This window comes from Nocardioides aromaticivorans (genome assembly GCF_013408525.1).
Classification (GTDB): domain Bacteria; phylum Actinomycetota; class Actinomycetes; order Propionibacteriales; family Nocardioidaceae; genus Nocardioides; species Nocardioides aromaticivorans.
Map to the genome: position 1 here is coordinate 4,979,594 of NZ_JACBZM010000001.1, position 57,671 is coordinate 5,037,264.

The following is a 57,671-nucleotide window of genomic DNA, read 5'->3' on the forward strand; positions in this document are numbered from 1 at the left end:
CGGACGGGGCGACGGGAGCGACCTCGCCGAGCGCGGCGAGGCCTGCCTGGCGTCGTACGTCGACGGGCTGGCCGCCGAGGGGCTGGAGCTCGACCTCGCGACCGTCCGCCGCGCCCACGCCCTGCACCTGCTGGTGTTCAGCGGTCTCTCGGCGATCCCGTTCGAGCACCTCGACGCCGAGCCCACGGACGCGCTGCGGGCGATGGCGGCCACCAGGGCCGCCATCGCCCGCCATGCGCTGGACCTCGTCGATCAGACCGGCTGAGGCTCCTTGGCGAGCCGGTCCCCCGGCTCCGGCGCGGCGGCCGGCTGGTGGTCGTCGACCATCGTGGTCTCGTCGAACGGGTCCTCGCCGGACAGGGCGCGCTCCATCTGCGCCCGGTCGATGCTGCCGGTCCAGTGGCCCACCAGCACGGTGCCGACGGCGTTGCCGGCGAAGTTGGTCAGGGCGCGGGCCTCGGACATGAACCGGTCGATGCCGACGATCAGGCCGACGCCGTCGACGAGCTCCGGGCGGTGCGACTGCAGGCCGCCGGCGAGGACCGCCATGCCCGAGCCGGTGACGCCCGCGGCGCCCTTGGCGGCGATCATCATGAACAGCAGCAGCGAGACCTGCTCACCGATGGCCAGCGGGCTCCCGACGGCCTCGGCGATGAAGATCGACGCCATGGTCAGGTAGATCGCGGTGCCGTCGAGGTTGAACGAGTACCCGGTGGGGACGACCACGCCGACGGTGGTCTTGTCGACACCGGCGTGCTCGAGCTTCGCGATCGCCCGCGGCAGGGCCGACTCGGAGGACGAGGTGGCCAGGATCAGGAGGAACTCGCGGCCCAGGTAGCGCAGCAGCGCGAAGATGTTGATGCCGGTCGTGAGTTTGAGCAGGGCGCCCAGGACGACGAATACGAAGAGCACGCAGGTGACGTAGAAGCCGATCATCAGCACGGCGAGGCTCTTCAGCGCGTCCGCGCCGCCGGTGCCGACCACGGCGGCCATCGCACCGAAGGCGCCGACCGGCGCGGCCCACATGATCATGCCGAGCAGGCGGAAGACGAGGCGCTGCAGGTGGCCGACGACCGTGAGCACCGGGGCACCGGACGCCCCCATCCGCTGGAGGGCGAAGCCGACGAGGAGCGCGACGAGCAGGGTCTGCAGCACGCTGCCGCTGGTCAGCGAGCTGAACAGCGAGTCGGGGATGATCCCCAGCAGGAAGGCCGTCGTGTCGGAGTGGCCCTCCGCGGCCTTCTCCTGCGCGATCGCCGCACCGTCGGCGGTGACGTGCAGGCCGTCGCCCGGGTGGAGGAAGTTGCCGACGACCATGCCGATGGTCAGGGCGACCGTCGACATCACCATGAAGTAGACGAGCGCCAGGCCACCGACCCGGCCGACCTTGGCGGCGCTGGCCACCGAGCCGACACCGAGCACGATCGTGCAGAAGATGATCGGCTGGATCATCATCTTGATCAGGTTGACGAAGCCCTCGCCGAGCGGCTTGAGCTCGACCGCGAATGTCGGGAAGAGCAGCCCCGTCGCGATGCCGAGCAGCACCGCGCCGATGACGGCGAGGTAGAGGTAGTGGGTGGCGCGCGAGCCGTGCTTCGGCTGCGTCCCTGTGCTGGTGGTGCTCATGGGGTCCTCCTGGTCCGGTCCGTTCCGGGTGCCCCGGTGGGGCGTCCTCGCCAACTCTCGGCCCGGAGGTGACGGTCGTCACCGTTGTGTTCGTTGTGTTCGTGGCCTGCGTCACATCCGCGGTCCTCCGGTGGGCGAGAATGGCGCCGTGCCCCGCCCCCGCCTGCTCCGCGACCGCCCGGTCGCGCGCCAGGTGCTGCTCCTCCAGGTCGGCACGGTGCTGCTGCTCGTCGTCACGGGGATCCTGATGGCGTCGTACGACGCCCGGCGGGACTCGCGCAGCCGGGCCACCCAGCGCGTGGTGGCCGTCGCCCTCACCGTCGCGGACTCCCCCACCGTCCGCGCCGCGCTGCGCAGCGACGACCCGACCGCGACCCTCCAGCCGTGGGCCGAGGAGGTCCGCCGCGACACCGACACCGACTTCGTGGTGGTGATGGACCTCGACCGCACCCGCTACACGCACCCCGACCCGAGCCTGATCGGCGGCAAGTTCGTCGGCGACCTCGGCGACGCACCCGAGGGCGGGATCTTCACCCAGCAGTACAAGGGCTCGCTCGGCCCGTCGGTCCGCTCGGTCGTCCCGGTCGAGGACGACGGTCGTGTGGTGGCGCTGGTGTCGGTCGGGATCACCGTCAGCGACATCAACCGCGGGCTCAAGCGCGACGTCAGCATCGTGGTCCTGTGCGGCGTCCTCGTGCTGCTCGCCGGGATGGCCGGTGCCTGGCTGCTCAGTCGCCGGCTGCACCGGCTGACCCACGGCATGGGCGAGCAGGAGCTGGCCCGGATGTACGAGTACTACTCCGCCGTCCTGCACTCCGTCCGGGAGGGCCTGCTGCTCCTCGACGGCGAGGGGCGGGTCCAGCTGGTCAACGACGAGGCCCGGCGCCTGCTCGCGCTGCCCGACGACGTGGTCGGCACCCGGATCGAGGACCTCGGCCTCGCGCCGGCGCTGGTCGCCGCCGCCCGCGGGCGCACCGCCGAGTCCGACGACCTCTACCTCGCCGGCGAGCGGATCCTCGTCGTCTCCTCCGCCCCGGCGCAGTGGGAGGGCCGCGACGTCGGCGCCGTCGTGACCCTGCGCGACCACACCGAGCTGCGCTCGGTCACCGGCGAGCTCGAGGTCGTGCGCCGCCTCACGGAGTCGCTCCGCTCGCAGAACCACGAGTCGGCCAACCGCCTGCACACGGTGGTCTCCCTCATCGAGATGGGCCGGACCGAGGAGGCGGTCGCGTTCGCCACCGACGAGCTGCAGGTGGCCCAGCTGCTGACCGACCAGGTGGTCGGCGCCGTCGACGACCCCGTCGTCGCGGCCCTGCTGCTCGGCAAGTCCGCGGAGGCCGCCGAGCGGGGCGTCGAGCTGCGCATCGTCGGGGAGCTGCCGTCCGGCACCGGCATCGCGCCGCGCGACCTGGTGACCGTGCTCGGCAACCTCGTCGACAACGCCCTCGACGCCGTCGCCGAGGCCGATCCCCGGGTGGTCGAGGTCCGGCTCTCCGGCGACGAGCGCTCGGTCACGATCACCGTCGGCGACAGCGGTCCGGGCCTCGACGACGACGCCTCCGCCCGTGTGCTCGACCGGGGCTGGACCACGAAGGCCGAGCCGGGCACCGGTCGCGGCCTCGGGCTGGCCCTCGTCGGACAGGTCGCCCGCCGCCACGACGGCGAGATCGTCGTCGGCCGCTCGCCCCTCGGCGGCGCCGCGTTCACCGTGACCCTGGCCCTCACCCCGGCGGAGGCAGGACGGTGAGCGTCCGGGTGCTCGTCGTCGAGGACGAGGCGCTGGCCGCCGAGGCGCACGCGGCCTATGTCGGCCGGGTCCCCGGCTTCGCCCTCGCCGGCGTCGCCCGGTCGGCGCGGGAGGCGGTCCGCGCGCTCGACGCGGCCCGAGAGGCCGGCACCCCGGTCGACCTCGTCCTGCTCGACATGAACCTGCCCGACGGGCACGGGCTCGGGCTGCTCAACGGGCTGCGTGCCGCCGGGCACCTGTGCGACGTGATCGCGGTGACGGCGGCGCGGGACACGCGGGTGGTGCGGCAGGCCGTCGTACAGGGGGTGGTGCTGTACCTGCTCAAGCCGTTCACGTTCGCCACCTTCCGCGCGAAGCTCGAGCAGTACGCCGAGTACCGCGCCCGGCTCGACGCCGCCCCGGACGAGGTGGTCCAGGACGAGGTCGACCAGCTGCTGGGGTCGCTGCGGCCGACGGGCAGCGCGCCGCTGCCGAAGGGCATGAGCGCGGAGACGCTGCGTGCGGTGACCGCGGCGCTGCGCGAGGCGGAGCACGACCTGTCCGCGAGCGAGGTCGCCGCCGTCGTCGGCGCCTCCCGGGTGACCGCGCGGCGCTACCTCGAGCACCTGGCGGACCAGGGCCTGGCCGCGCGCGGGGTCCGGTACGGACCCAGCGGCGGCCGGCCCGAGGTCAGCTACAGCTGGAGGTAGGTCAGCAACGCGCGGCAGCGCGGCGGGAGCCGTCGCCAGGCAGCTTGCTGCCCGCCCTGCGGCGGAGCCGCGCTCGCGCCATCAAGAAAGGTCGAGGCCCGGGTAGAGCGGGTGCTTGTCGAGCAGCTCGGCCGACGCGGCACGGACCTTGTCGGCCACGCCCTCGCCCAGGACGTACGACGCCTTCGACGGGGCGCCCGCCGACGTCGTACCGGCCTCGGTGTTCTGCAGGACGTGGACGATCAGGTCGGCGACCTGGTCGAACTCGTCGACGCCGAAGCCGCGGCTGGTGAGCGCCGGGGTGCCGATCCGGATGCCGGAGGTGTACCAGGCGCCGTTGGGGTCGGACGGGACCGAGTTGCGGTTGGTCACGACGCCGGCGTCGAGCAGGGCGGACTCCGCCTGGCGGCCGGTGAGGCCGAACGACGAGACGTCGAGCAGCACGATGTGGTTGTCGGTGCCGTCGGTGACCAGCTTGGTGCCGCGCTTCATCAGGCCCTCGGCGAGCGCCTTGGCGTTGTCGGCGACGGCGTTGGCGTAGGTGCGGAACTCCGGCGTGCGCGCCTCGGCGAAGGCCACGGCCTTGGCGGCCATCACGTGCGACAGCGGGCCACCGAGGACCATCGGGCAGCCGCGGTCGACGCTCGGGGCGTACTCCTCGGTCGCGAGGATGAAGCCACCGCGCGGGCCGCGCAGCGACTTGTGCGACGTCGAGGTGACGATGTGGGCGTGCGGGACCGGGTCCTCGTCGCCGGTGAACACCTTGCCGGCGACCAGGCCGGCGAAGTGCGCCATGTCGACCATGAGGGTGGCGCCGACCTCGTCGGCGATCTCGCGCATCTTCGCGAAGTTCACGCGGCGGGGGTAGGCGGAGTAGCCGGCGACCAGGATGAGCGGCTTGAACTCCTTGGCCTTCGCGCGCAGGGCGTCGTAGTCGATGAGCCCGGTCTCGGGGTCGGTGCCGTACTGCTGCTGGTGGAACATCTTGCCGCTGATGTTCGGGCGGAAGCCGTGGGTGAGGTGGCCGCCGGTGTCGAGGCTCATGCCGAGCAGGCGCTGGTTGCCGAGCTCGTGGCGCAGCTTCTCCCAGTCGGCGTCGGAGAGGTCGTTCATGTTCTTCACGCCGGCGTCCTGCAGCCAGGGGCCCTCGACGCGGTGCGCCAGGATCGCCCAGTACGCCGTCAGGTTGGCGTCGATGCCGGAGTGCGGCTGCACGTAGGCGTACTCCGAGCCGAACAGCTCGCGCGCGTGCTCGGCGGCGAGCGCCTCGACGGTGTCGACGTTCTGGCAGCCGGCGTAGAACCGGTGGCCGACGGTGCCCTCGGCGTACTTGTCGCTGAACCAGGTGCCCATCGTGAGGAGCACGGCCGGCGAGGCGTAGTTCTCGCTCGCGATCAGCTTGAGCGATGCCCGCTGGTCGGCGAGCTCCTGGCGCGTGGCGTCGGCGATGCGGGGCTCGACGGACGCGATGACCTCGAGCGCCTGGCGGTAGGCGCTGCTGACGAGTTCGCCGTTGACGGAGTTGTCGCTCATGGGCGACAGCGTAGTGGGGCGCGCCGACCCCGGCGGCGCCCCGGGGTGCACCGCCGGGACTGGTGTGGTGAGAGGCGCCGCCTCGTGTGACGTGCGTCGCAGGTCCCGCGTGGCCACGGTGCGATCCGGGCCGTGCATTCCATATTCCGAGACGGATGTCCACATCATGAGATTCAGATTTGGTGGCGGGCAGTCCGAAGGATGAGACTCGTTGACATGGTCACCGCTGCCACCCATGCGCACCTCGTGGTACGACGCCACGTGGACTTCGGGCGCACGCGCAGCATGATGTGTTGGCCCCGCTGACGCCGCCGCCGCATCCACCCGAGCCGCGCGCCTGACTCCCCGGCGCGCCCATCAGCGAAGGACCTCCTCTCCGCATGCCCGACCTGCGCTTCAAGCCCGAACGAGCCAAGCACACCGAGATCCCGCGCCCCAAGCGCGCCGAGGGTCAGTGGGCGCTCGGCTACACCGAGCCGCTCAACAAGAACGAGCAGTCGAAGAAGGACGACGACCCGCTCAACGTGCGGGACCGGATCCTCTACATCTACTCCAAGCGCGGCTTCGACTCGATCGACCCCGCCGACCTGCGCGGCCGCTTCCGCTGGATGGGCCTCTACACCCAGCGCAAGCCCGGCATCGACGGTGGACGGACCGGCTCGATGGAGGAGGAGGAGCTGGACGACCGCTACTTCATGCTGCGGGTCCGCTCCGACGGCAAGCTGCTCTCCCCCGCCGCCGTGCGTGCCCTCGGCCAGATCGGCGTCGACTTCGCCCGCGACACCGCCGACGTGACCGACCGCGAGAACATCCAGTACCACTGGATCGAGATCGAGAACGTCCCGGAGATCTGGGAGCGCCTCGACGCGGCCGGCCTGCACTCGCTCGAGGCCTGCGGCGACTCGCCCCGCCCGTTCCTGGGCTCGCCGGTCGCCGGCGTCGCCAAGGACGAGATCATCGACGGCACCTCGGCGCTGGAGGAGATCGAGCGGCGCTACCTGAACAACAAGGACTTCTCGAACTTCCCGCGGAAGTTCAAGACCGCGCTCACCGGCCACCCCAGCCACGACGTCTCCCCCGAGACCAACGACGTCTCCTTCGTCGGCACCGTGCACCCGGAGCTCGGCCCCGGCTTCGACGTCTGGGTCGGCGGCGGCCTGTCCACCAACCCGATGCTCGCCCAGAAGCTCGGCGTCTGGATCCCGCTCGACGAGGTCCCCGACGTGTGGGCCGGTGTCGCCGGCATCTTCCGCGACTACGGCTACCGCCGCCTCCGCTCGCGGGCCCGCCTGAAGTTCCTGGTCGCCGACTGGGGTGTCGAGAAGTTCCGCGAGGTCCTCGAGAACGAGTACCTCGGCAAGAAGCTCGAGACCCTCGCCTCGCCCGAGTCGCCGGTCGGCCACCGCGACCACATCGGCGTGCACGAGCAGAAGGACGGCAAGTTCTACGTCGGCGTCGCGCCGACCGCCGGCCGGGTCTCCGGCACGCTGCTGGTGCAGCTGGCCGACCTGCTCGAGGAGTACGGCGTCACGGGCGCCCGCCTCACGCCGTACCAGAAGATCGTGCTGATCGGCGTCGACGGCGGCGTCGTCGACGCACTGCTCGACCGCCTCGACGAGATCGGCCTCAGCGGCCGCCCCTCCGCCTGGCGGCGCAACACGATGGCCTGCACCGGCATCGAGTTCTGCAAGCTGGCGATCGTCGACACGAAGAACCGTGCGCGCGACCTGGTCGACGAGCTCGAGAAGCGCTTCCCGGAGCTCGACACCCCGATCACGATCAACGTCAACGGCTGCCCCAACGCCTGCGCCCGGACCCAGGTCGCCGACTTCGGCCTCAAGGGCCAGCTCGTCGTCGACGAGAACGGCGAGCAGGTCGAGGGCTTCCAGGTGCACCTCGGTGGTGCGATCGGCCTGCGGGCGAACTTCGGTCGCAAGCTGCGCGCCCACAAGGTCACCAGCAAGGGCCTGGACGACTACATCACCTCGGTCGTGACGAACTACCTGGCCGACCGCGCCGAGGGCGAGGCCTTCGACGCGTGGGTGCACCGCGCCGACGAGGACCTGCTGCGCGGCGACAGGACGCTCGAGTCGAGGACGCTGGAGTCGGTCTGATGTCGGAGGAGTCGGTGTCGTCGCGGGCAGTTCCCTACCACTGCCCCTACTGCGGCGAGACCGACCTCTGGCCGCACGAGCCGACCGGCTGGGAATGCCGGGGGTGCCGCCGGGCCTTCCAGGTCCAGCTGCTCGGACTCACGTCCGTCGCCCCCACCCGAACCACTGACGCTGAAGAAGGAGGTGCCTGATGACTGCTCCCACGACCGCTGCCGCCCGGAGCTTCCGCGGCACCCACACCGAGGGCCGCTCCGCCGAGGAGCTGCGCGAACTGGTCTCCCACTGGGGCGCCGAGCTGGAGCTCGCACCCGCCGAGGTGATCATCGAGTGGGCCGCCGCCACGTTCGGCGAGCGCTTCTGCATCACCTCCTCGATGGGTGACGCCGTGCTGGCGCACCTCGCGGAGAAGGTCGTCCCCGGAGTCGACGTCGTCTTCCTCGACACCGGCTACCACTTCGTCGAGACCATCGGCACCCGCGACGCGGTGCAGGCCACGATGAACGTCAACCTGATCTCGATCACCCCGGTGCAGTCGGTCGCCGAGCAGGACGCCGAGTACGGCCCCGAGCTCTACAAGCGCGACCCCGACCTGTGCTGCGCCCTGCGCAAGGTCAAGCCGCTGGCCGACTCGCTCGCCAAGTACGACGCGTGGGCGACCGGGCTGCGCCGGGCGGAGACGCACAACCGGGTGATCGCGCCGGTGATCGGCTGGGACGCCAAGAAGCAGAAGGTCAAGGTCTCCCCCATCGCCCGCTGGAGCGACGAGCAGGTCGAGCGCTATATCGCCGAGAACGGCGTGCTGGTCAACCCGCTCGTCTACGACGGCTACCCGTCCATCGGCTGCGCGCCGTGCACCCGCCGGGTCGCCCCCGGCGAGGACCCGCGCAGCGGCCGCTGGGCCGGCACCAACAAGACCGAGTGCGGCATCCACTCATGACAAGGACGTCATCGGACCGCACCAGGCCCACCCTCCGGGACGAAAGGGGTAACTCCTGATGGCTGCTCCCGCACTCATCGCCCTGGCCCACGGCAGCCGCGACCCGCGTTCGGCCGCCACGATCACGGCGCTCGTCGACGCGACGAAGGCGCTGCGACCGGACCTGCGCATCGAGAAGGCCTTCCTCGACCTCTCCAAGCCGGGCTTCCACACGGTCGTGGACCGGCTGGTCAAGGCCGGCTTCGACGAGATCGTCGTCGTACCGCTCCTGCTGGTCGAGGCGTTCCACGCGAAGGTCGACGTCCCCGAGATGATCGCCGAGGCGACCACGCGCCACCCCGGCCTGCAGATCCGCGCGACCGAGGTGCTCGGCCTCGAGGCCCGCTTCCTCGAGGTGCTCGACGAGCGCCTGCGCGAGGCCCTGCGCGCCGCCCGGATCCGTGAGCTCGACGCCCTCGTCCTGGCCGCGGCCGGCACCAGCGACCCGCTGGCCAACCAGGCGGTCGCCCGCCTCGCCCGGCTCTGGGGAACCCACCACCGCCTGCCCGTGACGGCGGCGTACGCGACCAGCGCCCCGCCGGCCACCGGCGAGGCCGTGCGCGCCTTCCGCGCCGAGGGCCGCCGGCACATCGCCGTCGCCTCGCTGTTCCTGGCTCCCGGCAGCCTCGTCGACCGGGCCTCCGAGCTCGCGCTCGAGGCCGGCGCCGTCGCGGTGTCCGAGCCGCTGGGCGCGCACCCCGAGATCGCCCGCACGATCCTCGCCCGCTACGCGGTGGGTGCGGTCGAGCTCGTCCCGGTCTGAGGGAGTTTCACCGGCCGGCCGGTGAAACTCACGCTTGGACGACGAAGGTTCGTCGTCCAAGCGTGAGTTTCGTCGTCCAACCCCTCACAGGACCAGCATCTCCAGAAGGTGCTCGAGCGTCCGGGCCGGGTCCGCGGTGACGCCACCGTGGACCGGCCCCGGCTGCAGAACCGTGCTGCGCGGCGCCTTGAGGAAGCCGAAGCGCGTGCTCGCGTCGTCGCGGGCCTCACGGCTCCCGTAGGCGGTCGCGCGCACGCCGACGCCGAAGCCGGTGTGCGCCTCGCCGCTGCACACCCGCTCGATCGCGGCCAGGGCCGCCTCGATCGACGCGATGTCGACCTCCGCGTCGAGGGCGCGGATCCGGTCCGCGTCCACCGACGAGCGCACGCCCAGGAAGTCGGCGTCCGGGCAGTGCACGACGACGCCCACGTTGACGAACTCCTCGCGCTCGACGCGCGGGACGCAGCGGAGCGTGACGTACTGGTAGGGCTGGTACGACGTCACGCGCCCGCCTCGGCCCTGACCTCGGGAAGCCACGGGCGTCCGCCGTCGCGACGCGCGGCGAGGAAGGCCACGTAGCGCTCGCGGAGCGCGTCGGGCGTCTCGGCTCCCGGGACCGGCTCCAGCCAGTCGTCGCTCACGTCGGCCAGCACGGCGGCGAGCGCCGTGTCGGTCAGCCGCGCGGCCAGGCCGGCGTCCTGCGCGCGGGCCTCCTCGGCGTACCCACGGAGGATGTGCTCGCTCGTGTCATAGGGCTGGCGGGCGAAGCGCTCCGGGTCGCCGGGGCCGCCCGACCACGAGTGGTGGAAGTAGAGCGACGCGCCGTGGTCGATGGCCTGGAGCGTCCCGCGCCACACCAGCAGGTTGGGGTTGCGCCAGCTCCGGTCGACATTGGCCGTGAACGCGTCGAGCCAGAGCACACGACCCGCGAGCTCGGGGTCGGGCTCGGTGGACGGGTCGTAGCCGAAGGAGCCCGGGAGGAAGTCGATGCCGAGGTTGAGCCCGGCACTGGCGTTGAGCAGGTCCTGGACCTCCTCGTCGGCCTCGTAGCGGGCGATGTCGGGGTCGACGTCGAGCACCACCTGGTCGGGCGTCGGGATGTCGAGCAGGCGGGCCAAGCCCGCGACGATGACCTCGGCGACGAGCACACGTGGACCCTGGCCGGCGCCGCGGAACTTGCAGACGTAGGTGCCGAGGTCGTCGGCCTCGACGATGCCCGGCAGGCTGCCGCCCTCGCGCAGGGGCGTGACGTAGCGGGTGACCCGGACCTGGGGCAGGCCGGTCGTCGACGCTGTGCTCACAGGGGCTTCTCGTCGAGGAGGCGCTGCTTCTCGTGCTCGACGTCGAAGTCCGCCTCGGGCCACGACAGGTCGAAGGCGCGCAGCGCGTCGAGCAGCAGGGTGCCGATGGCGAGGTTGCGGTACCACTTCCGGTCGGCGGGGATCACGTGCCACGGCGCGATGTCGGTGTTGGTCCGCTCGATGGCGAGCTCGTAGGCCTCCTGGTACGCCGGCCACAGCTCGCGCTCGTCGACGTCACCAGGGTTGTACTTCCAGTGCTTCGTCGGGTCGTCGAGGCGCGCCAGCAGGCGCTCCTTCTGCTCGGCCGCCGAGATGTGCAGCATGCACTTGATGATGGTCGTGCCCTGCTCGACCAGGTCGGCCTCCCAGTCGTTGATCGCCTGGTAGCGCCGGCGGATCTCGTCGGGCGGGGCCAGCTCGCGCACCCGCGCGATCAGCACGTCCTCGTAGTGCGAGCGGTCGAAGACGCCGACGAGTCCCTCGGGAGGCAGCGCCTTGGTGATCCGCCAGAGGAAGTCGTGCTTCCGCTCCTCCTCGGTCGGGGCCTTGAACGACGTGATCCGCACACCCTGCGGGTCCATCAGGCCGACCGTTGAGCGGAGCGTCCCGCCCTTGCCGGAGGTGTCCATGCCCTGGAGCACGAGCAGGATCGAGCGGCGGCCGTCGGCCGTGCCGTCGGCGAACAGCCGCTCCTGCAGCTCCTCCAGCACGGGGGCCAGCTCCTGCAGCGCCTTCTCACCGTCGCCCTTGTCGCCGTCGAAGCCCGGCGTGGCGTCGGTCTCGACGGCCGACAGGTCGATCGGTCCGGGCGCGACGCGGAGGGGCGAGGTGAGGTCCGAGAGCGGGAAGGCGGCCATGACGAAACCCTAGTGGGGGGTCAGTGGGCCAGGCCGCCCCGCCGGTCGACCAGCGGCGGCGTCGACGACCACGGGAAGTCGATCCAGGCACCGGTACGACGCCACACGTACTCCGCGTTGATGACCGTCCACGGCTTCTCGTAGATCACCGCGGTGCGCGCCTCGGCGACGTGGTCGGCGAAGAAGTCGCGGACCACCTCGAGCGTCTTGCCCGTGTCCGCGACGTCGTCGGCGATGAGCACCTTCATGCCGGTGAGGTCGATGGCGGCCGGGGTGGGCGGCAGCATCATCGGCACGTCGAGGCGCTCGTTGACGCCGGTGTAGAACTCCACGTTGACCGCGGAGAGGTTCTTCACGTCCAGCGCGTAGCCCAGGCCCATCGCGAGGCCGAGGCCACCGCGGGCGATCGCGAGGACGATGTCGGGCTCGAAACCGTCGTCGACGACCTGCTGGGCGAGGTCGCGAACGGCAGTGCCGAACAGCTCGTAGGTCAGGACTTCCCGCTCGGGGGCGGGCGCGGCGTCGGAGGTCACGGCCACATTCTGCGCCACCGGTCCGCGAACGTCAGCAGCCAGCCGTCAGTCGCTGTCGTCCTGCAGCGCGAGCTCCTGGCGGACCACGGCGTAGGCCAGACCGGAGGAGTACCCCTTGCGCGCCAGCATCCCGACCAGCCGCCGCGCGGCGACCTGCCCGTCGACGCCGCGCATGCTGCGGAGCTTGCGCTGCACCAGCACCCGCGCCGTTGCCTCCTCGTCGCCGGGGTCGACCTCGGCGAGCACCGCCTTCGCGGTCTCGTCGGCGATGCCCTTGCGCCGCAGCTCGACCGCCAGGGCCGTCCGGCCGAGCCCGCGGGTGCGCTGGCGGCTGTCGACCCAGGAGCGGGCGAACGCCTCGTCGTCGACGAGCCCGACCTCCTCGAACCGGTCGAGCAGCCGGGTCGCGACCTCCTCGGGGACGTCACGGCGCGCGAGCCGCTCCTCCAGCTCGTGGCGGCTGCGCGCCTGCACGCTCAGCTGGTCGAGCAGGATCTTGCGCGCGACCGACTCGGGGTCGGCGTCCTCCCCCGGCCGGTCGACCGGGGGCTCCTCTGCCTTCCTCATCTCGCGTCTCCTGTCGGTTCGTCCTGGGGTCCTGGTGCGTCAGGGTCCGTCCGGGCGCCTCAGGCGCCTCCCGGGCTGGGCCGCGCGGCTCGGAGCGGGGACCCCGCCGTCGGCGCCTGCCGTGCTGCGTGACGCGAGCGTGCCGCACACGCCGACGGCACCCCGACATCGCCGCGCGGCCCACCCGTTCGGCGCCTGCGGCGCCCGGACCGCCTCAGGGACTCGCGTGGCGGGCTCCATCTGACCGGACGCTGTCGATCGGGCGCCACGCTCGGCCCATCGAACTCAGAAGGAGTCGACGCCGATCGGCTCGTCGGAGAGGTCGTTGAAGTCGCCGTCGACGGTCGGGGTGACGCCGAGCTTCTCGAGGATCTTCTTCTCCAGCTCGTTGGCCAGGTCGGGGTTGTCCTTGAGGAAGCCGCGGGCGTTCTCCTTGCCCTGGCCGAGCTGGTCGCCCTCGTAGGTGTACCAGGCGCCGGCCTTGCGGATCAGGCCCGCCTCGACACCCACGTCGATCAGACCGCCCTCGCGGGAGATGCCCTTGCCGTACATGATGTCGAACTCGGCCTGCTTGAACGGCGGGGCCACCTTGTTCTTGACGACCTTGACCCGGGTCCGGTTGCCGACCATGTCGGTGCCGTCCTTGAGGGTCTCGATGCGGCGCACGTCGAGGCGCACCGAGGAGTAGAACTTCAGCGCGCGACCACCGGTCGTGGTCTCGGGCGAGCCGAACATGACGCCGATCTTCTCGCGCAGCTGGTTGATGAAGATCGCGGTCGTCTTGGACTGGTTGAGCGCACCGGTCATCTTCCGCAGGGCCTGCGACATGAGGCGAGCCTGGAGGCCGACGTGGCTGTCGCCCATCTCGCCCTCGATCTCGGCACGGGGCACGAGCGCGGCGACGGAGTCGATGACGATCAGGTCGAGGGCGCCGGAGCGGATCAGCATGTCCGCGATCTCCAGCGCCTGCTCACCCGAGTCGGGCTGCGAGACCAGCAGCGCGTCGGTGTCGACGCCCAGGGCCTTCGCGTAGTCGGGGTCGAGCGCGTGCTCGGCGTCGATGAAGGCGACGATGCCGCCGGCGGCCTGGGCGCTGGCCACGGCGTGCAGCGCGACCGTGGTCTTACCGCTGGACTCCGGGCCGTAGATCTCCACGACACGACCGCGCGGGAGGCCACCGATGCCGAGCGCCACGTCGAGCGCGATGGAGCCGGTGGGGATCACGTCCAGGGGCGCACGCGAGTCGTCGCCGAGGCGCATGACCGAGCCCTTGCCGTACTGCTTCTCGATGCTGAGCAGCGCCGTCTCGAGCGCCTTCTGCCGGTCGTCTCCAGCCATGTGCCTACCGTCCTTCGTGTCGTGTGTGAGCCAGGTACGTCGGCGACGCTAGGGCGAGCTCCCGACACAACCTGGTCAGTCGTGCCGTCGTTGTGGACAACTCGTCCCGGCGTCGTACCTGTGGACGGCTGGTGGATGTCTCCGTGCCGTCGTAGGACAGACGTTAGCCGAACACGTGTTCGAAGTCGCGCTAGGCGGTACGGCGTGTCGTCGCCACCTGCTGGCCGGCACGCAGCGCCGCGCCGAGGACCCCCGCGACGAGCAGCAGGCTGGCGAGCGCGAGCGCCGGGTAGTCGGCCGCACCGACGATGATGCCGGCGAGCGCTCCGGCGACGGCGGCGGTCAGGCCCATCACCAGGTCGGAGGCGCCCTGCACGTCCGTGCGGGCGTCCAGCGGCGCGTGCTCGGCCACCATCGTCGAGGCGGACACCATCGACAGCGACCAGCCCAGCCCGAGCAGGAACAGCCCCGCGGTCACCTGCCACGACATCCCGGCGGGTGCCGACGCGCACAGCAGCAGGGCCACCAGGAGGGTCGCTCCCCCGGCGCCCAGCACCGGCGGGCGGCCGAACCGGTCGGCGAGCATCCCGACGACCGGCGAGAAGGCGAACATGCCGAGGACGTGGACGCTGATGACGACACCGATGACCTCCAGGCCCGAGCCGCCGTGCTCCATGTGCAGCGGCGTCATCACCATGACGCCGATCATCGTGGCGTGGGTCAGCGCGAGCCCGCTGATGGCGTACCCGAGCACCGGTCGCTCCCGGACGGCGCCGAGGGCCCGGGACCACGACGACGTACCGGTCGTGGCGATCGCCGGCCGCAGCCCGGCCCGCTCGTCGGCGGCCGCCAGCTCCTGCGCGAGCAGGAGCGGGTCGGGACGGAGCAGGACGGCGACCACGAGGGCGGCGAGCAGCATCCCGAGCGCGCCGAGGGCGAACGGCCCGGTCAGCTCCGGGATGTCGACGGCGTCCGCGAACCTCCCGGCCGGGCCGGTCAGGTTCGGGCCCGCGACGGCGCCGATGGTGGTCGCCCAGACCACGAGCGAGAGCGAGCGCGCGCGGGTCGCGTCCGTGGCGAGGTCGGTGGCGGCGTACCGGGCGGCGCTGTTGGCGGCCGTGCCGGCGCCCAGCATCACCGCGCCCGCGAGCAGGAGCGGCATGGAGCCGACGACGCCCGAGACGACGGCGAGCAGGCCTCCCCCGGCACCGACGAGGTAGCCCGTCACCAGGCCGGCCCGGCGCCCACGGCGCGCCATCAGCGGCGCGAGCAGGAACGAGATCACGGCGGCGCCCAGCACCTGCGCGGTCTGGGCGAGCCCGGACAGCGTCTCCGAGCCGGAGAGGTCGCGGGCCAGCAGCGAGGCGGTGGCGATGCCGATGGTGATGCCGACGGCACCCACGGCCTGGGTCAGGACGAGGACCCGGACGGTACGACGCTGCGCCTGGCTGTCACCGGACGTCACCGCTCACTCGCAGGAAGCTGCAGGGCGTCGCAGACCGCGCGCCAGACCTGCTTCGGCGGCACGCCGCCGTCGAGCGCCTCCTGCGCCGTGCGTCCGTCGAGCGCCGACATCACGAACTGCGAGGCCCAGACCCGCGCGTACGCCGCACCCAGGTGGTGGTCCATGCGCGTCCAGAACTCGGTGTGCCTCACCAACCCAACCCTAGTGCCGCGCGTCCTGGCCGGCCTGCACCCACCGCACGTCCCAGCGGTGGTGCACGAGGTCGTGCAGGTGGTAGCGGCCGAGGGTGTCGACGGTGAACACGCTGCCGTTGCTTCGTCGGCCCGGCCGGTCCCAGTCGTCGTCGCCGACCCGGTCGTACCAGCCGGCCGCCAGCTCGGCCGCCGCCACGAGGTCCGGTACGACGTCCGCGGCCCGCTGCTCGTCGTACCTGTCGGCGACGGCGGTCTCGTCCTGGTCCCAGTTCGCGAAGAGCGGGTCGTCCTGCGTGAGCATCTGCTCGAGCCGACCGGCGAAGACGCGGTTGACGTCGCGCACGTGGCAGCCGTACTCGGTCGGCGACCACACCGAGGGCTCGGGCCGGGTCCCGGAGCGCGGGTCGCCGAGGACCTCGGCCCAGAAGGCGGCGTTGTCGCGGACGGCGCGGCCCAGCGTCGTACGGTTCACGGCTGCGGCGTCGAAGCCGCAGTCGGGGCAGGACTCCTCGAGGACCCAGGTCCAGTCCTTGGTGTCGGGCTCGATCGCGGCGGCCTGCTCGGTGCTCATGGCGCCATTCTCCCGGCCCCGGGCCGGGCGGACGAGGGAGATCCCGCCATCCGCCGTCGATCCGCCGCCATCACACCTCGGCGGAGAAACCCACGCACCTCGGCGGAGAAACCCACGCACCTCGGCGGAGAAACCCTCACACCTCGCGGCGGAAGCGGGCGACGAGGTGGGCCCGGCGGGCGGACATGCGGGACCACACGGCCTGCTGGAAGGCGAGCGCGGCCCAGCCGGCGACGGCCATGCCGGAGATGTTGACGAGCAGCTGCAGCAGGCTCCCCCAGATTTCGTCGGGGACGCCGAAGGCCAGGCCGAGGGCGACATTGCCGGCGGCCGGGATCGTGGTGACGGAGATGAAGACGCCCGACAGGCCGCCGACCTTGGCCGAGGTGAGGGACAGCGCGCCGGCAGCGGCCGCGATGACGGCCACGATGAAGGACCACTTGTCCGGGGTGTAGATGAACGCGGTGCCCGGACGCGGTGCGGTGACCTGGTCCTCGGTGACCCAGCCGAGGCCGCGGGCGGCGAGCGCCGCGAGGGTGGCCATCGCGATCGCGACCGCGAAGCCGACGACGAGGGTCACGGCAGCGTGGCGCAGCAGGGCCGGGCGGCGTCGTACCAGCGCGAGGCCGAGGGCCGCGACGGGCAGGAACTCCGGGCCGAGCACCATCGCGCCGATCACGAGGATCTGCGAGTCCAGCACGATCGCGATGCTCGCGATCATCGTGGCGAGCGTCATGAAGGTGAGGAAGGTCCAGTTCAGCTCGGACTCGTCGAACGAGCGCTGGGTGACCTCGGCCCACACGACGGCGTCCGCCGACGAGCCGGGCGCCTGCTTCTCGGCCTCGAGCGCTGCCCGCGAGATCCAGGTCGCGACGGGGATGACGTGGATCGCGCCCTCGTGCTGCACGCCGATCTCGCGCAGCGCGTCGACGACCTCGTTGACGGCCTCGCGGGGCAGGTCCGCCTCGACGAGGTCGCCCTCGGGGACGAGGACCGCGTCCGGGACGTACGACAGCGCCGTGACCGCGGGGTCCTGGCGCAGCAGGTCGAGGACCGCGGGGGTCAGGTCGTGGGGCGAGGTGATGCGAAGGTGCTGCACGGCGCCCAGTGTGGCCCAGCCGCAGCCGCGATCAGGTGAGGCTCAGGTGATGTCGGCCGTGCCGAACGCGACGTTGAACTTGTCGCACCAGATGACCACCGACTTCATCCCGGCGAGGTCGGCGCCGTCCGGGATCTCGTAGCTCTGGTTGCCCTGGTTGCCCTTCAGCGCACCCAGCCTGACGTAGTCGCCGTCGTCGTAGATCCCCCACGAGCCGAAGCAGCCCTCGCAGTCGCCGCCGCTGCGGCGGTCGGTGATCCACACGTGCAGGTCGGGGCCGTTGGAGGTGTCCAGGTCCTGCAGCCGCAGGAACCGCGAGCCGTCGCTGCGCCGGAAGATGGTGGCCGTGCCGGAGGTGCCGTGCTCGGCGTCGATGAACTCGGCCGACGCCAGCACGACGCGCGTCTTCTGCTCGCCGCTCGCCTCGGGAACCGTCGTGTCGGTGAGCCCGCCCTGCGCCGTGCCGACCACCTCGCTGGCGTCGTCGCCCTCGTCCACCTTGTCGTCGATGAACAGCAGCCAGGGCTGGAAGACGAACGCCCCCACCACCGCGACCACGAGGAGCACCCCACCGACGGCCAGCCAGATCCCACGCTTTCGGCTCATGCGGCCATCGTGCCGCGAAGGCTCAGGCCGAAACCAGTGTCCGCGCGACCAGCGGTACGCCGGGCCGGTAGGCCAGGTGCACGTGGGACGGCGCGTCCAGCAGGACCAGGTCCGCACGGCTGCCGACGACGAGCGAGCCGACGTCGGTGCGGCCGAGCGCGGCCGCACCGCCCGCGGTGGCCGACCACACGGCCTCGGCCGGCGTCATCCCCATCTCCCGCACGGCCAGCGCGATGCAGAACGGCAGCGAGCTCGTGTAGCAGGAGCCCGGGTTGCAGTCGCTGGCGAGCGCGACGGTCACGCCGGCGTCGACCAGCCGCCGTCCCGACGGGTAGGGCTGCCGCGTGCTGAACTCCACCCCCGGCAGCAGGGTCGCCACGGTCCCGGCATCGCGCAGTGCGTGCACGTCGTCGTCGGAGAGGTAGGTGCAGTGGTCGACGGCGGTCAGGCCGAGCTCCGCGGCGAGCGCGACGCCCGGGCCGGGGCCGAGCTGGTTGGCGTGCAGCCGGCCCCTCAGCCCGGCGGCCTCGCCGGCGGCGAGGATGGTGCGGGCCTGGTCGGCGTCGAAGGCGCCCCGCTCGCAGAACACGTCGATCCAGCGTGCGTACGGCGCCGCGGCGGCCAGCATCGGGCCGGTGACCAGCGCGACGTAGCCGGCCGGGTCGTCGGCGTACTCGGGGGGCACGACGTGCGCGCCGAGGAAGGTGGTCTCGTCGGTGAACCCGCGGGCGACCCGCAGCGAGCGGGCCTCGTCATCGACCGAGAGGCCGTAGCCGGACTTGATCTCGACCGTGGTCGTGCCCTGGCGGCGCATCTCGTCGACGTGGCGGGCGACCCCGGCGGCGAGCTCGTCATCGGTCGCGGCACGGGTGGCGGCCACGGTGGTGCGGATGCCGCCGGCGGCGTACGACTCCCCCGCCATGCGGGCGCGGAACTCCTGCGCACGGTCGCCGGCGAAGACCAGGTGGCTGTGGCTGTCGACGAAGCCGGGGATCACCGCCCGGCCGGCGGCGTCGACGACCTCGTCGGCTGCCGGCGCGTCGGCGGCAGCTCCGACCCACGAGACGAGTCCGTCCTCGACCACCACGGCGGCGTCGGAGCGGAGGCCGAGCAGGTCGTCCGATCCAGCAGCCGCGGGGTCGTTGGTGACCAGCTCACCGATATTGGTGACGAGCAGGCTCATGGTGCCCAGACCTTTCCGATGGCGTCGGCGAGTGCGCGGCCGACGGCGGTGTGGTCACCGTCGAAGACCACCCGGCCGTCGGCGACGACGTGGGTGACGTCGGCGGCGCCCGCGGCGAAGACGGCGGTGTGCGCGTCGCCGCCGGTGCCGGCGGTGCGCGGTGAGGACAGGTCGATCGTGACCAGGTCGGCGCGCTGGCCGACCGCGATCGCGCCGGCGTCGTCGAACCCGAGGCTGCGGTGCCCGTCGGCGCTGCCGGCGGCGAGCAGCTCGGCGGCGCTCCAGTGGCCGCGGGCCTGCGAGGCGAGCCGCTCGTCCATCTCCAGGCCGCGCATCTCCTCGAAGGCGTCGATCACCGCGTGGCTGTCGGAGCCGAGCGTCAGCACCGACCCGGCGGCCTGCAGCTGCCGCGCGGGGCCGATGCCGTCGCCGAGGTCGCGCTCGGTCGTCGGGCAGAAGGAGGCGAACGCGCGCGCCTCGCCGAGCAGCCGGACGTCCTCGTCGGTCAGGTGGGTGGCGTGGACCGCGCTGGTCATCGGGCCGAGGAAGCCGTGGTCGGCCAGCAGCCGGGTCGGCGTGACGCCGTGCGCGGCGACGCAGTCGGCGTTCTCCTTGACCTGCTCGGAGAGGTGCACGTGGACGGGCACGCCGCCCTCGACGTACGACGCGAACGCCTTCAGCGCCTCGGCCGGGACCGCCCGCACCGAGTGCGCGGCCACGCCGATCGCCGCCGCGGCGCCGGTCAGCGGCTCGAGCTCCGCGACCCGCTCCTGCCACGCCTCGGCGGTGCCGTCGGAGAAGCGCCGCTGCACGCCCTCCGGGGCGGCGCCGAAGCCGCTGGACAGGTAGAGGGTGTCGAGCAGGGTGATCCGGATCCCGGCGTCACGGGCCGCGGCGAGGAGCGCGTTGCCCATGGCGTTCGGATCGTCGTACGGCGTCCCGTCGGGCTGGTGGTGCAGGTAGTGGAACTCCCCCACCGAGGTGTAGCCGGCGGCCACCATCTCGGCGTAGGTCGCGCGGGCCAGCGCGTAGTAGGTGTCCGGGTCGAGCCGGCCGGCGACGGCGTACATCTGCTCCCGCCAGGTCCAGAAGGTCCCGCGGTCGGTCTGGGTCCGGCCGCGCAGCGCGCGGTGGAAGGCGTGGCTGTGCGTGTTGGCGAGGCCGGGCAGGGTCAGGCCGCGCAGGGGTACGCCGGTCGCGCTCGCGTCGGCGACCACCGAGGTGATCCGGCCGTGCTCGACCTCCACGCGGACGGTGTCCTGGACCCGGCCGTCGACCCACGCGTGCTCGAGCAGGTAGGCGGTCACCCCGCCACCTCCCCGGCCACCTCACCCGTCACCTCACCCACCACCAGGCCGCTCAGCGCGTCGGCCAGCGCCTCGACGCCGGCGAGGCAGTCGGCGGTCTCCGCGGTCTCGTACGGCGAGTGGGAGACCCCCGAGGGATTGCGGACGAACAGCATGGCGGTGGGGATGCCGGCGTCCTGCAGGATGCCGGCGTCGTGACCGGCCTGGGTCGGCAGGACCGGGACGCCGCCCAGCCGCGCGACGAGCGAGTCGCGCAGGGCCGCGTCGAAGGCGACCTCCCCGCTCACGGACTCGGCCGTGACGGTGACGGTGGTGCCGTCGCGCTCGGCGCGCTCGACGGCCTGCTTCTCGACCGCCGTGACGAGGGAGGCGAGCGCCGCGTCGGACTCGGCCCGCGCGTCGAGCCAGGCGGTCACGTGCGAGGGCACCGCGTTGGTGCCGTTGGGCCGCACGTCGATCCGGCCGAAGGTGGCCCGCTGGCCCTGGACCCGCGCCTGCTTGTTGGCGGCCAGCGCGGTCATCGCGTAGGTCAGCATCGGGTCGACCCGGTCCTCCATGCGGGTCGTGCCCGCGTGGTCGGCCCGGCCGGCGATGTCGTAGCGGTAGCGGCCGTGCGGCCAGATCGCGCTGTGCACGCCGACCGGCGCGTCGAGCTCGATCAGCCCGCGACCCTGCTCGACGTGGAGCTCGACGTAGGTGGCGACCCCGTCGAGCAGGGTGGACGTGCCACCCTCGATGACGTCGCCGAGGCGGACGCCGTCACGGTCGGTCAGCTCCGCCGCGTCGGCCCACGTCGTCGCGCCCACGGCGAGCCGCGAGCCGAGGCAGGCCCGGCCGAAGCGGGAGCCCTCCTCCTCCACGAAGGCGGCGACGCCGAGCCGCCGGCTCGGCTGGACGCCACGCTCGCGCATCAGGTCGAGCGCGGCGAACGACGAGACGACACCGAGCGGGCCGTCGTACGCACCGCCGTCGAGGACGGAGTCGAGGTGCGAGCCGGTGAGGACGGAGGGCCCGGCAGGCCCCCACCAGGCGACGAGGTTGCCGAACGGGTCCTCCTCGACCTCGAGCCCGCGCGCCTCGGCCGCCTCGCGGAACCAGGCGCGGAGCTCGAGCTCGGCGGAGAGCCACGGCTGGCGGAAGTAGCCGCCGGAGGACGCCGAGCGGCCGATGGGCGCGAGGTCGCGCCACATCTGCTCGAAGTCAGGCAGATCCGTCACGATGCCTCATCCTCCGGGTTTCGAGACGCCTCGCTCCGTCCTCGCAGGCTCGGACGAAGCCGACGCTCCTCAACCTCCTCGGCACTCACTCGGCCCTCGCAGGCTCGGTCCGAGTGGCCTCGGACATGGGGATCCGCACGCCCCGCTCGGCGGCGACCTCGACGGCGCGGTCGTAGCCGGCGTCGACGTGGCGGATGACGCCCATGCCCGGGTCGTTGGTCAGCACGGCCTCGATCTTCGCAGCCGCGAGCTCGGTGCCGTCGGCGACGCACACCTGGCCGGAGTGGATCGAGCGACCCATGCCGACGCCGCCGCCGTGGTGGAGCGAGACCCAGGTGGCGCCCGAGGCGACCGCGGTCATGGCGTTGAGCAGCGGCCAGTCAGCGATCGCGTCGGACCCGTCGAGCATGGCCTCGGTCTCGCGGTAGGGCGAGGCGACCGAGCCGCAGTCGAGGTGGTCGCGGCCGATCACGATCGGGGCCTTGAGCTCGCCCCTCCTGACCATCTCGTTGAACTTCAGGCCGGCCAGGTGGCGCTCCTTGTAGCCGAGCCAGCAGATCCGCGCCGGCAGGCCCTGGTAGTGGACCCGCTCCTGCGCCATGCCGATCCACTTGTGGAGCCGCTCGTTGTCCGGGAAGAGCTCGAGGATCGCCTTGTCGGTCGCGGCGATGTCGGCCGGGTCGCCGGACAGCGCGGCCCAGCGGAAGGGGCCCTTGCCCTCGCAGAACAACGGCCGGATGTACGCCGGCACGAAGCCCGGGAACTCGAACGCGCGGTCGTAGCCACCCTTGCGGGCCTCGTCGCGGATCGAGTTGCCGTAGTCGAAGACCTCGGCGCCAGCGTCCTGGAACTCCACCATCGCCCGCACGTGCGCGGCCATGGAGGCCTGGGCCTCCTTGGTGAAGCCGGCCGGGTCGGCCTCCGCGCGCTGGTGCCACTCCTCGAAGGGCACGCCCACGGGCAGGTAGGACAGCGGGTCGTGGGCCGACGTCTGGTCGGTCACGATGTCGATCGGCGCCTTCATCTCAAGCAGCCTCGGGAAGATCTCCGCGGCGTTGCCGAGCAGGCCGATCGACAGGCCGCGGCGCTCGTCGCGCGCCTGGACGGCCAGCTCGAGGGCGTGCTCCAGCGAGTCGGCCTGGACGTCGAGGTAGCGGTGCTCGATGCGGCGGGTGATCCGGCTCTGGTCGACGTCGACGCAGATCGCGACGCCGTCGTTCATGGTGACGGCGAGCGGCTGGGCGCCGCCCATGCCGCCGAGGCCGGCGGTGAGCGTGATGGTGCCCGCGAGGGTGCCGCCGAAGCGCTTGTCCGCGACGGCGGCGAAGGTCTCGAAGGTGCCCTGCAGGATGCCCTGGGTGCCGATGTAGATCCACGAGCCGGCCGTCATCTGGCCGTACATCGTCAGGCCCATCTCCTCCAGGCGCCGGAACTCCTCCCAGTTCGCCCAGTCGCCGACCAGGTTGGAGTTGGCGATGAGGACGCGCGGGGCCCACTTGTTGGTCTTCCACACGCCGACCGGCTTGCCGCTCTGGACCAGCATCGTCTCGTCGTCCTCGAGGTCGCGCAGGGTGCGCACGAGGGCGTCGTAGGCCTCCCAGCTGCGGGCGGCCTTGCCCGTGCCGCCGTACACGACGAGGTCCTCGGGACGCTCGGCGTTCTCGGGGTCGAGGTTGTTCATCAGCATCCGCAGCGGGGCCTCGGTCTGCCACGACTTCGCGGTCAGCTCGGTGCCGGTGGCGGCGTGGATGGGCAGGCGGGGGTTGGTCTGGCTGGACGAGGTGGTCATGCGAGTTCTCCGATCACGTTCGCGACGGCCGTGGTGACGGACCGGTCGACGACGAGTTGGTGGGCGGTGTCGATCTCGGGGGCGAGGAAGCGGTCGGTGCCGGGGCCTCCGACGCCGTGGTCGCGCAGCAGCGCCACGACGGCGCCGGTGGCGGGGCTGGGCTCGAGCGGCGCGCGCAGGTTGAGCGCCCGCGCGGCGGTCATCAGCTCGATGGCGAGGACGCGGGACAGGCCGTCGACCGCGCGTCGCAGCTTGCGGGCGGACGACCAGCCCATCGAGACGTGGTCCTCCTGCATCGCGCTGCTCGGGATGGAGTCGACCGAGGCCGGGTTGGCGAGGCGCTTGAGCTCGGAGACGATCGCGGCCTGGGTGTACTGCGCGATCATCAGGCCCGAGTCCACACCCGGGTCGTCGGCGAGGAACGGCGGCAGGCCGTGGTTGCGGGCCTTGTCGAGGAAGCGGTCGGTACGACGCTCGGCGATCGACGCGAGGTCGGCGGTGACGATCGCGAGGAAGTCGAGCACGTAGGCCACCGGCGCACCGTGGAAGTTGCCGTTGGACTCCACCCGGCCCTCGTCCGCGAGGACGACCGGGTTGTCGACGGCGGAGGCGAGCTCGCGCGCGGCCACCGAAGCCGCGTGGGCGACGGTGTCGCGCACGCCGCCGTGGACCTGTGGCGAGCAGCGCAGCGAGTAGGCGTCCTGGACCCGGTTGCAGTCGGGGCCGCGGTGCGACGCGACGACGCCGGAGTCGCGCAGCAGCGCGGTCAGGTTGGCCGCGGAGAGCGCCTGGCCGGGGTGCGGGCGGATGGCCTGCAGCTCGGGGGCGAAGACCCGGTCGGTGCCGAGCTGGCCCTCGACCGACATGGCGGCCGAGATGTCGGCGACCTTGAGCAGGTCGGTCAGGTCGTGGATCGCGAGCACCAGCATGCCGAGCATGCCGTCGGTGCCGTTGATGAGGGCGAGGCCCTCCTTCTCGTGGAGCTCGACCGGCGCGAGGCCGGCGGCGGCGAGCGCCGTGGCGGCGTCGGTGAGCTCGCCGTCGGCGGTGCGGACCGGGCCCTCGCCCATGAGGGCGAGCGCACAGTGCGCGAGGGGCGCCAGGTCGCCCGAGCACCCGAGCGAGCCGTACTCGTGGACGACCGGCGTGATCCCGTGGGTGAGCAGCGCGGCGAGCAGCTCGGCGGTCTCCCGTCGTACGCCGGTGCGGCCGGTCGCGAGGGTCGAGAGCCGCAGCAGCATCAGGCCACGTACGACCTCGCGCTCCACCTCGGGGCCGCTGCCGGCGGCGTGCGAGCGGACCAGCGAGCGCTGCAGCTGGGCGCGCAGCTCGGGGGCGATGTGGCGGGTCGCCAGCGCGCCGAACCCGGTCGAGACGCCGTAGTGCGGCGTCGCCGACGCCGCCAGGTCCTCGATGACCGCGCGGGCCTTGTCGATCGCCGCCAGCGCCTCGTCGCTGAGCACCACGCCGGCACCGCCCCGGGCGACTGCCACCACATCCTCGAACGAGACCGCTCCGGTCCCGACCGTCACCATTTCCATGGCTCGATTCCACCGTTCGGGGCTGGCGCGCGCCAGAGCCTCGCGCCATGATGGGTCTCGGATACGAGACATATCGGAGGGGTCGACGATGGCTCAGGTGCCGGCCGCGACGCGCACGCTGCGCGTGCTGCGCTACCTCGCCGCCCAGCCGGAGCCGGTCTCCGTGGAGCGGATCGCCCGCGACCTCGCGATCCCCCGCTCGACGACGTACCACCTCCTGCAGGCCATGGCCGAGGAGGGATTCGTCGTGCACCTCGCCGACGACCGCCGCTTCGGGCTGGGCGTCGCGGCCTTCGAGGTCGGCAGCGGCTACACCCGGCAGGCGCCGCTGCAGCGGATCGCCCGGCGGCCGCTGGCCGCGCTCGTGGACCGGACCGGGCACAGCGCCCACCTCGCGGTGCCGCACGGACGCGACGTCCTGTACGTCGTCGAGGAGCGTGCTCCCGGCCGGCCGCCGCTCGTCACCGACGTCGGCGTCCGCCTCCCCTCGCACCTGACCGCCAGCGGACGGGCGATCCTCGCCCAGCTGCCGCCCAACCAGGTGCGCGCGCTCTACCCCGACCGCGAGGCCTTCGTCGACCGCACCGGCGTCGGGCCCGGGTCCCCCACCGCCCTCCGGGCGGTCCTGTCCGAGACGCGACGGCGCGGGCACGCCGTCGAGGACGGCGAGATCACGCCGGGGATGGCCAGCGTCGCCGCCGCGGTCCTCGACCACAACGGCCTGCCCGTCGCGGGCGTCGCCATCACCTATCCCGTGGACGACGGCCAGCGGGTCGATCGCGACCGGCTGGCCGCGGCCGTCGTGGACACCGCGGCCGCGCTCGGCCGGCGCCTCCACGGGCGGTAGCGACTGGTCGGCCACGCAACTACCGAACTCGTCGTCAACGAGGCTGGATCACGACGATTCCGGTAGTTGCGTGGCCAACCCACGGTGCGACCACCAGGCGAGGACCTCGCGGGAGCCCCGGTACGCCGCCGTCATGACGCGGGCCGTCTCGAGAAGGAGCTCCGGCCGGTCGGCACCCGCAGCCCGTTGGGCCCGTTGCGCGAGCCCGGCGCCCTCCTCCCAAGCCGTGCCGTCGACCGGCAGCGGCAGCGCGGCCAGCTGGCGTGCGCTCACCTTCACCGAGCCGGGCGTCAGGCCGGTGCCGAGATAGCGGGCCGCGGCGTGCGCGACGACCGGCGGCGCGAGGGTGACGGCGAGCAGGCGCCACAGGTCGGCCGGGTCGTGCGGTACGACGCTCAGCACCGGCACCGACGGCAGCCAGGCGCCGGCCTCGTCGACGACCGCTTCGACCACCCGGCCCTGGGCGGCCACCAGGAGCTTGGGCACGAGGCGGGCGTCGGCCCAGCCGGCGAGCCGGCCGTCGGCGCGCAGCGCGGCGAGGTCGACCGACGGGACGTCGTACGGCTGGCGGGCGAAGCGGGTCGGGGCGCTCCCCCAGCGCAGCTCGGCGGGGTCGATCAGCCCGCTGGTGACCAGGGGCGTGCCCGCCGGGTCGTCGTGGACGAAGGGCACGAGTCCGTAGTACTGGTCGCGGAAGTCGGCGGTGCAGGTCGCCAGGTCGCCGACGACACCCGACCCGGCAGGGAGGTGCGCGTCGGGGATCCCGAAGGACGGAGCGGCGAGGGCGCCCCAGTCGTCGGGGTCGGTGGCCGGTCCCGCGCCGACCCGCACGACCGGGACGCAGGTGAGCACGGGGGTGCCGTCGAAGACCGGCCGCGGCGAGCACCAGAAGTCGGTGATCGCGCCGCGCTCGGCGACAGCGGCGCGCACGGGCCCGGCGTCGCGCGCGGCGAGGACCGACAGCGGCTGCACGAGCGCGACCACACCGTCGTCGCCGACGAGGTCGAGGCAGCGGTGCAGGAACACCGCACTGGTGTCGGTGTAGGCACCCAGGCCCCGACGGCTGCCCTCCGACTGTCGGGCGGTACGACGACGGAGCTGGCCGAGGAACGGCGGGTTGCCCACGACCGCGGCGAACCTCCGGCCGGCCCAGGCCTCGAGGCCGTCGGCGACGACCACCTGCGCCGCGATCTGCTCCGGCGGGACCGAGGGATCCTCCGCCGCGAGCCGCTCGCGCGCGATCGCCACGGCCTCGGCGTCGAGATCCGAGCCGTGGACCGCCGCGACGCCCACGCGACGGGCGGCGGCGACGAGGAAGTGCCCGGCGCCGCAGGCCGGGTCGAGCACGGGCGCGCCCGCGGGCAGGCCGGCGAGCGCGCGGTCGAGCACCCACTCCACCAGCTCCGGCGGGGTGTAGAAGGCGCCGCGGCGGCGTCGCTCCTCCCGCTGCACGGCGAGGCCCTGCTCGTGGGCACGGGCCGCGGCGGCCGTGCGCTCGCGCGGGTCGGCGCGCGCCGACTGGTCCCCGCCCTGCATGATCGCAAAGGTAGGGCACACCTGTTATAGTCACTTTGACTACAACATCGAGGAGCAGCGATGGAACGCACCGGACTACTCACCGACCGCTACGAGCTCACCATGCTGGACTCGTTCGTCCGCGACGGGAGTGTCGACCGGCCGGCCGTGTTCGAGGCCTTCGCCCGCCGCCTGCCCGACGGTCGGCGCTACGGGATGCTCGGCGGGCTCGGCCGCCTGCTCGACGCGATCGAGGCGTTCACCTTCGACGACGACGACGTCCGGTGGCTGCAGGAGGAGGGCGTGGTCAGCGAGCAGACCGCCGCCTGGCTGCGCGACTTCCGCTTCCGCGGCGACGTCGACGGCTACCGCGAGGGCGACCTCTACTTCCCCGGGAGCCCGGTCCTCGCCGTCACCGGCACGCTCGGCGAGTGCCTGCTGCTCGAGACGATCGTGCTCAGCATCCTCAACCACGACACTGCGATCGCCAGCGCGGCCGCCCGCATGGTCGACGCCGCGAAGGGCCGCCCGATCATCGAGATGGGCAGCCGTCGTACCCACGAGGAGGCGGCGGTCGCCACCGCACGGGCGGCGTACCTCGCGGGCTTCGGCTCGACCAGCAACCTCGCCGCCGGCCGACGGCACGGCGTCCCCACCGCCGGCACCGCAGCGCACGCGTTCACCCTCGCGCATGACACCGAGGCCGACGCCTTCCGCAGCCAGGTGGAGGCACTCGGCGCGGGTACCACCCTGCTCGTGGACACCTACGACATCGCCCAGGGCATCCGCACCGCGGTCGAGGTGGCCGGGCCGGCGCTCGGCGCCGTCCGCCTCGACTCGGGCGACCTCGCCGAGGAGTCGCACAAGGCCCGCGTCCTGCTCGACTCCCTGGGCGCGACGTCGACCCGGATCGTGGTGACCAGCGACCTCGACGAGTTCGTCATCGCCGCCCTCGCCGACGCACCCATCGACGGCTACGGCGTCGGCACCCGCGTCGCCACCGGCTCGGGCCACCCCACCGCGAGCATGGTCTACAAGCTGGTCGCCATCGCCGACGGCGACGGCGAGCCGATGCGCCCGGTCGCGAAGAAGTCGAAGGACAAGGCGTCGGTCGGGGGCCGCAAGCACCCCTACCGCGAGTACGACGCCGGCGGGATCCTCCGCGCCGAGTGGTTCACCGGCCAGGACTCCCCCACCCCGGGTCCGGATGCGCGACCCGTGCAGGTGCCGCTCGTCCGCGGCGGCGAGGTGGTGCACCGCCCGACCCTCGACGAGGTCCGCGCCTTCGCCGCCAGCACCCTCACCAGCCTCCCGGCCGACGCACGGGGCGTCGCCGCCGGGCCGCCGTACCTGACCACCACCCTGAGAGAGGACAGCGCCATGACCGACACCAAGCGCGCACTGATCGTCGTGGACGTGCAGAACGACTTCGTCGAGGGCGGCTCGCTCGGCGTCGCCGGCGGCCGCGAGGTCGCCGGCCGGATCAGCGAGCACCTCGCGGGACACGCCGCCGACTACGCGGTCATCGCCGCGTCGCGCGACTGGCACCACGCGGGCGACAGCAACGGCGGGCACTTCCACGAGCCCGGCGAGGACCCGAACTACGTGACCACCTGGCCCGTGCACTGCGTGCAGGGCGAGGCCGGCTCGGAGTACGCACCCGAGCTCGAGACCGGCGCCGTGACGCACCACGTCGTGAAGGGGATGGGCGTGCCGGCGTACTCCGCCTTCGAGGGGGTCACCGACGCCGGCGAGCGGCTCCTCGACGTGCTGAAGGCGGCCGGGGTGACCGAGGTCGACGTCACCGGCATCGCGACCGACTACTGCGTGCGGGCCACCGCGCTCGACGCCCGCGAGGCCGGCTTCGGGGTCCGGCTGCTCGCCGGGCTGCACGCCGGCGTCGCGCCCGAGTCGTCGGCGGCCGCCCTCGACGAGCTGGCCACGGCGGGCGTGGAGGTGCAGCGATGAGCAAGACGTCGACGGAGCACCCGCCCTTCGCAGTGGCGGTGGACCTCGCGATCTTCACCATCCGCGACGGCTCCCTGGCCGTGTTGCTGGTCGAGCGTGGCGAGGAGCCGTTCGCGGGCTCGTGGGCCCTGCCCGGCGGCTTCGTCGAGCCGGACGAGGACGCCGAGCAGGCCGCGTGGCGCGAGCTGCGCGAGGAGACCGGGGTCGACCGCTTCCCCGGCCACCTCGAGCAGCTGCGCACCTACTCCGCGCCGGACCGCGACCCGCGGATGCGGGTCGTCTCGGTGGCCCACGTGGCGCTCGCGCCCGACCTGCCCGAGCCGCAGGCCGGCACCGACGCAGCCGACGCCCGCTGGTGGGTGGTCGACGACCTCCTGGAGGGCGAGGACGGCCCGACCCTCGCGTTCGATCACCGCCAGATCCTCGTCGACGCCCGCGAGCGGGTGCGCGCCAAGCTGGAGTACACGACGCTGGCCACCGAGTTCGTCGCCGAGCCCTTCACGCTCCCCGAGCTGCGCCGTGTGTACGCCGCCGTCTGGGGCACTCCCCCGGACCTGGGCAACTTCCGCCGCAAGGTCCTCGGCACGGAGGGCTTCGTCGTCCCGACCGACGCCCGCGGCGAGGCGACCGAGGCCGGCGGCCGTCCGGCGCTGCTCTACCGGCGCGGGCCGGCGACCGTCGTCCAGCCTCCGATGGCACGGGGCTGAACCTTCCTCAACCCAACGGTTGACAAAGCACGACAGCCGGCGTTTACTCAACCGCATGGTTGAACAAGACGACCAGCTGTCGCGGGTCTTCGGCGCCCTCGCCGACCCGACCCGGCGTGACATGGTGGCCCGCCTGGCCGCCGGTGACGCGACCGTGAGCGAGCTCGCGGCGCCGTACGACGTGTCCCTCCAGGCCGTCTCCAAGCACCTCAAGGTGCTCGAGGAGGCCGGCCTGGTGCGGCGCAGTCGTGACGCGCAGCGGCGGCCGGTGCACCTGGATGCGGAGGTGTTCGACCTCATGACGAAGTGGATCGAGCGGTACCAGCAGCAGGCCGAGGAGCGCTACCAGCGCCTCGACCAGGTCCTCGCCCGGATGCAGGGCAAGGACTCCGACATCAGCCAGAGCACCGGCGAGCAGCAGCGAGGAGCAGCAGGATGAGCACCATGACCACCCCCTCCCCCGGCACCACCATCGAGGCCGACCCCGACGTCCCGACCGTCCGGATCGTGCGCGAGTTCGACGCCCCGCGCGAGCTCGTCTACCGCGCGCACGTCGAGCCCGAGCTCGTGAAGCAGTGGCTGGGCCCGCACTCGATCGGCATGGACATCGACGTCTGGGACATCCGCACCGGCGGCGAGTACCGCTACACCGCCACCCGCGACGGCGAGGAGATCGCCCACTTCTACGGGTCGGTGCACCGGGTCGACCCGAACGAGAAGATCGTGCAGACCTTCGGCTTCGAGGAGATGCCCGACGCGGTCAGCCTCGACACGCTGTTCTTCCACGAGCTCCCCGGCGGCCGAACCCGCCTCGAGGCGCTCTCGGTGGTCTACGACTTCGAGTCGCGCGCCGGCATGCTGGCCAGCGGCATGGAGGTCGGCGTCAACGAGGGGTACGACGCCCTCGACGCCCTGCTCGCGCGGCTGACCGGAGCGGAGCAGTGATCCCGGAGGGCGCGGCGGAGGAGCACCGCAGCATCGCGGGCACCTTCGGCGAGAAGGTGCGCGGGGTGGGCGACTGGGACGCGCCGACCCCGGTCGCGCAGTGGCGGGCCCGCGACGTCGTACGCCACCTGGTCGAGTGGTTCCCGGCCTTCCTCGCGGACGGCTCCGACATCAAGCTGGCGCCGGGACCCGACGTCGACGCCGACCCGGTGGCCGCGTGGGAGCACCACGCCGCGGCGGTCCAGGCGGTGCTCGACGACCCCGCCAACGCCGACGTCACCTTCGCCCACCCGCGGCTGCCGCAGATGCCGCTGCCCCGCGCGATCGGCGAGTTCTACACCGGCGACGTCTTCATGCACACCTGGGACCTCGCCCGCGCCACGGGCCAGGACGACACCCTCGACGCGGAGCGCTGCGAGGTGATGGTCCGCGGCATGGAGCCGCTCGACGAGATGCTGCGCCAGAGCGGCCAGTACGGCGCCCGCGTGCCGGTCCCGGACGACGCCAGCTGGCAGGACCGGCTGATCGGCTTCATCGGCCGCGACCCGGGCTGGACGCCCTGAGCGATATCCGGTCGAACGATGTCGGTGGCCGGGCCTAGCCTGCTCGCATGGCGTACGACGAAGGGCTGGCCGGCCGGCTGCGCGACCTCCTCGACCAGGAGCCCGCGGTCGACGGCCACGAGCTGACCGAGAAGAAGATGTTCGGCGGGCTCGCCTTCCTCGTCGGCGGCAACATGGCGGTCGCCGCCAGCGGCCAGGGCGGGATCCTGGTCCGGGTCGACCCCGCCGAGGGCGACGAGCTCGTCGCGACGACCGCGGCCCACCCGATGGAGATGCGCGGCCGGTCGATGAGCGGCTGGCTCCGCGTCGACCACGACGACGTCGCCGACGACGCCACCCTGGCCACCTGGGTGCGGCGCGGCGCGTCGTACGCCGCCGGCCTCCCCGCGAAGTGAGCCGCCGCCGATGAGGAGCTTCTGGGCAGCGCTGCCCACCGAGGGCCGGTGGCTGCTGTCGACCGTCGCGATCCAGACCCTGGGCCGCGGGCTGACCCTGCCGTTCACGCTGATCTACCTGCACGAGGTGCGCGGCTTCGACCTCGGGCTGTCCGGCACGCTGATGGCGCTGATCGCGATCGTCGGCCTGCTGGTGACCGGGCCCGGCGGTGCGCTGACCGACCGCTACGGCGCCCGGGCGATCCTGATCACCGGCATCAGCGCGATGATCGTCGGCAATGTCGTCCTGGCGTTCGCCACCACGCCGCTGGTCGCCGGGATCGCGCTGGTGCTGATCGGCTTCAACTTCGGCGTCTCGTGGCCGGCGTTCAACGCCCTCATCGCCGCCGTCGTCTCGGGCGACCTGCGCCAGCAGTACTTCGGCATCAACTTCGCCCTGGTCAACCTCGGCATCGGCGTCGGCGGGATCGTCGGCGGGATCTTCGCCGACGTCGACCGCCCCGGCACCTTCACCGCGATCTTCCTGGGCGACGCGATCTCCGGACTGGTCCCGATGGCGCTCCTGCTCGGGCCGCTGCGCCACGTCCACGGTCGCGCAACGGCGCCCGACGACGGCGACGAGGCGCCCGCCGTCTGCTATCTCTCGATCCTGCGCCAGCCGGCCGTGCGGTGGCTGACGGCGCTGACCTTCGTCGCGATGTTCATCGGCTACGGCCAGCTCGAGGCGGGCCTGCCCGGCTTCGCCCGGCAGGCGGCCGAGGTCTCGACCCGCACGGTGGGTCTCGCGTTCGCGGTCAACACGGCGGTGATCGTGCTGCTGCAGTTCACCGTGCTCAACCGGATCAGCGGTCGCCTCCGCACCCGCGTCATGGTGGTGATGGCCGTGATCTGGGCCGGGGCGTGGGGACTGCTCGGCCTCGCCGGTGCCGTCCCCGGCGGCGCCGTCGCCGTCGCGGGGGTGCTCGGCTTCATGGCCGTCTTCGCCCTCGGCGAGACGCTCCTGCAGCCGACCGTCCCGGCGATGAGCAACGACCTCGCCGCCGACCACACCCGCGGGCGCTACAACGCGATCAGCGCCGCCGCCTTCCAGGCGGGCGCCATCGCCGGACCGGTCGTCGCGGGCTTCCTGCTCGACCACGACCTGTGGTCGGCGTACGTCGTGCTGATGGTGGTCGGCTGCGTCGCGATCGCCGCCATGGCGCTGGTGCTCGAGCGGCACGTTCCCGAGACGGCCAACGGCCGGAGCCCGGAGGCCCCGGCCGAGGTCGCGTCCTAGCGTCCTACAGGGCTCCGGTGCCGCCGAGCGACGGGAAGACGGCGGGGTCGTCGACGGCGAACTCGAGGACCAGCCGCTGCAGGCCGGTGGTGGGGTCGACGGCGACCACCCGCTGCGGGCCGACGTCCTGCGCCACGACGACGACCTCGTCGCCGCTCCAGCCCACGGGCGTGAGGAAGAACGCGTCGTCGACCGTGATCGGGGTCCGCTTCCCGCTCGCGACGTCGTAGACCGACACGAGCCCGGAGGCCGGCGCCTGGTAGGCCATCAGGCCGCTGTTGCGCCACGCCACCGTGGTGCTGACCGGGACCTCGCCGCTCTCCTGGACCGCCCCGCTGTCCGACGCGACGCCGAGCTTCGCGGTTCGCTCGCTGCCGCGTCGCAGCACGATCCCGCCGGGGCTGAGGCCCGCGAACCGGAGCTCGCCCGTGCGCAGGGTGACCACGTCACCCGCGGTGGTGCGCATCCGCTGGGTCGCGCCGTCCTGCCAGTAGAGGCGGCCCTCGCCGTCGAAGCCCCACAGCCACGGGTCCTCCCCCGAGGGCTGGTCGGCGAGCGGGATCGTGTCGACGACGGCGCCGCTGGCGACGTCCCAGATGCGCACCGACGTGGTCGCGTCGCTGCCGACGGGAGCCGCGGCGAGAGCACCGTTCCCGGTGACCGTGGCCCCGAAGACGCCGTCCAGGAAGGGCAGGTCCTCGAGCCGGTCCCCGACCAGACGCTGCCAGGAGACCCCGCCGCCGTCCTCGTCGACGCTGGTGACCAGCAGCTGGGACCCGGTGACCTGCAGGGCGCTCGCCGTGGTCGGGATCGTCAGGTCGCCGGCGTGCAGCTCGCCGTCCAGCAGGTAGGGCACCGAGATCCCGTGCGGGAGCTCCGGGTCCTTCGTCGGCGGCGCCGGGTCGTCGCCCCGGTTCGCCAGACCGATCGGTACGGCGACCGCCGCCACCGCCGCGGCCGCGGCCAGGCCGAGGGCGAGCGTGCGCCGCCGGGTCCAGCGCGGGTCGGCGGCAGGGGTGGCGAACAGGTCCATCGGCACCGGCGGCACGTCCGCCTGCGCGGCGCGCTCCTCGAAGAGCGCGATCAGGTCTCGCTCGAGCTGGTCGGTCATCACGACACCTCCTCGGTGTGGTTCTGGGGTACGACGGCGCGGAGGTTGCGCAGGGCCAGGGACGCCTGCGACTTCACGGTGCCGGCGGAGACGCCGAGCACGGTGGCGATCTCCGCCTCCGAGAGGTCCTCGTAGTAACGCAGGACGAGCACGGCCCGCTGCCGGGGCGGCAGCTGCTGGACCCGGTCCCACAGGTCGAGGCGCGTGGTCGCGTCAGCGGCGGGGTCCGCCACCGGCGCCGGGACCGGCACCAGGTGCGCCTTCCCGGCGCGGCGGCCGGCCTTGCGCCGCTCGCCGAGCAGCTCGTTGAGCAGCATCCGGCGGACGTACGCGTCGGGCGAGTCGGCCCGTCGTACCCGCGACCACTGCGCCATGACCTTGAGCATCGTGGCCTGCAGCAGGTCCTCGGCGACGGCAGGGTCGCCGGTGACCAGGTGGGCGGTCCGGTAGAGCGCGGCCCATCGCGCCGTGACGTACTCCTCGAAGGAGCGCCAGCCTGGGTCCGAAGTCGTCATCGTCCCCTCCTCTCACCCCTTCCGATGTCACGAGGTGGGTGTGGGGTTGGGCTCCTCGGCTGCGGATCCGACGGGCTCCGGCGGGTCCACCGGCTCGGCGAACCACAGCGTCCGGTGCGTCCAGTCGCCCGGACCGAGCCGCTTGCCCGAGCACACCACGATGACGACCTGCGGTGGGCCGTCCTTCGCCGCCCACCCCGGGTAGCCCTCCTCGACCGGCACCTCCACCCGCTCGCCGACCCGGTAGCAGGCGAAGGCACCGTCGTCGCCCTCGAGCCGCAGCGCGTCGCCGACCTGCAGGCCGTCGAGCAGCCGGTTGCCCATCGCGGAGCCGTCGGGCCAGGTGTGCGTGTTGAGCAGCACGTGTCCCTCGGGCGAGCCGGGCTCGACCCCGCCGAGGTCCCAGGCGAAGTTCTGGTTGTCCGCGTGCGGCAGCACGCCGACCACGCCCTGGGCGTCGCGCGGGACGCCGATCACCGCCGCCTTCCGTACGACGCCCGGCACGGTCAGCCGGGTCGGCACGAAGCCGACGCGGGCCTGCCCCTCGCAGGGTCCGGGCTCCTCGGTCGGGGTCGGGGACGGCGTCGGGGTGAGCGTCGGCACCGGCTCGGGCGCAGCGGCGGGCGGCGCCTCGTCCCGTCCGAGCCACCAGGCGAGCAGGGCGACCACCAGCACGGTGACGACGCCACCCGCCACTGCCGCCGCCCGCCTCCTGCTCACGCCACCATTGTGACCGCGATGTCGGTGGCGTGCGCGAGGATGGCCGATGTGACCCCTGATCCGCTGGCTGACTTCAGCGAGCCGACCCGGACCTGGTTCCGGGCCGCGTTCGCGGAGCCGACCGCTGCCCAGGCCGGCGCCTGGGACGCGGTGCGCCGCGGGCGGCACACCCTCGTCGTCGCTCCGACCGGCTCCGGCAAGACGCTCAGCGCCTTCCTCGCCGGGATCGACCGGCTCCTGACCACGCCCGCGCCCGCCGACAGGCTCCACCGCACCCGGGTCCTCTACGTGTCGCCGCTCAAGGCGCTGGCCGTCGACGTGGAGCGCAACCTCCGTGCCCCGCTGACCGGCATCCGCCAGACCGCGGAGCGCCTCGGTGGCGCGGCGCTGCCCGAGGTGACCGTCGGCATCCGGTCCGGCGACACGGCGGCGGGCGACCGCCGCAAGCTCGCCACCCGGCCGCCGGACGTGCTGATCACGACGCCCGAGTCCCTCTTCCTCATCCTGACCAGCCAGGCCCGCGAGACCCTGCGCGGCATCGAGACGGTCATCGTCGACGAGGTGCACGCGGTGGCCGGCACCAAGCGCGGCGCCCACCTCGCGGTCAGCCTCGAGCGACTCGACGCGCTGCTGCCGAAGCCGGCGCAGCGGATCGGCCTGTCCGCGACCGTGCGGCCGACCGAGGAGGTCGCCCGCTTCCTCGGTGGCGCCGCCCCTGTCGAGATCGTCTCGCCGCCGGCGCACAAGGAGTGGGACCTGCGGGTCGAGGTCCCGGTCGAGGACATGACCGAGCTCGGGCAGGTCGTCGAGGACGACGACCCGACCGCACCGCCCGCCCGAGCCAGCATCTGGCCCCATGTCGAGCAGCGCGTGGCCGAGCTGATCGGCGAGCACCAGTCGACGATCGTCTTCACCAACGGGCGGCGTACGGCGGAGCGGCTGACCGCCCGGCTCAACGAGATCGCGGCCGAGGTCACCACCGAGGGCATCACCCCGCCCGCGCAGGTGATGGCCCAGTCCGGTGCTGCGGCCGGGGCGCCGCCGGTGCTCGCCCGCACGCACCACGGGTCGGTGTCGAAGGAGCAGCGGGCGATCGTCGAGGACGACCTCAAGTCCGGTCGGCTGCCGGCCGTCGTCGCCACCAGCAGCCTCGAGCTCGGCATCGACATGGGCGCCGTCGACCTGGTCCTGCAGATCGCCTCGCCGCCGAGCGTGGCCAGCGCCCTGCAGCGGGTCGGGCGCGCCGGCCACCAGGTCGGCGAGACCTCGCGGGGCGTGTTCTTCCCGCAGCACCGCGGCGACCTCGCTCCTGCCGCCGTGGCGGTGGCCCGGATGCGCACCGGCGGCATCGAGGAGCTGCGCGTCCCGGCCAACCCGCTCGACGTGCTCGCCCAGCAGGTCGTCGCGGCGACGGCCGTCGAGGAGTGGGACGTCGACGAGCTCTTCGACGTCGTCCGCCGCAGCGCCCCCTACGCCCACCTCCCCCGGTCCGCGTACGACGCCGTCCTCGACCTGCTCGCCGGTCGCTACCCGAGCGACGAGTTCGCCGAGCTCCGCCCACGGGTGACGTGGGACCGCGTGACCGGGCGGGTCTCCGGACGCCCCGGGGCGCAGCGGCTGGCCGTCACCAGCGGCGGGACCATCCCCGACCGCGGGCTCTACGGCGTCTTCCTGGCCGGCGAGGGCGGCGGCCGGCGGGTCGGCGAGCTCGACGAGGAGATGGTCTACGAGAGCCGCGTCGGCGACGTGTTCGCGCTCGGCGCGACCAGCTGGCGGATCGAGGACATCACCCGCGACCAGGTCATCGTCACCCCCGCCCCGGGCGTCCCCGGCCGGCTGCCGTTCTGGAAGGGCGACACGGCCGGGCGGCCGACGGAGCTCGGCGAGGCCATCGGCGCCTTCACCCGCGAGCTCGCCGCCCTGCCCGACGAGGTCGCCGAGGCCCGCGCCCGCGAGGTCGGGCTCGACGACAACGCCGCGACCAACCTGGTGACCTACCTGCGCGAGCAGGTCGAGGCGACCCGCGTGCTGCCCAGTGACGCCACCGTCCTCGTCGAGCGCTTCCGCGACGAGCTCGGCGACTGGCGGATCGCGGTCCACTCCCCCTACGGCACGGCCGTGCACGCGCCCTGGGCGCTGGCGATCAACGCCCGCCTGCGCGAGCGCTTCGGCATCGACGGGCAGGCGATGGCCTCCGACGACGGCATCGTGATCCGCATCCCCGACACCGATGCCGAGCCGCCCGGAGCCGACCTGATCGCCTTCGAGCCCGACGAGATCGAGGAGATCGTCACCCGCGAGGTCGGCGGGTCGGCCCTCTTCGCCGCCCGCTTCCGCGAGTGCGCCGCCCGGGCGCTGCTGCTCCCCCGCCGCGACCCCGGCCGCCGCTCGCCGCTGTGGCAGCAGCGCCAGCGCGCCGCCGCGCTGCTCGAGGTCGCCGCCCGCTACCCGTCCTTCCCGATCGTGCTCGAGACGGTCCGCGAGGTCCTCAACGACGTCTACGACCTGCCGGGCCTGACCACGCTGCTGCGCCGCGTCGAGCAGCGCGCCGTCACGGTCACCGAGGTGGAGACGACCCAGCCGTCGCCGTACGCGCGCACGCTGATGTTCGGCTATGTCGCCCAGTTCGTCTACGAGGGCGACTCCCCGCTCGCCGAGCGGCGCGCCGCGGCGCTCACCCTCGACCAGGGGCTGCTCGCCGAGCTCCTCGGCCGGGCCGAGCTGCGCGAGCTGCTCGACCCCGACGTGCTCGCCGAGGTCGAGGCCGAGCTGCAGCGCACCGTCCCCGACCGCCGCGCGCGCGATGCCGAGGGCGTGGCCGACCTGCTGCGGCTGCTCGGCCCGCTCACCCTCGACGAGGTCGCGGCCCGCTCCCGCGACGAGGCCCCGGTCGCCGACTGGCTGGCCGACCTGGCGACCGCCCGTCGCGTGGTGCCCGTCCGGATGGCGTACGGCGACGCGTGGGCCGCGGTCGAGGACGTCGCCCGCCTGCGCGACGGCCTGGGCGTCCCCGTCCCGCCGGGCACGCCCGCCGTCTTCACCGAGCCCGTCGACGACCCGCTCTCCGACCTGGTCAGTCGCTACGCCCGCACGCACGGACCCTTCACCGCCGACCAGGTGGCGACGCGCCTCGGCCTCGGGATCGCGGTCGTGCGACACACCCTGCAGCGGCTGGAGGCGCAGGGCCGGGTGCTGTCGGGCGAGTTCCGTCCGGTCGGCGCCGGGGAGGAGTGGTGCGACGTCGAGGTGCTGCGTCGCCTCCGTCGTCGCTCCCTGGCCCGCCTGCGCCACGAGATCGAGCCGGTCGAGCCCGCGACCCTGGCCAGGTTCACCGCCGCCTGGCACGAGATCACCACGGCCCGCGGTCCCCGCGGCGCCGACGGCCTGCTGCGCACGATCGAGCAGCTCGCCGGTGCGGCCGTGCCCGCCAGCGGGCTGGAGTCGCTGGTGCTCCCCGCGCGGGTGCGCGACTACGAGCCGGCGCTGCTCGACGAGCTCACCGCCACCGGCGAGGTCCTGTGGGCCGGCCACGGCGCGCTGCCCGGCAGCGACGGCTGGATCTCGCTGCACCTCGCCGACCAGGCCCACCTGACCCTCCCCGAGCCCGGCCCCGTCGAGGAGCCGCTGCAGCAGCGGGTGCTCGACGTGCTGGCGCCGGGCGGTGCGTGGTTCTTCCGGCAGGTGGCCGACCAGGTCGCCCGGGCCTGCCTGGACGCCGGCGACACTCCGCCGCTCGACGACGCCGTCAGCGCCGCGTTGTGGGGCCTGGTGTGGAGCGGCCACCTCACCAACGACACCCTCACGCCCCTGCGCGCGCTGACCCGCAGCGGCCGCGGCGCCCACCGCACCCGGCGTGCGCCCGCACGACCGGGCCGGGTCGCCCGCACGGGCCCGCCGGAGACCGCCGGGCGCTGGGCCGTGCTGCCGACGGTCGACCGCGACCCGACCCGCCGCGCCCACGCCTTCGCCGAGCAGCTGCTCGAGCGCCACGGCGTGGTGACCCGCGGCGCCGTCGTCAACGAGCGGGTCCCCGGCGGCTTCGCGGCGGTCTACAAGGTGCTCAGCGCGTTCGAGGAGTCCGGACGCTGCCGCCGCGGCTACTTCGTCGAGGGCCTCGGCGCCGCCCAGTTCGGCACCGCCGGAGCCGTCGACCGGCTCAGGACCTTCACGTCCGTGGACGACGAGAAGCCGGTCGCCGTGGCGCTGGCCGCCACCGACCCCGCCAACCCCTACGGCGCCGCGCTCCCCTGGCCGCAGGCCGCCCGCGGCGAGGACGAGAGCGCCGGGCACCGCCCCGGGCGCAAGGCGGGGGCCCTGGTCGTGCTCGTCGACGGGGTGCTCGTGCTCTACGTCGAGCGCGGCGGCCGCACCCTGCTCACGTGGACCGAGGAGCCCGCCCTGCTCGAGCCCGCCGCCGAGGCCCTGTCGACGGCCGTACGCCGCGGCACGCTCGGGCAGCTGACCGTCGAGAAGGCCGACGGCGCCGCCCTGCTCGGCAGCGGCAGCCCCCTGCGCGAGGCGCTGTCGGCGGCCGGCTTCGTGGCCACACCCCGAGGGCTCAGGATCCGTGCCTGAGGGAGATGCCGTTCGTCGTACCGCCGACCGGCTGGACCGCGCGCTCGCCGGGCAGGTGCTGACCAGCACCGACTTCCGGGTCCCCCAGCTGGCGACGACCGACCTCGCCGGCGCGACGGTCGAGCGCACCGCGACCCACGGCAAGCACCTCCTGACCCGGCTGACCACCCCTGCGGGCGAGCGGTTGACGCTGCACACCCACCTCAAGATGGAGGGCAGCTGGCGGACCGCCGCGGTCGGCGAGCGACGCCCCGGGCCGGCAGCCGACGCGCGGGTCGTGCTGGAGACGGACCGCGTCGTGGCGGTCGGTCTCCGGCTCGGCTTGGTGGAGCTCCTCGCGACCGCGGACGAGCACACCGTCGTCGGCCACCTCGGCCCCGACCTGCTCGGCCCGTGGAGCAGCGACGACCGGGCCGAGGCGGTCGCCCGGCTCGTCGCGCGACCCGACCGGGTGCTCGGCGAGGCGCTGCTCGACCAGACGGTCGTGGCGGGCATCGGCACGATCTGGCTGGCCGAGTCCTGCTTCGTCGCCGGGATGTGCCCGGTCGGCCCGGTGTCGGCCGTCCGCGACCCCGGGCGCTTCCTGGACCGGGCGCGCCAGATGCTCCAGTCCGCGATGCGGACCGGCCGGCCGCTCACCACCGGCGACCGGCGCAACCCGGTCTGGGCCTACCGGCGCCACCGCCAGCCGTGCCTGCGCTGCCGCACCCCGCTCGAGGCGGGGACCGTCGGGGAGCCCGGCCGCGAGCGCACGACGTACTGGTGCCCGCACTGCCAGCCCCGCCCGTGACCCGCATCTCAACGAACGTGCGGAACGTCCCACCCCGGGTCGTTCGTTCACCGGACATGCACGGCCACCACAACGGTCTCAAGACAGCCGGTCTCCTCGGCGCGATCTTCGCGCTCCTCCTTGCCGTCGGCGGCCTGATCGCCGCGGCCACGGGCAGCTCGGCGTTCATCTGGATCTTCGCCCTGATCGGCGTCGGCACGACGGCGTACGGCTACTGGAACTCCGACAAGCTCGCGATCCGGGCCATGCACGCCTACCCCGTGAGCGAGGCCCAGCAGCCGGCGATGTACCGGATCGTGCGCGAGCTCTCGTCGAGCGCCGGCCAGCCGATGCCCGCGCTCTTCGTCTCCCCCACCCAGGCGCCCAACGCCTTCGCGACCGGTCGCAACCCCGAGCACGCCGCCGTCTGCTGCACCGAGGGCATCCTCGGGCTGCTCGACGAGCGCGAGCTGCGCGGCGTGCTCGGCCACGAGCTGATGCACGTCTACAACCGCGACATCCTCACCGGCTCCGTGGCGGCCGCCATCGCCGGCGTGATCAGCTCGGTCGCCCAGTTCCTGGCCTTCACCTCGATCTTCGGCGGCGGCAACGACGAGGACCGCCCCAACCCGCTGGTGATGGTCGCGACCGCACTCCTCGCGCCGTTCGCCGCGGCCGTCATCCAGATGGCGATCAGCCGGACCCGCGAGTACGACGCCGACGAGGACGGCGCCCGGCTCACCGGCGACCCGCTCGCGCTCGCCTCGGCGCTGCGCAAGCTGGAGACCGGCACCGCCCGGGCACCGCTGGCCCCGACGCCCGAGCTGCAGAGCGCGAGTCACATGATGATCGCGAACCCGTTCCGCGCGGCCGACGTGCAGCGCCTCTTCTCCACGCACCCGCCCATGGCGGACCGGATCGCGCGCCTCGAGGCGATGGCCGGCCGGCGCTGAGCGCCGCTCGGGTCGAGCCCGTCAGGCAGCGGAGGGAACGACCTCGCCGGTGCGGCGAGGGGTGATCGGGGTCGCGCCGACCAGCGCGGCCTCCTCGAGCGCCACGGCGTCGGCGACCTCCCGCAGGACGTCGGACAGGGGCATCTCGAGCGCGTCGCACAGGGACGACAGCAGCTCCGAGGACGCTTCCTTCTGGCCGCGCTCGATCTCGGAGATGTAGCCCAGGCTCACCCGTGCGGCACCGGAGACCTCGCGCAGGGTCAGACCGAGCTCGGTGCGGCGACTGCGAAGGATGTCACCGAGCGAGCGGCGGAACAACACCATCTCGATCTCCTCTCCTGGACCTTCCGGGCCCGGACTGACCGGGTCGTGGGACCAACGCTACCCGAGCCCCGAATCTTCCGCGGGCCGACTGTCCGAGCTGATCATGTCAGCCAGCACCGACAGGGCCTCGTCGACCGTCGCCTCCTGGATGGTCGCGCGGTCCCCGTCGAGCGCCAGCTCGACCGCCTCGACCCCGCCCGGGCCGGCGACGCCGACGAAGACGGTCCCGACCTCCTTGCCCTCCTGGCGCTCCGGTCCGGCCACCCCCGTCGTGCTCACGGCGTAGGTCGTCCCGAGCAGCCGCCGGACCCCGGCGGCCATCTCGCGGGCGCACTCGGCGGAGACGACGCCCTGCTCGTCCACCGTCGCCTGCGCGACGCCGAGCACCTCGACCTTGACCGGCGTCTGGTAGCTGACCACGCCGCCGGCGTACACGGCGGAGGAGCCCGGGACGTTCGTCACCCGTGCGGCGACCCGGCCGCCGGTGAGCGACTCGGCGGTGGCCAGCGTCGCGCCGAGGTCCTTGAGCAGTGCAACGAGATCGGCCGGTGGTCCCATGGCACGCATCGTGTCACGGGACCACCGGCCGTCATCGTCCGGTCGGCGCGGGGGCCGGGGTCAGCGGCGCACCACGAAGATGCTCGTGCTGGTGGACTTCGCCAACAGCGTGCTGCTGCCCAGGTAGCGGACGGTCACCGTCTTGGTCCCGATCGACGGGAACACCGGCAGCGTGACCGTCGCCTTGCCACCGACGAGGGTGACCGTGCGCGAGCCGAGCCCCGTCGCCGAGACCGTCACCTGGCCGGTGACCGCGACCCCGTCCGGGTTGGTGAGGGTGACCGCCACCTTGGCCCGGGTGGACTTCACGATGACCTTCGACGGGCTCGTGGTGACCGACATGTTGACCGGTCCCTTCGCCACGGCGGCCGTCTCGGCCGACGTCGCGACACCGTCGGTGTAGCCGTCCGCCGAGGCGGTGACGCGCACCGAGATCTTCTTGCCGACGTGCGCCCCGGTCAGCTTCAGCGTCTTCGCGGTCGCGTTGGCGATCGGGGTGCCGTTGGCCAGCCACTGGTAGGCGAAGGTGACCTCGGCCGGCGTCCACGTGCCGTTGGTCGCCGTCAGCGTCCGGCCGACCCGGGCGGTGCCGGTGACCGTCGGCGGGGTGTCGTTGACGACGGCCGCCGGCTCACCGGCGTCCACAGCGATGACGAGCTGCGACTCGGTGCCGGTGGCGGCGCCGACCAGGCTCAGCGTGACGTTGCCGTCCGGGGTGTCCTCCGGGAGGACGACGTCGACCGCAGCCGTGCCGTACTGGTCGTAGACCGCCGTGCCGATGGTGTTGTCGAGGGTCGCGGTGCCGATGACCTGGTCGCCGAGCTTGACCTGCACCTCGGTGTCCTTGACGTCGTCGGCCGTCGACATCGTCCACGAGGAGATGTCGAACTTCACGTGGTCACCCGGCACGTACGACGCCGGGGCATCGGCCGGGAGCTCGACCTCGACCGCGCGCTGGCCGTAGTCGACCGGGAGCGGCGTGTCCTTGTACTGCGCCATGTAGTCGACCATCGCCTCGAGGTCGACCTTGCCGGTGTCGGCCCTGCCCGAGCCGTTGGCGAACTCGAAGAAGTTGTCGCCGCCGGACGCGAGGAAGGAGTTGACCGTGACCGAGTACGTCGCACCCAGGTCGATCGCCTCACCGTTGAGCCACATCCCGGTGACCTCACCCTGGAAGGTCGCGGTGCCGCTGACGGTCACCGGCTTCTCCTCGTAGGTGTAGGTGAAGCCCTTCGAGACGCCGAGGCGCAGGAACGGGCGCGACGGGACGGCACCCGTGCTGGTGCGCTGCCACTGCTGCTCGAGGACGGTCTCGATCTGGGCTCCGGTCAGGTCCATGTTCACCAGGGTGTTGGCGAACGGCTGGACCACGGCGGCCTGCTTGTAGGTCAGGTCACGGACCGAGCCGTTGACCGTGCCCTTCATGTCGTCGCGGAGACCACCCGGGTTCATGAACGCGATCTGCGCGCTGCCGGACTCGGGCTTCTCGGTCGCCCAGCGCTGGACCTCGGCGACCTGGTTGCCCAGGGTCGACTCGCCACCGCGGTTCTCCGTGGTGCCGTTGGCCAGCTTGGCGCGGGAGAACGGACCCTCCATCTTGCCGAGGACCTGGGCCCCGAGCTCGTTGGCCTTGTTCTTCGCAGCCGTCACGATCGGGTCGATCGCCGGGTCGGGCAGGTAGCCGGTGCCGGCGATGCCGATGATCTCCTGGCCGACGGCGACCAGGTCACCGGTGCCGTTGTCGTAGGTGAAGACCAGCTGGTTGAGGTTCTGCCCGTACTGGCCCGCCGAGACCACCGGACGCTTGGTCACGGTGCGGCCCTCGGCATCCCAGTCGGCGACCGGGAAGGAGCAGTTGTAGGCGAGGTGCGTGTGGCCGGAGACGATCGCGTCCACGTCGGAGGAGACGTTCTGGGTGATATTGCCCCAGGTCGTGGCCTCGTCGGTGAACTGCGGCGAGGTGCAGCTGGTGGAGGCCGAGCCCTCGTGGACCAGCATCACCACCAGGTCGGCGCCGTTGGCCCGCAGGTCGGCGGCCTCCGCGTTGACCGAGTCGACGATGTCGGTGACCTCGATGTCGGCGATGCCGTCGGGCGAGACGAGGGCCGGCAGGTCCTCGGTGACCGCTCCGACGAAGCCGATCTCGACGCCGTCGACCGTCTTGATCCAGGTCGCGGGCACGGCCGGGTCGCCCGTGGCCTTCACCTTGAGGTTGGCGGCGATGTACTTCCACTGCGCGCCACCGAGCGGGTTCGTCTCGGCGTCGTACGGCGCCATGACCCGGTTGACGAGGTCGTCGTAGCCCTGGTCGAGCTCGTGGTTGCCCACGGCCGAGACGTCGAGGCCCGCGGCGTTGAGGGCGTCGATGGTCGGCTTGTCGTCCTGGATGAAGGACTCGAAGGTCGACGCACCGATCAGGTCGCCGGCGGCCACGAAGACCGTGTTCGGGTTGTCGGCCCGCAGCTCCTTGACCGCGCCCGACAGCACCGACGCGCCGGCGCTGTCGCCGCCCGAGGGCAGGATCCGGCCGTGGAAGTCGTTGGTGCCGACGATCTGGATCTTCTTGTACGAGCCGGTCACCTCCGGCACGTCGATGCCGATGATCTCCGGGTTGTGGTCGGAGGCCGCGAACGGCTGGTTCGGCTGCCAGAAGTCGGTGACGTTGTAGTTGTAGCGGCTGTACTGGAAGGCCACCGACTCGGCGGCGTTGATGTCCCAGATGTCCGCACCGGTCACCATGTTCAGCGCCGCGCTGTTGCCGAGCACGTGGTCGAGCGAGCCGCTCAGCCCGGAGAACGAGTAGCTCTCCTCGTTCTCGGTGGAGTCGATCAGCTCGAAGCCACCCTGCTCGAGGGCCCGGATCGGGTCCTCCTTCGAGTAGGAGTTGAAGTCGCCGGCGAGGAACACCGCGTCGATGTCGCGCGCCGCGGCGAACTCGTTGGCGAACTGCACCAGGCGGGTGGCCTGGCGGGTGCGGTCACCGTTGAACGCGCCGGTGTCGGCGTTGTTGGCGTTGTCGCCGGTCGCCGGCGTCTGGCTGTCGCCCTTCGACTTGAAGTGGTTGAGGATCACGGCGAAGGCCGCGTCGTCGAGGGCGCCCTTGGCCTTGAACGCCTGGGCCAGCGGCTCGCGGGCGTTGGCGAACTCGGTCGTGCCGAAGAGGATGTCCGACTGGCCGACCGGCTCGACGCTCGCCGTCCGGTAGATGAAGGCCGGCCGGATGACGTCCTGCTCGGTCACCGAGGCGGCCAGGGTCGCCTCACCGGGGCTGTGCACGAAGCGCCAGGTGCCGGCACCGGCCGCGTCGTTCAGCGCGTCGACCAGCGAGCGGAGGGCGTCGTCGCGGTCGGTCTCGCCGACCAGCTTGAGCGACGCCTCGACCTCCTGCAGGCCGACGATGTCGGCGTCGAGCAGGTTGATCGCGGTCACGATCTTCGCCCGCTGCCGCTCGAGGCTGGCCGTCGTCGCGGCACCGCGCGGGCCGTTGCCGGCGTTCACGCCGTTGGTGACCACACCACAGGTGTTGTTGGCGATCGGGTTGCCCTGGCGGTCCTCGTAGTAGGAGCACTGGGTGTTGACCGGCGGCGTCTGCGCGGCGCCGTTGGCGACGTACTGCTGACCGGTCGTGTTGAAGTAGTTGAGGACGTTGAAGGTGGCGATCTTCAGGTCGCCGCCGACCTCACGGGGCGCGGCGTTGGCCGGGCGGGTGTTCTCGAAGGTCGCGACCGACGCGCCGTCGTCGTAGACCGGCGAGGTGGGCTGGAAGCGCCACGTGTTGAAGCGGTACTCGAGGACGACCGGGCCGGTCAGCGTCGCCTCGGCACCGACGCGGATCGGCTTGGTCGGCGTCAGCCACGGCAGCGGCTGGTTCTTCGCGGCGGCGTTGGTCATGTAGTTGACCGAGGTGCCGTCGTCGAGGACGACGCCGCGGGCCGCGTTGTCGGCCTTGATCGCGTTGAGCAGGAAGGTGTTGCTGTCGCCGGCGTACTCGGTGGGCTGGCGCAGGGGCGTGTCGCCCGTGGCGAGGCCGACCTCGGCGAAGGTGTTGACGTTGTAGGAGCTGGTGACCGTGAAGTCGTCCGTCGGCGCGAGCAGCATGCCCTCCTGCGCCTCGCGGTCGGTCTCGGTGGTCGGGTAGGCGATCGCCAGCGGGGTCACCGGGTCGAGCGGGCTGCCGAGCTCGACCACGCCGCCGGCGGCGGGCACCAGCTGGGTGCTGCCCGCGAACTCGGCGACCTTGCCGGTCACCTCGACCGAGTCGCCGATCGCGACGCCCGCGGGCATCGCGTTCGCGCCGTAGACGAAGATCGCGTCCGACGCACCCGGGGTGCCGTCCGTGGCGCCACCGGTGCCGCCGGTCTGGATGTACATGCCGTCGAAGCTCGAGCTGGCGAAGGCCGGGTCCTTGTACATCGCGGTCACGACGCCGGTCGTGATGACGGTGTCGTCGACGCGCTCGGACGCCGGCCCGGTGCCCTGGATGGCCGCGATCGGGAGCTCCTCGGGAGCGGCCTCGACGGTGATCGTGAAGGTGACCGACTTCGTCGCCGCGGTCGGGGCGGCCGAGTCGGTGACCGTGGCCGTGACCTCGGAGGTGCCGACGGTGGTCGGGGTACCGCTGACGAGGCCCGCCGGGCTCAGCGTCACGCCGTCCGGCAGGGTGCCGCTGGTCAGCGACCAGGTGTAGCCGGGCGTGCCCCCGCTGGCCTGGAGCTGCAGCGACAGCGGGACGCCGACGTAGGTGTTGACGTCGGCCGGGTCGGTGGCGCCGAGCGCGTTCTCGTCGCGGTTGGTCGGCGTCGGCGCGCCCGTGGAGAAGTCGGCGCTGTTGTTGTCCGTGTCGGTGCCGGTCGCGTTGCGGAACGCGGACACCGTCCCCGAGAGGGCCGTGCCGTCGGCGGCCGACTCGAAGGTGTTCGCCGTGCCGTAGCCGACGGCGTCGACCACCCCGGTGGCGTTCTTGATGTCACCCTGCGGGAGTCCGGTGAGGTCGGCGCTCTGGTTGCTCAGGATGACGAGGCCCGAGCCCGAGCCCATGTTGATGCTGCCCGTCGCGTCGGCGACCGGCATCGGTGCACCGTTCGCCACGTTGCCGGCCCCTTGGACCAGGTAGTGGCCGTGCGCCGGGATCGACCCGGTCAGCGCGATCTTGTTGCTGATCGTGGCACCGGCCCCACGCGTCGCGCTTCCGTAGAACACAGCCCAACCGGTGAGGCTGACCTCGGCGTCGGTCGGGTTGTAGAGCTCGATGAAGTCGTGGGTGTAGCTCGACGCCGGGAGTGTGTCGGTCGCCGCGAACCCGCCAGCGCCGTACACCTCCGAGATGACCACGCCGGAGCCGTCAGGCTCGGCCTGCGCGGGCGTGGGAGCGAGGACAGCCAGCCCCGAGATTCCGAGGGCGGCACCGAGTGAACCGAACAGGAACTGCTTCGCTGAACGCATTGACTTCTTCCGGGGTCGACAAAGCGGCGGAGCGCAGTACTACCCGAGAAAGCGACTGCGAACGGAGGGGAAGGAGCCCGACCTTAGTTCGACCCACCCGCAGTCTGGCAAGGAGTTGAGAAAAACTCGTGCAACGTTTTGGTGAAGATCCGGTTCGGATTGCCGGATCCGGCCGCAGGGAACGCGGCCGCGGGGGTCAGGCCGCGGACGACTTCCGGATCACGTCGGCAGCGCGGCGGGAGGCGTCGTCCAGCGCGCTTGCCCGCCGCCCTACGACGAAGACGCGCTCGACCGGAGACTCGCGCGCTGCTTCCAGACGTCGCGGAAGAACTCGTAGCCCGACCAGAGGGTCAGCACGAAGGCGGCGAGGAGCAGGGCGATCGCGACGACATAGGTCACCTCGCCGGGCACGTCGAGCCAGCCGTCGACCTCGAGCAGGGGCAGGCTGAGCAGGCCGAGGGCGAGCGCCTGGGCGGCGGTCTTCCACTTCCCGCTCTGCGCGGCCGCGATGACGACCGCCTTGAGCACGGACAGGCGCAGGATCGTGACGGCCCACTCGCGGACCAGGACGACGACGGTGATGGCCCACATCCACCACGTGTCCATGATGATCGACAGGCCGATGAACGCCATCCCGGTGATCGCCTTGTCCGCGATCGGGTCCGCGATCTTGCCGAAGTCGGTCACCAGGTTGCGGGCGCGCGCGATGTCGCCGTCGACCTTGTCGGTGACCATCGCGACGAAGAAGATCGCCCAGGCGACGGTGCGCCAGGTGACGGAGTCGCCGCCGTCGTACAGCAGCGCCCAGCCGTAGAACGGCACCAGCACGATGCGCAGGGTGGTCAGCGCGTTGGGCAGGTTCCAGTTGCTCGGCCTCACCGGGGCCGGGGTCTCCCCCGTGCTGGTCTCGCTCATGCCCGTCCTCCTGCTGGTTCGGCGATCAGGTCGACGCCGTCGGAGGCAACGACGACCGCACGGACGAAGTCACCCACCTCGGCGTCCGGTACGCCGAGCACCCGGGTGGTGCCGTCGACCTCGGGGCCCTGCTCGGCGGCACGTCCCTCGACGGTGCCGTCGCCGGTACCGTCGGGGTCAACCTCCTCGACCAGGACCTCCACGGTGCTGCCGATCCGCTCCTCGGCCCGCTCGGCCGTGAGCTCGCCGACCAGGTCGTTGAGGTGCTGGACCCGGGCGTTGATCTCGTCGGCGTCGAGCTTGCCGTCGAGCTTCTCGGCCTCGGTGCCGTCCTCGTCGGAGTACCCGAAGACGCCGGTGACATCCATCCGCGCGGCGACGAGGAAGTCGCACAGGGTCTGGAACTCCTCCTCGGTCTCACCGGGGAAGCCGACGATCACGTTGGAGCGCACGCCCGCCTCGGGGGCCAGCGCGCGGACCTGGTCGAGCAGGGCGAGGAAGCTCTCCGGGTCGCCGAAGCGGCGCATCCGGCGCAGCACGGTCGCGCTGGCGTGCTGGAAGGAGAGGTCGAAGTACGGCGCCACACCCGGCGTCGTCGCGATCGCGCGGACCAGCCCGGGGCGGGTCTCGGCGGGCTGCAGGTAGGACACCCGGACCCGCTCGATGCCGTCGACCGCGGCGAGCTCGGGCAGCAGGGTCTCCAGCAGGCCGAGGTCGCCGAGGTCCTTGCCGTAGGAGGTGGAGTTCTCCGAGACGAGGAACAGCTCCTTGACGCCCTGCTCGGCCAGCCAGTGGGCCTCCTGCAGCACGTCGGAGGGCCGCCGGCTGACGAACGAGCCGCGGAACATGGGGATCGCGCAGAAGGTGCAGCGCCGGTCGCAGCCGCTGGCCAGCTTCAGCGGCGCCATCGGGCCACCGTCGAGGCGACGCCGGATCGCGGAGCGGCCCGGGATCGCGATGTCGACCTCCGTGCCGGCGAAGTCGGCGGTCTCGACGACCGCCTGCCGCTCGGCGGGGCTGATCGGCAGCAGCAGCCGCCGGTCGCGCGGGGTGTGCGGGTGCGGCTTCTCGCCGGCGAGGATCGAGCGCAGCCGCCCGGAGATGTCCTGGTAGTCGTCGAAGCCCAGCACGGCGTCGGCCTCGGGCAGCGACGAGGCCAGCTCCTCGCCGTACCGCTCCGCCAGGCAGCCCACCGCGACGACGGCCTGTGGGCGGCCCGACTCCTTGAGGTCGGCCGCCGCCAGCAGGGTGTCGATCGAGTCCTTCTTGGCCGCGTCGACGAAGCCGCAGGTGTTCACCACGACCGTGTCGGCGTCCTCCGGGTCGTCGACGAGGGTGAACCCGTCAGCCGCCAAGCGGCCGGCGAGCTCCTCGGAGTCGACGTCGTTGCGGGCGCACCCGAGGGTGAGCAGGGCAACCGAGACAGGTGTGGGAGTGCTGGTCATGTCCGGTCGAGGATACCGGCGAAGCGTCCCGGGGAGGGATTCGCGAGCCGCCGGGGTGACCTGCGCCTCAGGAGGCTCAGGAGCCCTTCTTCGGCGCGATGACCGTCTTCGTGACCTCGACGCCGGTGTCGCCGAGTGCCTTGGCGTCGGCACCGCCCACGGAGTACGTGACCGAGCCGTCGGTGCTGTAGATCCGGATCGGCGGGACCACCTTGAGCTCGCTCGACTGCCCGAAGGCGAGGTTGCCCTCGAAGACGATCTTGCCGTCGGCGTCGCGGACGTTGAGCGTCGCTCCCCCGCCAGCCGCGGTCAGGCGCAGCTTGACCGGGGTGCCCTTGGTGGTCATCTGGGTGATGCCGCCGCTCTGGTTGAGCACCGGCTCCTCCCCGACCGGCGCAGGGCCGCCCATCACCAGCCGGGCGACCGACCAGACCAGGACCGCGCCCATCACGGCCGCGATCATGACCGACCAGTTGCGACCGCCGCGGGTGCTGCGGATCGCGCCGCCGGTGCCCGTCGCCAGCTCGGACTCGAAGACCCGGCGCGGGTCGACCGGGGCGTGGGCGTAGCGCTCGTCGTACGACGCCACGAGCGGCGCCGCGTCGATCCCGAGGACCCGGGCGATGGTGCGCAGGTGGCCACGGGCGTAGAAGTCGCCACCGCAGGGGCCGAAGTCGTCGACCTCGATGGCCTCGATGACGTGCGGACGGATCCGGGTCCGCTCCGAGACCTGGTCGATCGTCAGGCGCAGCCGGTCGCGGGCCGCCTGGATCTCCGGACCGATGACCGGGTCGGGCGACGGGACGACCGCGAGGTCGTCGAGCACGACCGTGACCGACTCCTCCTCGAGCTCGACCGGCGCCAGCGGGTCGAGGGCGTCGATGGGTGCGCTCACGCGGGGGCGCTCGCTCGCGGGCATCTCGACCCGGGCCGACAGGACGGTCGCCCGGCCGGGCTCGACGGGCTCGACGGGCTCGCCGGGCTCGTCCGACTCGATCGCCTCGATCTCGCCGGTGTCCGCCTCGTCCATCGGGTCCACGTCGGGCAGCACGATCTCGTCGGTCGCCTCGGTGTCGTCGGGAGCGGCGTCGTCGGCGGTGTCGGCGTCGTCGGCGGTGTCGGCGGTGTCGGCGGTGTCGGTCGTCGAGGAGCGGCGGATCCACCCCATCCGCGAGCGCAGCCGGTCGACGTCGGCCTCGGGCTCGGGCGGGAGGACCAGCTCGTCGTCGGCGTCATCCAGCTCGTCCAGCTCGTCCAGCTCGTCGAGCTCGTCGGCAGGCTCGTCGTCGCGGCCGGTGAGGCCGGCCGCCACCCGAGCCGCGATCCCGCGGCGCTCACCCGGCGCACCGGAGTCGTCGCCGTAGAGGTCGCTCAGGCTCGGGACGGTACGACGAGGGGTCTCCTCCTCGACGCCTCCGGCGACGACCTCGACCACGTCGGCCCGGCCGTCGGCCAGGTCGGCGAGCACGTCGCTGAGGGAGACCGCCGACGCGCCGACCAGGCGGGTGGCCAGCGTCAGCGGGACCACGAGCTGCTGGTCGTCGTACCCGTCGACGAGGAGGTGGCCGTCACGGAACAGGCCGTGGCGGGGCAGGTGCTCGAGGCAGTCGATCTCCTGCCAGGCGACGCCGCGCCACTGGGCGCCCTGGCGCACCCGGACGCCGTGCTCGTCGGCGACGAGCAGCGGTGCGCGGCTGTCGGACAGCGAGGCGAGGTGCATGCCGGTGACGAGGGCGAGGACGCCGAAGGCCAGCCAGTCGAGGGCGGTGCCGCCGGTGAAGGCGCGCGCGGCGAACGCGACGGTCAGCAGGGCGGCGAAGCCGCCGACGCCGGCCGCGAGGCCGACATTGCGGCGTACCTCCACGGGCTGCCCGGCGACGGGGAGCGGTCGTTCTGCGGTCTCGGTCAGATCGGTCATCTGGGTCACGCCTCCCCCTGGATGGTCATGATCACGGCGTCGAGCTCGTCGGGCTTGACCAGGACGTCGCGTGCCTTGGATCCCTCGCTGGGTCCGACGACGCCCCGGCTCTCGAGGATGTCCATGAGGCGGCCGGCCTTCGCGAAGCCGACCCGGAGCTTGCGCTGCAGCATCGAGGTCGAGCCGAACTGGGTGGAGACCACGAGCTCGATCGCCTGGACGACCAGGTCCATGTCGTCGCCGATGTCGTCGTCGAGGACCTTGCTCGACGCCGCCGGGGCGGTGACGTCCTCGCGGTAGCTCGGCTCGAGCTGGGTCTTGCAGTGCTTGACGACCTGCTGGATCTCCGGCTCGGAGACCCACGATCCCTGGACTCTTATGGGCTTCGACGCACCCATCGGCAGGAACAGCCCGTCACCCTGGCCGACCAGTTTCTCGGCGCCCGGCGTGTCGAGGATGACCCGGCTGTCGGCGAGGCTGGACGTCGCGAACGCCAGCCGGGACGGCACGTTGGCCTTGATCAGGCCGGTGACGACGTCGACCGACGGGCGCTGCGTGGCGAGCACCAGGTGGATGCCGGCCGCGCGGGCGAGCTGGGTGATCCGGACGATCGAGCCCTCGACGTCGCGCGGGGCGACCATCATGAGGTCGGCGAGCTCGTCGACGATCACCAGCAGGTAGGGGTACGGCGTCAGGGTGCGCTCGCTGCCCGGCGGGACCTCGACCTTGCCCTCGCGGACGGCCTTGTTGAAGTCGTTGATGTGCCGGAAGCCGAAGTTCGCCAGGTCGTCGTACCGCATGTCCATCTCGCGGCACACCCACTCGAGGGCCTCGGCGGCCTTCTTCGGGTTGGTGATGATCGGCGTGATCAGGTGCGGGACGCCCTCGTAGGCGTTCAGCTCGACCCGCTTCGGGTCGACCATGATCATCCGGACCTCGTCGGGCGTCGAGCGCATCAGCACCGAGGTGATCATCGAGTTGATGAAGCTGGACTTTCCGGAGCCGGTGGCACCGGCGACCAGCAGGTGCGGCATCTTGGCGAGGTTCGCGACGACGAAGCCGCCCTCGACGTCCTTGCCGAGGCCCGCGACCAGCGGGTGGTGGTCGTTGCGCGCGACGTTGGAGCGGAGCACGTCGCCGAGGGAGACGATCTCCTTGTCGGTGTTGGGGATCTCGACGCCGACCGCGGACTTGCCGGGGATCGGGCTGAGGATGCGGACGTCCTCAGAGCCCACCGCGTAGGAGATGTTGCGCTGGACGCCGAGGATCTTCTCGACCTTGACGCCCGTGCCGAGCTCGATCTCGTAGCGGGTGACCGTCGGGCCACGGGTGTAGCCGGTGACCTGGGCGTCGATGTTGAACTCGTCGATGACCGTCTGCAGCCGGTCGACGACGTCGTCACTGGCCTTCGAGCGGGCACGGTGGGGGTCGCCGGCCTTGAGGGCGGCGGCGTCGGGCAGCGTGTAGACGATGTCGCCGGACAGGGCGAGCTGCTCCACCCGCTGCGGCAGGTCGGCGTGCGGCGGCGGCTCGAGCTCGCCGGTCTCGTCGGCCGGGGCGGGCGCGGTCCGGGCCGCGGCGCGGCGCTCGAGGGCGCTCATGCCGGCGTCGCTGAGGCCCGGCGTGGTCGGCTCGTCGTCGACGAGCGGGATGTCGATCGGCTCGAGGAGCTCCATCGACTCCTCGACGGACGGGTCGGGCTCCGCCTTCTTGCGGCGGCGCTTCTTCGGCTCGGTCAGGACCGGGCTGTCGTAGGCCGGGTCGCCCTCGCGCTCGAAGGCGTCGTCGAAGCGGTAGGCCTGCGTCTCGTCGCCGTCGGCGGCGTGGTGGCGTCCGAGCAGCAGGTCGCCGAGCTCGCGCAGCCGGTCCGGGACGCGGTACAGCGGCGTCGCGGTGATCACCAGGACGCCGAAGAAGGCCAGCAGGGCCAGCAGGCCGATGACCAGCGCCGGCGAGCGGAGCAGGTCGAGCAGGAGGGCCGAGACGACGTACCCGACGGCGCCGCCGCCGTCGCGCAGGGCGGTGGTGTCGCCCTGGGCCGGCTCGGGCGTGCCATTGGCGATGTGGACGATGCCGAGCAGGCCGAAGGAGAAGGCGGACCAGCCGATGATCTGGCGGCCCGCGGGGCCGTTGCCGACCGGGTCCCGCATCACGCGGTAGCCGGCGAGCAGCACCAGCAGCGGGACGAACCAGCCGATCTTGCCGACCGTGCCGGACACCGCCGCCCGGGTGAAGTCCATGACCCCGCCGGGGACCTCGAACCACACCGCGGTGGCGATGACCAGGGCGACCCCGCACAGCAGCAGGCCGAAGCCGTCGCGGCGCTGCTCGGGCTCGATGTCACGGGCGCCGTGCCCGATGCCGCGGGCGACCGCACCGATCGTGTGGGCGAAGGCCAGCCACAGGGCGACCACGCCCCGCCCGAGTGCGGTGAAGGCACGCAGCACCGGCCCGGGGCCGCTGCGGACGGCGCGCGGAGCCGGCCGCCGGGCCGAGTTCGACTTCTTGGCCGGAGGCTTCTTCTTGGTGGTCGTACTACGGGATCGCGAGCTGGTCGTCTTCTTCGCGCCCGAGCGTGAGGAAGGGGTGGTCCTGCTGCGCGACGCCGTCGGGGAAGACGTACGGGTCGCCATGCTCACAACCTACCCACAAGTCCCATGAGTCACAGGGACAACACGCGCGGGGGTTTCGGGGCTGCATGCAGCCGGCTCAGGCCTCCACGACCACCGGGATGATCATCGGCCGCCGCTTGTGGGTGTTGCTCACCCAACGGCCGATCGTGCGGCGCACCACCTGCTGGAGCTGGTAGGTGTCGGTGCTGCCCTCGTCCAGCGCGCGGTTGACGGCGTCGACGATCGGCTGCTTGATGCCCTCGAAGTCCGAGTCCGCCCATGCGTGGCCGCGGGCGTGGATCTCGGGGCCGGCGGAGACCTTGCCGGAGACCGAGTCGACGACCACGATCACGGAGACGAAGCCCTCCTCGCCGAGGATCCGGCGGTCCTTGAGCTCGGACTCGGTGACGTCGCCGACGGACTGGCCGTCGACGAAGACGTAGCCGCAGGCGACCTTGCCGACCACGGAGGCGACGCCGTCGACGAGGTCGACCACGACGCCGTCCTCGGCGTACACGACGTTCTCGACGCCGGTCTGCTTGGCCAGGTCGCCGTTGGCGAGCATGTGCCGGACCTCGCCGTGGACGGGCAGCACGTTGCGCGGCTTGACGATGTTGTAGCAGTAGAGCAGCTCGCCGGCGCTCGCGTGGCCGCTGACGTGCACCAGGGCGTTGCCTTTGTGGACGACGCGGGCGCCGAGGCGGGCCAGGCCGTTGATGACGCGGTAGACGGCGTTCTCGTTGCCGGGGATCAGGCTGGAGGCGAGGACGACGGTGTCGCCCTCCTCCAGGTGCACGAAGTTGTGCGTGCGCTGCGCGATCCGGGCCAGTGCGCTCAGGGGCTCGCCCTGCGAGCCGGTGGAGATCAGCACCTGGCGCTCGGGGGCCAGGTTGGCGAGCTCCTTGGCCTCCACCATCACGCCCGGCGGGACCTTGAGGTAGCCGAGGTCGCGCGCGATGGCCATGTTGCGCACCATCGAGCGGCCGACGTAGGCGACCTTGCGGTCGTACTTCACCGCGGCGTCGAGCACCTGCTGGACGCGGTGCACGTGCGAGGCGAAGCAGGCGACGATGATCCGCTGCTTCGACTCCGAGAACGCCTGCTCGAGCACCGGGGTGATCTTGCGCTCCGCGGTCGTGAAGCCCGGGACGTCGGCGTTGGTGGAGTCGGTGAGGAAGAGGTCGACGCCCTCCTCCCCCAGTCGCGCGAAGGCGCGGAGGTCAGTGATCCGGCCGTCCAGCGGCAGCTGGTCCATCTTGAAGTCACCGGTGTGCAGCACGAGGCCGGCGCCGGTGCGGATCGCCACGGCGAGCGCGTCCGGGATGGAGTGGTTGACCGCGACGAACTCCAGGTCGAAGGGACCGAACGAGATCCGGTCGCCCTCCTTGACCGTGTAGAACGGCGTCTGGCGCAGCCGGTGCTCGCGGAGCTTGGAGTTCACCAGCGCGAGGGTCAGCTCGGAGCCGACGAGCGGGATGTCCTCGCGCTCGCGCAGGAGGTACGGCGTCGCGCCGATGTGGTCCTCGTGGCCGTGGGTCAGGACCAGCGCCTCCACGGCGTCGAGGCGGTCCCGGATGGCCTCGAAGTCGGGGAGGATCAGGTCGACGCCCGGGTGGTGGTCGTCGGGGAACAGGACGCCGCAGTCGACGATGAGCAGCCGGCCGTCGTACTCGAAGACGGTCATGTTGCGGCCGACCTCGCCGAGACCGCCGAGCGGGATGACCCGCAGGCCGTTCTTCGGCAGCTTCGGCGGGGCGGAGAGCTCGGGGTGCGGGTGCGACATCAGAGGAGGCCCGCCGCCTCGAGACCGGCACGGAGGTCGGCGACCTCCGCGTCGTCGAGCGCGAGCAGTGGCGACCTCACGTGCCGGTTGGGCAGCACTCCGGCGAGCTCGAGCGCGGCCTTGGCGGTGGTGGCGCCGTAGTTGGCGACGCCCATGACCGCCTCGTAGGCCGGGATCAGCGTGGTGTGGATCCGCAGCGCCTCGGCGTGGTCGCCGGCGAGGAACGCCTCGATCATCGCCTTGAGCTGCGTGCCCGCGACGTGGCCGACCACCGACACGACGCCGACGGCGCCGTAGGCGAGGTAGCCGAGCGTGTTGACGTCGTCACCGGAGTAGACGGTGTAGCCGAGGTCGACCAGCTGCGCGGTGCGCGAGATGTCGCCGGTCGCCTCCTTGACCGCGACGACGCTGTCCCAGTCGGCCGCGGCGCGGTACGTCGCCAGGTCGATCTTGGTGCCGGTGCGGCCCGGGACGTCGTACAGCATCACGGGGACGGCCGTCGCGTCGACGACCTGGCGGAAGTGGTTGAGCACGCCGGGCTGGCTGGGCTTGTTGTAGTAGGGCGTGACGAGCAGGAGGCCGTCGGCGCCGACCTTCTCGGCCTGCCGGGCGAGCTCGACCGAGTGCCGCGTGTCGTTGGTGCCGACACCGGCGACGATCTTGGCCCGGTCGCCCACGGCGTCCTTGACGGCGGCGAGCGTCTCGCCGTCCTCCGCGCCGGTGGTCGTGGGCGACTCGCCGGTGGTGCCGGACACGACGATGCCGTCGTTGCCGTTGTCGACGAGATGCCTGGCCACCT

General features: G+C 72.6%; 48 protein-coding genes and 1 pseudogene (2 of these 49 running past the window's edge). 18 read left to right on the forward strand and 31 right to left on the reverse strand.

All coding sequences use genetic code 11. The annotated features are described in order from the left end of the window. Nucleotides 1-265 carry the end of a phosphotransferase gene (locus BJ993_RS23920; RefSeq protein WP_179651739.1) on the forward strand. The gene continues 872 nt to the left of window position 1, outside the view, so 265 of the gene's 1,137 nt are visible here — the last part of the coding sequence; its start codon lies off the left edge, out of view; its stop codon occupies nucleotides 263-265. On the opposite strand, the gene BJ993_RS23925 is transcribed toward BJ993_RS23920, so the two are convergent. Next, complete coding sequence (locus BJ993_RS23925) at nucleotides 253-1,626, reverse strand: cation:dicarboxylate symporter family transporter (protein WP_179651741.1); 1,374 nt, start codon at nucleotides 1,624-1,626, stop codon at nucleotides 253-255. The genes BJ993_RS23920 and BJ993_RS23925 overlap by 13 nt on opposite strands. Before the next feature lie 148 nt (nucleotides 1,627-1,774). Here BJ993_RS23925 and BJ993_RS23930 point away from each other — a divergent pair, with 148 nt between their 5' ends. After that, nucleotides 1,775-3,373 carry a sensor histidine kinase gene (locus tag BJ993_RS23930; RefSeq protein WP_308645698.1) on the forward strand — a complete coding sequence of 533 codons (1,599 nt, stop codon included), beginning with the start codon at nucleotides 1,775-1,777 and terminating at the stop codon, nucleotides 3,371-3,373. Beyond that, entirely contained in the window at nucleotides 3,370-4,062 is a 693-nt protein-coding gene (locus tag BJ993_RS23935; RefSeq protein ID WP_036544909.1) for a response regulator, read from the forward strand. The genes BJ993_RS23930 and BJ993_RS23935 overlap by 4 nt, the downstream gene beginning before the upstream one ends. Before the next feature lie 81 nt (nucleotides 4,063-4,143). On the opposite strand, the gene BJ993_RS23940 is transcribed toward BJ993_RS23935, so the two are convergent. Then, a complete protein-coding gene (locus BJ993_RS23940) occupies nucleotides 4,144-5,595 on the reverse strand; it encodes a glycine hydroxymethyltransferase (protein ID WP_179651745.1) in 1,452 nt (483 codons plus the stop codon). Between the two features lie 380 nt (nucleotides 5,596-5,975). On the opposite strand from BJ993_RS23940, the gene BJ993_RS23945 reads away from it, so the two are divergent. The 3 genes from BJ993_RS23945 to BJ993_RS23955 all read left to right on the forward strand — a co-directional run bounded on the left by BJ993_RS23945 (nucleotide 5,976) and on the right by BJ993_RS23955 (nucleotide 9,448). Continuing rightward, nucleotides 5,976-7,709: a nitrite/sulfite reductase gene (locus BJ993_RS23945; protein ID WP_179651747.1), complete on the forward strand. Its 1,734-nt coding sequence runs from the start codon at nucleotides 5,976-5,978 to the stop codon at nucleotides 7,707-7,709. Nucleotides 7,710-7,899: 190 nt separating this feature from the next. After that, on the forward strand, nucleotides 7,900-8,646 hold the full coding sequence (locus BJ993_RS23950) for a phosphoadenylyl-sulfate reductase (RefSeq protein WP_179651749.1): 747 nt from the start codon (nucleotides 7,900-7,902) through the stop codon (nucleotides 8,644-8,646). Between the two features lie 58 nt (nucleotides 8,647-8,704). Then, nucleotides 8,705-9,448: a sirohydrochlorin chelatase gene (locus tag BJ993_RS23955; protein WP_036544903.1), complete on the forward strand. Its 744-nt coding sequence runs from the start codon at nucleotides 8,705-8,707 to the stop codon at nucleotides 9,446-9,448. An 84-nt stretch (nucleotides 9,449-9,532) separates the two neighbouring features. Here the strand turns inward: BJ993_RS23955 and BJ993_RS23960 are convergent, their stop codons facing one another. From BJ993_RS23960 to hutH, 16 genes are all read right to left on the reverse strand, one after another. Further along, complete coding sequence (locus tag BJ993_RS23960) at nucleotides 9,533-9,952, reverse strand: DUF3037 domain-containing protein (RefSeq protein ID WP_179651751.1); 420 nt, start codon at nucleotides 9,950-9,952, stop codon at nucleotides 9,533-9,535. Then, entirely contained in the window at nucleotides 9,949-10,749 is an 801-nt protein-coding gene (locus tag BJ993_RS23965; protein WP_308645699.1) for a HipA family kinase, read from the reverse strand. The genes BJ993_RS23960 and BJ993_RS23965 overlap by 4 nt, the downstream gene beginning before the upstream one ends. Then, a complete protein-coding gene (locus tag BJ993_RS23970) occupies nucleotides 10,746-11,606 on the reverse strand; it encodes a polyphosphate kinase 2 family protein (RefSeq protein ID WP_179651753.1) in 861 nt (286 codons plus the stop codon). Before BJ993_RS23970 ends, BJ993_RS23965 begins: the two co-directional genes overlap by 4 nt. A gap of 20 nt (nucleotides 11,607-11,626) precedes the next feature. Then, entirely contained in the window at nucleotides 11,627-12,139 is a 513-nt protein-coding gene (locus tag BJ993_RS23975) for a phosphoribosyltransferase (protein ID WP_179651755.1), read from the reverse strand. 45 nt (nucleotides 12,140-12,184) lie between these two features. Then, nucleotides 12,185-12,706, reverse strand: coding sequence for a regulatory protein RecX (locus BJ993_RS23980; RefSeq protein WP_179651757.1), 522 nt, complete (start codon nucleotides 12,704-12,706; stop codon nucleotides 12,185-12,187). A gap of 285 nt (nucleotides 12,707-12,991) precedes the next feature. Further along, a complete protein-coding gene (gene recA, locus BJ993_RS23985; RefSeq protein WP_036544894.1) occupies nucleotides 12,992-14,044 on the reverse strand; it encodes a recombinase RecA in 1,053 nt (350 codons plus the stop codon). Between the two features lie 190 nt (nucleotides 14,045-14,234). Further along, nucleotides 14,235-15,509 (reverse strand): MFS transporter, encoded by a 1,275-nt coding sequence (locus tag BJ993_RS23990; protein WP_179651759.1) that lies wholly within the window; start codon nucleotides 15,507-15,509, stop codon nucleotides 14,235-14,237. Then, a complete protein-coding gene (locus BJ993_RS23995) occupies nucleotides 15,506-15,700 on the reverse strand; it encodes a DUF3046 domain-containing protein (RefSeq protein ID WP_036544890.1) in 195 nt (64 codons plus the stop codon). The genes BJ993_RS23990 and BJ993_RS23995 overlap by 4 nt, the downstream gene beginning before the upstream one ends. A gap of 10 nt (nucleotides 15,701-15,710) precedes the next feature. Next, a complete protein-coding gene (locus BJ993_RS24000) occupies nucleotides 15,711-16,274 on the reverse strand; it encodes a DinB family protein (RefSeq protein WP_179651761.1) in 564 nt (187 codons plus the stop codon). Nucleotides 16,275-16,410: 136 nt separating this feature from the next. Continuing rightward, nucleotides 16,411-17,373 (reverse strand): DUF389 domain-containing protein, encoded by a 963-nt coding sequence (locus tag BJ993_RS24005; RefSeq protein ID WP_179651763.1) that lies wholly within the window; start codon nucleotides 17,371-17,373, stop codon nucleotides 16,411-16,413. 42 nt (nucleotides 17,374-17,415) lie between these two features. After that, on the reverse strand, nucleotides 17,416-17,979 hold the full coding sequence (locus BJ993_RS24010) for a DM13 domain-containing protein (RefSeq protein ID WP_179651765.1): 564 nt from the start codon (nucleotides 17,977-17,979) through the stop codon (nucleotides 17,416-17,418). 22 nt (nucleotides 17,980-18,001) lie between these two features. Continuing rightward, on the reverse strand, nucleotides 18,002-19,162 hold the full coding sequence (hutI, locus tag BJ993_RS24015; RefSeq protein WP_179651767.1) for an imidazolonepropionase: 1,161 nt from the start codon (nucleotides 19,160-19,162) through the stop codon (nucleotides 18,002-18,004). Next, nucleotides 19,159-20,469 carry a formimidoylglutamate deiminase gene (locus BJ993_RS24020; protein ID WP_179651769.1) on the reverse strand — a complete coding sequence of 437 codons (1,311 nt, stop codon included), beginning with the start codon at nucleotides 20,467-20,469 and terminating at the stop codon, nucleotides 19,159-19,161. The genes hutI and BJ993_RS24020 overlap by 4 nt, the downstream gene beginning before the upstream one ends. Further along, nucleotides 20,466-21,686 carry an allantoate amidohydrolase gene (locus BJ993_RS24025; RefSeq protein WP_308645700.1) on the reverse strand — a complete coding sequence of 407 codons (1,221 nt, stop codon included), beginning with the start codon at nucleotides 21,684-21,686 and terminating at the stop codon, nucleotides 20,466-20,468. The genes BJ993_RS24020 and BJ993_RS24025 overlap by 4 nt, the downstream gene beginning before the upstream one ends. An 85-nt stretch (nucleotides 21,687-21,771) precedes the next feature. Then, entirely contained in the window at nucleotides 21,772-23,475 is a 1,704-nt protein-coding gene (gene hutU / locus BJ993_RS24030) for a urocanate hydratase (protein WP_179651770.1), read from the reverse strand. Beyond that, nucleotides 23,472-25,016, reverse strand: a complete 1,545-nt coding sequence (hutH, locus tag BJ993_RS24035; RefSeq protein ID WP_036544879.1) for a histidine ammonia-lyase — start codon at nucleotides 25,014-25,016, stop codon at nucleotides 23,472-23,474. The genes hutU and hutH overlap by 4 nt, the downstream gene beginning before the upstream one ends. A gap of 88 nt (nucleotides 25,017-25,104) precedes the next feature. Between hutH and BJ993_RS24040 the strand changes: the two genes are divergently transcribed. Further along, entirely contained in the window at nucleotides 25,105-25,863 is a 759-nt protein-coding gene (locus BJ993_RS24040) for an IclR family transcriptional regulator (protein ID WP_179651771.1), read from the forward strand. A 48-nt stretch (nucleotides 25,864-25,911) separates the two neighbouring features. On the opposite strand, the gene BJ993_RS24045 is transcribed toward BJ993_RS24040, so the two are convergent. Continuing rightward, a complete protein-coding gene (locus tag BJ993_RS24045; protein ID WP_179651772.1) occupies nucleotides 25,912-27,399 on the reverse strand; it encodes an N-6 DNA methylase in 1,488 nt (495 codons plus the stop codon). 60 nt (nucleotides 27,400-27,459) lie between these two features. On the opposite strand from BJ993_RS24045, the pseudogene BJ993_RS24050 reads away from it, so the two are divergent. From BJ993_RS24050 to BJ993_RS24085, 8 genes and pseudogenes are all read left to right on the forward strand, one after another. Next, a pseudogene (locus BJ993_RS24050) lies at nucleotides 27,460-28,743 on the forward strand (nicotinate phosphoribosyltransferase); the annotation flags it as partial. A gap of 15 nt (nucleotides 28,744-28,758) precedes the next feature. Continuing rightward, complete coding sequence (locus BJ993_RS26775; protein ID WP_179652635.1) at nucleotides 28,759-29,346, forward strand: isochorismatase family protein; 588 nt, start codon at nucleotides 28,759-28,761, stop codon at nucleotides 29,344-29,346. Beyond that, a complete protein-coding gene (locus BJ993_RS24060; protein WP_036544873.1) occupies nucleotides 29,343-30,053 on the forward strand; it encodes an NUDIX hydrolase in 711 nt (236 codons plus the stop codon). The genes BJ993_RS26775 and BJ993_RS24060 overlap by 4 nt, the downstream gene beginning before the upstream one ends. A gap of 55 nt (nucleotides 30,054-30,108) precedes the next feature. Then, nucleotides 30,109-30,492, forward strand: a complete 384-nt coding sequence (locus BJ993_RS24065; RefSeq protein WP_179651773.1) for an ArsR/SmtB family transcription factor — start codon at nucleotides 30,109-30,111, stop codon at nucleotides 30,490-30,492. After that, complete coding sequence (locus tag BJ993_RS24070) at nucleotides 30,489-30,998, forward strand: SRPBCC family protein (protein ID WP_257026978.1); 510 nt, start codon at nucleotides 30,489-30,491, stop codon at nucleotides 30,996-30,998. The genes BJ993_RS24065 and BJ993_RS24070 overlap by 4 nt, the downstream gene beginning before the upstream one ends. After that, the gene (locus BJ993_RS24075; RefSeq protein WP_179651774.1) at nucleotides 30,995-31,561 is read left to right on the forward strand and encodes a TIGR03086 family metal-binding protein; all 567 of its coding nucleotides are present in this window, start codon (nucleotides 30,995-30,997) and stop codon (nucleotides 31,559-31,561) included. Before BJ993_RS24070 ends, BJ993_RS24075 begins: the two co-directional genes overlap by 4 nt. A 47-nt stretch (nucleotides 31,562-31,608) precedes the next feature. Beyond that, the gene (locus tag BJ993_RS24080; protein ID WP_036544869.1) at nucleotides 31,609-31,956 is read left to right on the forward strand and encodes a TfoX/Sxy family protein; all 348 of its coding nucleotides are present in this window, start codon (nucleotides 31,609-31,611) and stop codon (nucleotides 31,954-31,956) included. 10 nt (nucleotides 31,957-31,966) lie between these two features. Beyond that, entirely contained in the window at nucleotides 31,967-33,232 is a 1,266-nt protein-coding gene (locus BJ993_RS24085; protein ID WP_179651775.1) for an MFS transporter, read from the forward strand. Nucleotides 33,233-33,236: 4 nt separating this feature from the next. Here BJ993_RS24085 and BJ993_RS24090 read toward each other — a convergent pair whose 3' ends face one another. From BJ993_RS24090 to BJ993_RS24100, 3 genes are read right to left on the reverse strand one after another with little or no spacing between them, the layout of a single operon-like run. Beyond that, complete coding sequence (locus BJ993_RS24090; RefSeq protein WP_179651776.1) at nucleotides 33,237-34,343, reverse strand: PQQ-binding-like beta-propeller repeat protein; 1,107 nt, start codon at nucleotides 34,341-34,343, stop codon at nucleotides 33,237-33,239. After that, nucleotides 34,343-34,858, reverse strand: coding sequence for a SigE family RNA polymerase sigma factor (locus BJ993_RS24095; protein ID WP_036544863.1), 516 nt, complete (start codon nucleotides 34,856-34,858; stop codon nucleotides 34,343-34,345). Before BJ993_RS24095 ends, BJ993_RS24090 begins: the two co-directional genes overlap by 1 nt. 27 nt (nucleotides 34,859-34,885) lie before the next feature. Beyond that, on the reverse strand, nucleotides 34,886-35,578 hold the full coding sequence (locus tag BJ993_RS24100) for a class F sortase (RefSeq protein ID WP_179651777.1): 693 nt from the start codon (nucleotides 35,576-35,578) through the stop codon (nucleotides 34,886-34,888). A 39-nt stretch (nucleotides 35,579-35,617) separates the two neighbouring features. On the opposite strand from BJ993_RS24100, the gene BJ993_RS24105 reads away from it, so the two are divergent. From BJ993_RS24105 to htpX, 3 genes are read left to right on the forward strand one after another with little or no spacing between them, the layout of a single operon-like run. Next, nucleotides 35,618-40,153 (forward strand): ATP-dependent helicase, encoded by a 4,536-nt coding sequence (locus BJ993_RS24105; RefSeq protein ID WP_179651778.1) that lies wholly within the window; start codon nucleotides 35,618-35,620, stop codon nucleotides 40,151-40,153. After that, a complete protein-coding gene (locus tag BJ993_RS24110; protein WP_179651780.1) occupies nucleotides 40,146-40,943 on the forward strand; it encodes a DNA-formamidopyrimidine glycosylase family protein in 798 nt (265 codons plus the stop codon). Before BJ993_RS24105 ends, BJ993_RS24110 begins: the two co-directional genes overlap by 8 nt. A 56-nt stretch (nucleotides 40,944-40,999) precedes the next feature. Next, on the forward strand, nucleotides 41,000-41,875 hold the full coding sequence (gene htpX / locus BJ993_RS24115) for a zinc metalloprotease HtpX (protein WP_036544855.1): 876 nt from the start codon (nucleotides 41,000-41,002) through the stop codon (nucleotides 41,873-41,875). 21 nt (nucleotides 41,876-41,896) lie between these two features. Here htpX and BJ993_RS24120 read toward each other — a convergent pair whose 3' ends face one another. The 9 genes from BJ993_RS24120 to dapA form a co-directional block, all read right to left on the reverse strand. Next, entirely contained in the window at nucleotides 41,897-42,205 is a 309-nt protein-coding gene (locus BJ993_RS24120; RefSeq protein WP_444547295.1) for a helix-turn-helix domain-containing protein, read from the reverse strand. 51 nt (nucleotides 42,206-42,256) lie between these two features. Continuing rightward, nucleotides 42,257-42,757 (reverse strand): CinA family protein, encoded by a 501-nt coding sequence (locus BJ993_RS24125; protein ID WP_179651781.1) that lies wholly within the window; start codon nucleotides 42,755-42,757, stop codon nucleotides 42,257-42,259. Nucleotides 42,758-42,817: 60 nt separating this feature from the next. After that, nucleotides 42,818-48,199, reverse strand: a complete 5,382-nt coding sequence (locus tag BJ993_RS24130; protein WP_179651782.1) for an ExeM/NucH family extracellular endonuclease — start codon at nucleotides 48,197-48,199, stop codon at nucleotides 42,818-42,820. 270 nt (nucleotides 48,200-48,469) lie between these two features. Continuing rightward, nucleotides 48,470-49,114, reverse strand: a complete 645-nt coding sequence (pgsA, locus tag BJ993_RS24135; protein WP_179651783.1) for a CDP-diacylglycerol--glycerol-3-phosphate 3-phosphatidyltransferase — start codon at nucleotides 49,112-49,114, stop codon at nucleotides 48,470-48,472. Further along, entirely contained in the window at nucleotides 49,111-50,559 is a 1,449-nt protein-coding gene (gene rimO, locus BJ993_RS24140) for a 30S ribosomal protein S12 methylthiotransferase RimO (protein WP_179651784.1), read from the reverse strand. Before rimO ends, pgsA begins: the two co-directional genes overlap by 4 nt. A 76-nt stretch (nucleotides 50,560-50,635) precedes the next feature. After that, on the reverse strand, nucleotides 50,636-52,477 hold the full coding sequence (locus BJ993_RS25430) for a helix-turn-helix domain-containing protein (protein ID WP_218864784.1): 1,842 nt from the start codon (nucleotides 52,475-52,477) through the stop codon (nucleotides 50,636-50,638). A 5-nt stretch (nucleotides 52,478-52,482) separates the two neighbouring features. After that, complete coding sequence (locus BJ993_RS24150; protein WP_179651785.1) at nucleotides 52,483-55,110, reverse strand: FtsK/SpoIIIE family DNA translocase; 2,628 nt, start codon at nucleotides 55,108-55,110, stop codon at nucleotides 52,483-52,485. A 76-nt stretch (nucleotides 55,111-55,186) separates the two neighbouring features. Next, the gene (locus BJ993_RS24155) at nucleotides 55,187-56,872 is read right to left on the reverse strand and encodes a ribonuclease J (RefSeq protein WP_179651786.1); all 1,686 of its coding nucleotides are present in this window, start codon (nucleotides 56,870-56,872) and stop codon (nucleotides 55,187-55,189) included. Then, nucleotides 56,872-57,671 carry the 3' portion of a 4-hydroxy-tetrahydrodipicolinate synthase gene (gene dapA, locus BJ993_RS24160; RefSeq protein WP_036544844.1) on the reverse strand. The gene runs 88 nt beyond the window's last position, so the window shows 800 of its 888 coding nt (coding positions 89-888); its start codon lies off the right edge, out of view — the gene reads right to left on this strand; the stop codon is at nucleotides 56,872-56,874. Before dapA ends, BJ993_RS24155 begins: the two co-directional genes overlap by 1 nt.

Bases quoted from the DNA above. Each gene is read 5' to 3' on its own strand.
- BJ993_RS23925 (WP_179651741.1), bottom strand. From the start codon at position 1,626: ATGAGCACCACCAGCACAGGGACGCAGCCGAAGCACGGCTCGCGCGCC.
- BJ993_RS23940 (WP_179651745.1), bottom strand. From the start codon at position 5,595: ATGAGCGACAACTCCGTCAACGGCGAACTCGTCAGCAGCGCCTACCGC.
- BJ993_RS23945 (WP_179651747.1), top strand. From the start codon at position 5,976: ATGCCCGACCTGCGCTTCAAGCCCGAACGAGCCAAGCACACCGAGATC.
- BJ993_RS23950 (WP_179651749.1), top strand. From the start codon at position 7,900: ATGACTGCTCCCACGACCGCTGCCGCCCGGAGCTTCCGCGGCACCCAC.
- BJ993_RS23955 (WP_036544903.1), top strand. From the start codon at position 8,705: ATGGCTGCTCCCGCACTCATCGCCCTGGCCCACGGCAGCCGCGACCCG.
- BJ993_RS23970 (WP_179651753.1), bottom strand. From the start codon at position 11,606: ATGGCCGCCTTCCCGCTCTCGGACCTCACCTCGCCCCTCCGCGTCGCG.
- BJ993_RS23980 (WP_179651757.1), bottom strand. From the start codon at position 12,706: ATGAGGAAGGCAGAGGAGCCCCCGGTCGACCGGCCGGGGGAGGACGCC.
- recA (WP_036544894.1), bottom strand. From the start codon at position 14,044: ATGGCTGGAGACGACCGGCAGAAGGCGCTCGAGACGGCGCTGCTCAGC.
- BJ993_RS24000 (WP_179651761.1), bottom strand. From the start codon at position 16,274: ATGAGCACCGAGCAGGCCGCCGCGATCGAGCCCGACACCAAGGACTGG.
- BJ993_RS24010 (WP_179651765.1), bottom strand. From the start codon at position 17,979: ATGAGCCGAAAGCGTGGGATCTGGCTGGCCGTCGGTGGGGTGCTCCTC.
- hutI (WP_179651767.1), bottom strand. From the start codon at position 19,162: ATGAGCCTGCTCGTCACCAATATCGGTGAGCTGGTCACCAACGACCCC.
- hutU (WP_179651770.1), bottom strand. From the start codon at position 23,475: ATGACCACCTCGTCCAGCCAGACCAACCCCCGCCTGCCCATCCACGCC.
- hutH (WP_036544879.1), bottom strand. From the start codon at position 25,016: ATGGAAATGGTGACGGTCGGGACCGGAGCGGTCTCGTTCGAGGATGTG.
- BJ993_RS24040 (WP_179651771.1), top strand. From the start codon at position 25,105: ATGGCTCAGGTGCCGGCCGCGACGCGCACGCTGCGCGTGCTGCGCTAC.
- BJ993_RS24045 (WP_179651772.1), bottom strand. From the start codon at position 27,399: ATGCAGGGCGGGGACCAGTCGGCGCGCGCCGACCCGCGCGAGCGCACG.
- BJ993_RS26775 (WP_179652635.1), top strand. From the start codon at position 28,759: ATGACCGACACCAAGCGCGCACTGATCGTCGTGGACGTGCAGAACGAC.
- BJ993_RS24060 (WP_036544873.1), top strand. From the start codon at position 29,343: ATGAGCAAGACGTCGACGGAGCACCCGCCCTTCGCAGTGGCGGTGGAC.
- BJ993_RS24065 (WP_179651773.1), top strand. From the start codon at position 30,109: ATGGTTGAACAAGACGACCAGCTGTCGCGGGTCTTCGGCGCCCTCGCC.
- BJ993_RS24070 (WP_257026978.1), top strand. From the start codon at position 30,489: ATGAGCACCATGACCACCCCCTCCCCCGGCACCACCATCGAGGCCGAC.
- BJ993_RS24080 (WP_036544869.1), top strand. From the start codon at position 31,609: ATGGCGTACGACGAAGGGCTGGCCGGCCGGCTGCGCGACCTCCTCGAC.
- BJ993_RS24085 (WP_179651775.1), top strand. From the start codon at position 31,967: ATGAGGAGCTTCTGGGCAGCGCTGCCCACCGAGGGCCGGTGGCTGCTG.
- BJ993_RS24090 (WP_179651776.1), bottom strand. From the start codon at position 34,343: ATGACCGACCAGCTCGAGCGAGACCTGATCGCGCTCTTCGAGGAGCGC.
- BJ993_RS24095 (WP_036544863.1), bottom strand. From the start codon at position 34,858: ATGACGACTTCGGACCCAGGCTGGCGCTCCTTCGAGGAGTACGTCACG.
- BJ993_RS24105 (WP_179651778.1), top strand. From the start codon at position 35,618: ATGGCCGATGTGACCCCTGATCCGCTGGCTGACTTCAGCGAGCCGACC.
- htpX (WP_036544855.1), top strand. From the start codon at position 41,000: ATGCACGGCCACCACAACGGTCTCAAGACAGCCGGTCTCCTCGGCGCG.
- BJ993_RS24125 (WP_179651781.1), bottom strand. From the start codon at position 42,757: ATGGGACCACCGGCCGATCTCGTTGCACTGCTCAAGGACCTCGGCGCG.
- BJ993_RS24130 (WP_179651782.1), bottom strand. From the start codon at position 48,199: ATGCGTTCAGCGAAGCAGTTCCTGTTCGGTTCACTCGGTGCCGCCCTC.
- pgsA (WP_179651783.1), bottom strand. From the start codon at position 49,114: ATGAGCGAGACCAGCACGGGGGAGACCCCGGCCCCGGTGAGGCCGAGC.
- rimO (WP_179651784.1), bottom strand. From the start codon at position 50,559: ATGACCAGCACTCCCACACCTGTCTCGGTTGCCCTGCTCACCCTCGGG.
- BJ993_RS25430 (WP_218864784.1), bottom strand. From the start codon at position 52,477: ATGACCGATCTGACCGAGACCGCAGAACGACCGCTCCCCGTCGCCGGG.
- BJ993_RS24150 (WP_179651785.1), bottom strand. From the start codon at position 55,110: ATGGCGACCCGTACGTCTTCCCCGACGGCGTCGCGCAGCAGGACCACC.
- BJ993_RS24155 (WP_179651786.1), bottom strand. From the start codon at position 56,872: ATGTCGCACCCGCACCCCGAGCTCTCCGCCCCGCCGAAGCTGCCGAAG.